At 41.4% G+C, this 57,671-nt stretch carries 56 protein-coding genes and 5 tRNA genes (2 of these 61 running past the window's edge); 4 read left to right on the top strand and 57 right to left on the bottom strand.

Annotated elements, in window-relative coordinates:
• The 4 genes in view from CKV62_RS04175 to CKV62_RS04160 are tightly spaced (at most 12 nt apart) and all read right to left on the bottom strand, a layout consistent with a single transcriptional unit that may run on beyond the window.
• A protein-coding gene (locus CKV62_RS04175; protein ID WP_095065822.1) for a BaiN/RdsA family NAD(P)/FAD-dependent oxidoreductase crosses the window boundary here: on the bottom strand, positions 1-416 show its 5' end (the start). Its footprint begins 832 nt before the window's first position; 416 of the gene's 1,248 nt are visible here — the first part of the coding sequence; the start codon lies at positions 414-416; the stop codon falls past the left edge of the window.
• Positions 413-1,141, bottom strand: a complete 729-nt coding sequence (locus CKV62_RS04170) for a pseudouridine synthase (protein WP_095065821.1) — start codon at positions 1,139-1,141, stop codon at positions 413-415. Before CKV62_RS04170 ends, CKV62_RS04175 begins: the two co-directional genes overlap by 4 nt.
• Before the next feature lies 1 nt (position 1,142).
• Positions 1,143-1,652, bottom strand: coding sequence for an SMC-Scp complex subunit ScpB (scpB, locus tag CKV62_RS04165; protein ID WP_095065820.1), 510 nt, complete (start codon positions 1,650-1,652; stop codon positions 1,143-1,145).
• 12 nt (positions 1,653-1,664) lie between these two features.
• A complete protein-coding gene (locus tag CKV62_RS04160) occupies positions 1,665-2,390 on the bottom strand; it encodes a segregation and condensation protein A (RefSeq protein WP_095065819.1) in 726 nt (241 codons plus the stop codon).
• A gap of 152 nt (positions 2,391-2,542) precedes the next feature.
• Between CKV62_RS04160 and CKV62_RS04155 the strand changes: the two genes are divergently transcribed.
• Positions 2,543-4,375 carry a phosphoethanolamine transferase gene (locus CKV62_RS04155; protein ID WP_095065818.1) on the top strand — a complete coding sequence of 611 codons (1,833 nt, stop codon included), beginning with the start codon at positions 2,543-2,545 and terminating at the stop codon, positions 4,373-4,375.
• 177 nt (positions 4,376-4,552) lie between these two features.
• Here CKV62_RS04155 and CKV62_RS04150 read toward each other — a convergent pair whose 3' ends face one another.
• From CKV62_RS04150 to CKV62_RS03985, 35 genes are all read right to left on the bottom strand, one after another.
• Positions 4,553-5,005, bottom strand: a complete 453-nt coding sequence (locus CKV62_RS04150) for a 2-thiouracil desulfurase family protein (protein WP_095065817.1) — start codon at positions 5,003-5,005, stop codon at positions 4,553-4,555.
• Positions 5,006-5,066: 61 nt separating this feature from the next.
• Positions 5,067-5,155 (bottom strand) — tRNA-Leu (locus CKV62_RS04145).
• A 14-nt stretch (positions 5,156-5,169) separates the two neighbouring features.
• Positions 5,170-5,244, bottom strand: a tRNA-Cys gene (locus CKV62_RS04140).
• Positions 5,245-5,253: 9 nt separating this feature from the next.
• Positions 5,254-5,328, bottom strand: a tRNA-Gly gene (locus CKV62_RS04135).
• A 7-nt stretch (positions 5,329-5,335) separates the two neighbouring features.
• A tRNA-Phe gene (locus CKV62_RS04130) sits at positions 5,336-5,411 on the bottom strand.
• 4 nt (positions 5,412-5,415) lie between these two features.
• Positions 5,416-5,491, bottom strand: a tRNA-Asp gene (locus tag CKV62_RS04125).
• A gap of 50 nt (positions 5,492-5,541) precedes the next feature.
• Positions 5,542-6,138, bottom strand: a complete 597-nt coding sequence (locus CKV62_RS04120; protein ID WP_095065816.1) for an MBL fold metallo-hydrolase — start codon at positions 6,136-6,138, stop codon at positions 5,542-5,544.
• Positions 6,139-6,146: 8 nt separating this feature from the next.
• Positions 6,147-7,634 carry a TrkH family potassium uptake protein gene (locus tag CKV62_RS04115; protein ID WP_095065815.1) on the bottom strand — a complete coding sequence of 496 codons (1,488 nt, stop codon included), beginning with the start codon at positions 7,632-7,634 and terminating at the stop codon, positions 6,147-6,149.
• A 12-nt stretch (positions 7,635-7,646) separates the two neighbouring features.
• On the bottom strand, positions 7,647-8,987 hold the full coding sequence (gene trkA, locus CKV62_RS04110; RefSeq protein WP_095065814.1) for a Trk system potassium transporter TrkA: 1,341 nt from the start codon (positions 8,985-8,987) through the stop codon (positions 7,647-7,649).
• A gap of 5 nt (positions 8,988-8,992) precedes the next feature.
• Positions 8,993-9,895 (bottom strand): CvfB family protein, encoded by a 903-nt coding sequence (locus tag CKV62_RS04105; RefSeq protein WP_095065813.1) that lies wholly within the window; start codon positions 9,893-9,895, stop codon positions 8,993-8,995.
• A 1-nt stretch (position 9,896) separates the two neighbouring features.
• The gene (gene rsfS, locus CKV62_RS04100; RefSeq protein ID WP_095065812.1) at positions 9,897-10,259 is read right to left on the bottom strand and encodes a ribosome silencing factor; all 363 of its coding nucleotides are present in this window, start codon (positions 10,257-10,259) and stop codon (positions 9,897-9,899) included.
• 9 nt (positions 10,260-10,268) lie between these two features.
• A complete protein-coding gene (locus CKV62_RS04095; RefSeq protein ID WP_095065811.1) occupies positions 10,269-11,393 on the bottom strand; it encodes an LCP family glycopolymer transferase in 1,125 nt (374 codons plus the stop codon).
• A 13-nt stretch (positions 11,394-11,406) separates the two neighbouring features.
• On the bottom strand, positions 11,407-11,976 hold the full coding sequence (gene yqeK, locus CKV62_RS04090; protein ID WP_095065810.1) for a bis(5'-nucleosyl)-tetraphosphatase (symmetrical) YqeK: 570 nt from the start codon (positions 11,974-11,976) through the stop codon (positions 11,407-11,409).
• A gap of 3 nt (positions 11,977-11,979) precedes the next feature.
• On the bottom strand, positions 11,980-12,594 hold the full coding sequence (gene nadD, locus CKV62_RS04085; protein ID WP_095065809.1) for a nicotinate-nucleotide adenylyltransferase: 615 nt from the start codon (positions 12,592-12,594) through the stop codon (positions 11,980-11,982).
• A gap of 139 nt (positions 12,595-12,733) precedes the next feature.
• The gene (locus CKV62_RS04080) at positions 12,734-13,993 is read right to left on the bottom strand and encodes a glutamate-5-semialdehyde dehydrogenase (protein ID WP_095065808.1); all 1,260 of its coding nucleotides are present in this window, start codon (positions 13,991-13,993) and stop codon (positions 12,734-12,736) included.
• A 10-nt stretch (positions 13,994-14,003) separates the two neighbouring features.
• Complete coding sequence (gene proB / locus CKV62_RS04075; protein WP_095065807.1) at positions 14,004-15,125, bottom strand: glutamate 5-kinase; 1,122 nt, start codon at positions 15,123-15,125, stop codon at positions 14,004-14,006.
• An 85-nt stretch (positions 15,126-15,210) separates the two neighbouring features.
• Positions 15,211-15,495, bottom strand: a complete 285-nt coding sequence (gene yhbY, locus CKV62_RS04070; protein ID WP_095065806.1) for a ribosome assembly RNA-binding protein YhbY — start codon at positions 15,493-15,495, stop codon at positions 15,211-15,213.
• 8 nt (positions 15,496-15,503) lie between these two features.
• Positions 15,504-16,775 carry a GTPase ObgE gene (obgE, locus tag CKV62_RS04065; RefSeq protein WP_095065805.1) on the bottom strand — a complete coding sequence of 424 codons (1,272 nt, stop codon included), beginning with the start codon at positions 16,773-16,775 and terminating at the stop codon, positions 15,504-15,506.
• Between the two features lie 20 nt (positions 16,776-16,795).
• Positions 16,796-17,932, bottom strand: coding sequence for a S41 family peptidase (locus tag CKV62_RS04060; protein WP_095065804.1), 1,137 nt, complete (start codon positions 17,930-17,932; stop codon positions 16,796-16,798).
• 1 nt (position 17,933) lies between these two features.
• Positions 17,934-19,115, bottom strand: coding sequence for a murein hydrolase activator EnvC family protein (locus CKV62_RS04055; protein WP_095065803.1), 1,182 nt, complete (start codon positions 19,113-19,115; stop codon positions 17,934-17,936).
• A gap of 6 nt (positions 19,116-19,121) precedes the next feature.
• Positions 19,122-20,009, bottom strand: coding sequence for a permease-like cell division protein FtsX (ftsX, locus tag CKV62_RS04050; RefSeq protein WP_095065802.1), 888 nt, complete (start codon positions 20,007-20,009; stop codon positions 19,122-19,124).
• Positions 19,999-20,685, bottom strand: a complete 687-nt coding sequence (ftsE, locus tag CKV62_RS04045) for a cell division ATP-binding protein FtsE (protein WP_095065801.1) — start codon at positions 20,683-20,685, stop codon at positions 19,999-20,001. Before ftsE ends, ftsX begins: the two co-directional genes overlap by 11 nt.
• A gap of 15 nt (positions 20,686-20,700) precedes the next feature.
• The gene (locus CKV62_RS04040; protein ID WP_095065800.1) at positions 20,701-21,633 is read right to left on the bottom strand and encodes a transketolase family protein; all 933 of its coding nucleotides are present in this window, start codon (positions 21,631-21,633) and stop codon (positions 20,701-20,703) included.
• Entirely contained in the window at positions 21,633-22,469 is an 837-nt protein-coding gene (locus CKV62_RS04035; protein WP_095065799.1) for a transketolase, read from the bottom strand. The genes CKV62_RS04040 and CKV62_RS04035 overlap by 1 nt, the downstream gene beginning before the upstream one ends.
• A 35-nt stretch (positions 22,470-22,504) precedes the next feature.
• Entirely contained in the window at positions 22,505-23,605 is a 1,101-nt protein-coding gene (gene csaB, locus CKV62_RS04030) for a polysaccharide pyruvyl transferase CsaB (RefSeq protein ID WP_095065798.1), read from the bottom strand.
• A complete protein-coding gene (locus tag CKV62_RS04025; RefSeq protein ID WP_095065797.1) occupies positions 23,598-25,640 on the bottom strand; it encodes a DUF5693 family protein in 2,043 nt (680 codons plus the stop codon). Before CKV62_RS04025 ends, csaB begins: the two co-directional genes overlap by 8 nt.
• A gap of 12 nt (positions 25,641-25,652) precedes the next feature.
• Positions 25,653-26,348 (bottom strand): LmeA family phospholipid-binding protein, encoded by a 696-nt coding sequence (locus CKV62_RS04020; RefSeq protein WP_095065796.1) that lies wholly within the window; start codon positions 26,346-26,348, stop codon positions 25,653-25,655.
• A gap of 8 nt (positions 26,349-26,356) precedes the next feature.
• Positions 26,357-27,464 (bottom strand): peptide chain release factor 2 gene (gene prfB / locus CKV62_RS04015; protein ID WP_231968407.1). Its coding sequence is split into 2 segments (ribosomal slippage): positions 26,357-27,406 and positions 27,408-27,464, totalling 1,107 coding nucleotides; the frame shifts between segments, so codons are not numbered across the junction.
• A complete protein-coding gene (locus tag CKV62_RS09470) occupies positions 27,393-27,548 on the bottom strand; it encodes a hypothetical protein (protein ID WP_169835165.1) in 156 nt (51 codons plus the stop codon). Before CKV62_RS09470 ends, prfB begins: the two co-directional genes overlap by 72 nt.
• A gap of 9 nt (positions 27,549-27,557) precedes the next feature.
• On the bottom strand, positions 27,558-29,993 hold the full coding sequence (gene secA / locus CKV62_RS04010; protein WP_095065794.1) for a preprotein translocase subunit SecA: 2,436 nt from the start codon (positions 29,991-29,993) through the stop codon (positions 27,558-27,560).
• 299 nt (positions 29,994-30,292) lie between these two features.
• The gene (gene hpf / locus CKV62_RS04005; RefSeq protein WP_038114762.1) at positions 30,293-30,820 is read right to left on the bottom strand and encodes a ribosome hibernation-promoting factor, HPF/YfiA family; all 528 of its coding nucleotides are present in this window, start codon (positions 30,818-30,820) and stop codon (positions 30,293-30,295) included.
• Between the two features lie 241 nt (positions 30,821-31,061).
• Positions 31,062-31,259 carry a cold shock domain-containing protein gene (locus tag CKV62_RS04000; RefSeq protein ID WP_004693056.1) on the bottom strand — a complete coding sequence of 66 codons (198 nt, stop codon included), beginning with the start codon at positions 31,257-31,259 and terminating at the stop codon, positions 31,062-31,064.
• 535 nt (positions 31,260-31,794) lie between these two features.
• Positions 31,795-32,514 carry an amino acid ABC transporter ATP-binding protein gene (locus CKV62_RS03995; RefSeq protein WP_095065793.1) on the bottom strand — a complete coding sequence of 240 codons (720 nt, stop codon included), beginning with the start codon at positions 32,512-32,514 and terminating at the stop codon, positions 31,795-31,797.
• Positions 32,511-33,161, bottom strand: coding sequence for an amino acid ABC transporter permease (locus tag CKV62_RS03990; RefSeq protein ID WP_038114756.1), 651 nt, complete (start codon positions 33,159-33,161; stop codon positions 32,511-32,513). Before CKV62_RS03990 ends, CKV62_RS03995 begins: the two co-directional genes overlap by 4 nt.
• Positions 33,162-33,176: 15 nt before the next feature.
• Positions 33,177-33,980 (bottom strand): basic amino acid ABC transporter substrate-binding protein, encoded by an 804-nt coding sequence (locus tag CKV62_RS03985; RefSeq protein ID WP_095065792.1) that lies wholly within the window; start codon positions 33,978-33,980, stop codon positions 33,177-33,179.
• Between the two features lie 927 nt (positions 33,981-34,907).
• Here CKV62_RS03985 and CKV62_RS03980 point away from each other — a divergent pair.
• The gene (locus tag CKV62_RS03980; RefSeq protein WP_038114752.1) at positions 34,908-35,510 is read left to right on the top strand and encodes an HD-GYP domain-containing protein; all 603 of its coding nucleotides are present in this window, start codon (positions 34,908-34,910) and stop codon (positions 35,508-35,510) included.
• 103 nt (positions 35,511-35,613) lie between these two features.
• On the opposite strand, the gene CKV62_RS03975 is transcribed toward CKV62_RS03980, so the two are convergent.
• The 16 genes from CKV62_RS03975 to polA form a co-directional block, all read right to left on the bottom strand.
• A complete protein-coding gene (locus CKV62_RS03975) occupies positions 35,614-36,303 on the bottom strand; it encodes a ComF family protein (RefSeq protein ID WP_095065791.1) in 690 nt (229 codons plus the stop codon).
• Positions 36,303-38,456 (bottom strand): SF1B family DNA helicase RecD2, encoded by a 2,154-nt coding sequence (gene recD2, locus CKV62_RS03970; protein WP_095065790.1) that lies wholly within the window; start codon positions 38,454-38,456, stop codon positions 36,303-36,305. Before recD2 ends, CKV62_RS03975 begins: the two co-directional genes overlap by 1 nt.
• Positions 38,456-39,220 (bottom strand): shikimate kinase, encoded by a 765-nt coding sequence (locus CKV62_RS03965; protein ID WP_095065789.1) that lies wholly within the window; start codon positions 39,218-39,220, stop codon positions 38,456-38,458. Before CKV62_RS03965 ends, recD2 begins: the two co-directional genes overlap by 1 nt.
• 17 nt (positions 39,221-39,237) lie before the next feature.
• Entirely contained in the window at positions 39,238-40,170 is a 933-nt protein-coding gene (locus CKV62_RS03960; protein ID WP_095065788.1) for a bifunctional riboflavin kinase/FAD synthetase, read from the bottom strand.
• Positions 40,171-40,172: 2 nt separating this feature from the next.
• Positions 40,173-41,114 (bottom strand): tRNA pseudouridine synthase B, encoded by a 942-nt coding sequence (locus CKV62_RS03955; RefSeq protein WP_095065787.1) that lies wholly within the window; start codon positions 41,112-41,114, stop codon positions 40,173-40,175.
• Positions 41,114-42,058: a DHH family phosphoesterase gene (locus tag CKV62_RS03950; protein WP_095065786.1), complete on the bottom strand. Its 945-nt coding sequence runs from the start codon at positions 42,056-42,058 to the stop codon at positions 41,114-41,116. The genes CKV62_RS03955 and CKV62_RS03950 overlap by 1 nt, the downstream gene beginning before the upstream one ends.
• Before the next feature lie 17 nt (positions 42,059-42,075).
• Complete coding sequence (gene rbfA, locus CKV62_RS03945) at positions 42,076-42,432, bottom strand: 30S ribosome-binding factor RbfA (protein ID WP_038114735.1); 357 nt, start codon at positions 42,430-42,432, stop codon at positions 42,076-42,078.
• 9 nt (positions 42,433-42,441) lie between these two features.
• On the bottom strand, positions 42,442-44,922 hold the full coding sequence (gene infB, locus CKV62_RS03940) for a translation initiation factor IF-2 (protein WP_095065785.1): 2,481 nt from the start codon (positions 44,920-44,922) through the stop codon (positions 42,442-42,444).
• A gap of 15 nt (positions 44,923-44,937) precedes the next feature.
• Positions 44,938-45,243 (bottom strand): L7Ae/L30e/S12e/Gadd45 family ribosomal protein, encoded by a 306-nt coding sequence (locus tag CKV62_RS03935; RefSeq protein WP_095065784.1) that lies wholly within the window; start codon positions 45,241-45,243, stop codon positions 44,938-44,940.
• 17 nt (positions 45,244-45,260) lie between these two features.
• The gene (rnpM, locus tag CKV62_RS03930) at positions 45,261-45,530 is read right to left on the bottom strand and encodes an RNase P modulator RnpM (RefSeq protein ID WP_038114729.1); all 270 of its coding nucleotides are present in this window, start codon (positions 45,528-45,530) and stop codon (positions 45,261-45,263) included.
• 2 nt (positions 45,531-45,532) lie between these two features.
• Positions 45,533-46,609: a transcription termination factor NusA gene (nusA, locus tag CKV62_RS03925; RefSeq protein ID WP_095065783.1), complete on the bottom strand. Its 1,077-nt coding sequence runs from the start codon at positions 46,607-46,609 to the stop codon at positions 45,533-45,535.
• A gap of 17 nt (positions 46,610-46,626) precedes the next feature.
• Positions 46,627-47,085, bottom strand: a complete 459-nt coding sequence (locus tag CKV62_RS03920) for a ribosome maturation factor RimP (protein WP_095065782.1) — start codon at positions 47,083-47,085, stop codon at positions 46,627-46,629.
• 243 nt (positions 47,086-47,328) lie between these two features.
• Positions 47,329-48,036: a hypothetical protein gene (locus CKV62_RS03915; protein WP_095065781.1), complete on the bottom strand. Its 708-nt coding sequence runs from the start codon at positions 48,034-48,036 to the stop codon at positions 47,329-47,331.
• Entirely contained in the window at positions 48,020-48,574 is a 555-nt protein-coding gene (locus CKV62_RS03910) for a lytic transglycosylase domain-containing protein (protein ID WP_095065780.1), read from the bottom strand. Before CKV62_RS03910 ends, CKV62_RS03915 begins: the two co-directional genes overlap by 17 nt.
• Positions 48,575-48,601: 27 nt before the next feature.
• Complete coding sequence (gene coaE, locus CKV62_RS03905; protein WP_095065779.1) at positions 48,602-49,216, bottom strand: dephospho-CoA kinase; 615 nt, start codon at positions 49,214-49,216, stop codon at positions 48,602-48,604.
• A gap of 12 nt (positions 49,217-49,228) precedes the next feature.
• Entirely contained in the window at positions 49,229-51,850 is a 2,622-nt protein-coding gene (gene polA, locus CKV62_RS03900) for a DNA polymerase I (RefSeq protein WP_095065778.1), read from the bottom strand.
• 179 nt (positions 51,851-52,029) lie between these two features.
• On the opposite strand from polA, the gene rpsT reads away from it, so the two are divergent.
• Positions 52,030-52,290 (top strand): 30S ribosomal protein S20, encoded by a 261-nt coding sequence (rpsT, locus tag CKV62_RS03895; protein WP_095065777.1) that lies wholly within the window; start codon positions 52,030-52,032, stop codon positions 52,288-52,290.
• A 139-nt stretch (positions 52,291-52,429) separates the two neighbouring features.
• The gene (locus CKV62_RS03890) at positions 52,430-54,628 is read left to right on the top strand and encodes an RNA ligase (RefSeq protein ID WP_095065776.1); all 2,199 of its coding nucleotides are present in this window, start codon (positions 52,430-52,432) and stop codon (positions 54,626-54,628) included.
• 163 nt (positions 54,629-54,791) lie between these two features.
• Here the strand turns inward: CKV62_RS03890 and ade are convergent, their stop codons facing one another.
• Both ade and CKV62_RS03880 read right to left on the bottom strand, forming a co-directional pair.
• Positions 54,792-56,465 carry an adenine deaminase gene (gene ade / locus CKV62_RS03885; protein ID WP_095065775.1) on the bottom strand — a complete coding sequence of 558 codons (1,674 nt, stop codon included), beginning with the start codon at positions 56,463-56,465 and terminating at the stop codon, positions 54,792-54,794.
• 13 nt (positions 56,466-56,478) lie between these two features.
• On the bottom strand, positions 56,479-57,671 hold the 3' portion of the coding sequence (locus CKV62_RS03880) for an NCS2 family permease (RefSeq protein ID WP_231968375.1). The gene runs 121 nt beyond the window's last position; only the last 1,193 of its 1,314 coding nucleotides appear in the window; its start codon lies off the right edge, out of view; the stop codon is at positions 56,479-56,481.

Here is a 57,671-nt window from a genome sequence, read left to right as displayed (position 1 = left end):
TCCTGAACCGTAATTTCTCTTACGGATTCATTTAGTCGAACCTGAACATGATACTTTTTAAGAACTTTCATAAACGTATCGCGTACGTCCAAAGCAGAATCTGACTCGGGAAAGACGCGACCGCCGCGTTCAACTTTTGTCTTAAGACCCCAACTATGTAATAACTCCAATAAATCTTCATTACTGAAACGCTCATAGGCGCTGTATAAAAACTTACCGTTTCCCGGTGTATTCTTTATAAATTCAACCATATCCGCATTATTAGTGATATTACAACGACCCTTACCGGTAATTCCCATTTTCTTACCGACCATATTCATTTTTTCTAACAGTATGACACGAGCACCTTCACGACCGGCGATAACCGCCGCCATCAATCCTGCTGCGCCGCCTCCAATAACGATGATCTGCTTCATTTCTTATCAGACCCCAACGCTTTTAAAGCTTTCACCTCGCGAGGCGTCAACTCCCGCGAACCGCCTCTCTTTACACCGCCTAACGTAAGCCCCCCGTAAGCGATGCGCTTTAAATTGTGAATGCGATATCCGAAATGCTCAAACATGCGTCGTACCTGACGGTTCTTTCCTTCGTGAATTGTAATCTCCACCTCATGAATCCCGTTATGATCGTCAAAACCAAGATCTATAATCGTAGCCGGTGCTGTCATACCGTCTTCAAGATTGACACCGTTCGCAATGATTTGTAAATCTTCATCCCGTACTCGACCTTTGATGCGAACTTCGTATGTTTTTTCTACACCTTTTGAAGGATGTGTCAAATTCTGCGCCAACTCTCCATCATTGGTGAGCAATAATAATCCCTCCGTATATAAATCGAGACGACCTACAGGATAAATACGTTTCGATTCATTTTTTATATAATCCAACACGGTTTCTCTCCCCTGCGGATCCGATACGGATGTGATGACCCCTTTAGGCTTATTCAATAAATAATATACCGGTTTTTCTTGTGCCAATAATTGACCATCTACTTTAACGCGATCCTTTTGCGGATCGATTTTTACGCCTAGCTCCGTTACTTTACGGCCATTAACCTGAACATGACCTTCAGCAATCAATGCCTCCGCCTTACGTCGTGATGCAATACCACAACTGGCAATATATTTCTGTAATCGTTCCATATTACCCTTCTGTTTCCGATACTTCCTGATGCAGTGCATCTATCGATTCGACACCGGCACTGCGCAAAAACTCATCCGTCGTGCCATATAAAATTGGTCGTCCTACCGTATCCTTATGTCCCAGTTCAGCAATGAGAGATCTGGTAAGCAACTGTTTGATAATTTTATCGCTATTAACCCCGCGGACTTCTTCAATTTCCGCCTTTGTAATAGGCTGCTTATAAGCGATAACAGCCAATGTTTCCATTGCTGCATTCGATAATTTATCTTCCCGCTTGCGGATATGTCCCACATATGGCGCTGATTCACTGACACTCACCAATTCTACACCGGCACCGGATACACGAACACGTATCCCCCGATCATTCAATTCCAATTCAGATTGTAATGATTCAATATAATCAGCTATTTCCTGTTCTGAAAGCTCGAAAACATCCGCCAACATATCCAGAGATATCGGTTTCGCAGCAGAAAATAAAACAGCCTCTAAATGCTTTGTCGGTAACGACATAGTGTCCCCTTTCTACAAATTTTGTCCTACGGTTGCTGTAAAGATAATATCTTCACCTTCGCTCCGCATTTCCATCACTTGCTGTTTAAGTAACTCCAAGACGGCCATGAATATTGTAACCATACCGCTCTTCGTCTCAATAGCTATGAGTAATTCTCTAAAATAAAGGCTTTCACCACGGCGAATACGGCTGGACAGAGACAAAATCATATCCTCTAAACTATATATATCCTTTTCCACTTTAACTTCATGTAAAGATTCTTCATCAGATATTTCCCTTGCACGTTTCAATGTCTGATAAAAGATCTGATACAGCTGTGAAAGTTCAAAATTATAAACATTATCTAATCCCAGCACACTGGTTTCTTCGGGACGGCTAAAACAGTCGGAAGATGTGGACGTACGTTCCATAAGTAGAGCCGTGAAGTCTTTAATCTTTTTAAACTCCACTAACTTAGCCACCAGCTCATCCCGAGGATCTTCCGCTTCGTCCGGTTCCGGTTCCGCCTTGGGAAGCAGCATTCGTGATTTAATTTGCAATAATGTGGATGCCATAACGAGGAATTCACTGCTGTAATAAATATCAAAATGGTTCCAATTATCCAGATACTCCAAGTATTGGCTCGTAATCTCCACGATAGGAATATCGGTGATATCTATTTTATGTTTTTCGATAAGATGCAACAGCAAATCAAGAGGACCTTCGAAAACGTCCAGCTTGTAATTATAATCGCCCATAATTCCCAACCCTCAGAAATAATATATTTAACCATATAATTATAAAGCATTTATCATAGTACTTTCAAATAATTGTTTTTTTTGCATTCATCTGCTATCTTTATTAGAGTAGTTATTATATATTATTGTTTTCTTGTAAGAGAGGCTGTATTATGTCATCCATGATAAAGCAAATAGGACGTAATCCTATTTTTCGCTTTGGTATTATAGGCATTTTGTTATATATTGTACTGTACATCATCTACGAACCTATTACATTAGGATTAGATGTGGAAGATATTACAATTTTAGCTGTGCCTACCATTGTAGGTACATTTTTATTTCAGTATTTTATGGGCTGTACCGTGTTTCATCGCCCGTTTTTGGGATATGGATTAGTCGGCATCCTATGGGCATTGACCTTTCCGCTGCTATTTCACTGGTCCTACGTAAAGCCTCTATATTTTTATGAATTTGCCAATGATTTTCTCTTCGGTCTTCTCATCTTTATGGGGCTTTCAGGAATTCAATTTCTAATCACTCAGACTAATCGATTCCATAAAACGACATCATTTATCATGGCTATCCTCTCCATGATACTAAGCCTCATTCCGTTCCTACAAATCGGCTACTACATGACAACTTGGCATTGTTTAACTCCGGCCAGCCTTCTTGCAGTATACATGACTAATCCGGAGGAAGCCTTCGGATTTTTAAAAAATGCCGCCGGCATCCCTGGCCTAATAGCCGTCGGAATCGGTCTAATCCTTTGGACATACTTATTATATTGGTCTAATCTGGGCATGAAATATGTGGTAAATCTCAACACGACACGACCTATGCGATCCGCATTGCTCATCGCCTCGATAGCCGCATTTCTCGTATACGTGCCATTCTTTTTATTCCCCAAAACATGTATCGTAGCCAATTGGATTTCGGCCGGTGATTATGTAAAACAAATGCAGCAATATAATGATAATCATCATCTTGTATTCGATTCTTTCAATTTGGATACAACCGATACGGCTGCTAAAGAGACACCGGGTACAATCATTCTCGTCATCGGTGAATCGAGCTCTCGAGATTATATGAAAGTGTATAATCCAGCTTTTCCTTATGATGATACACCTTGGCAGGGGACTATGTATGCGGATAACAAGGACTTTATCTTCTTTGACAATGCATATTCATCCTATGTACAGACCATCCCCAGTTTAGAACGCGCCCTATCTGAGCGCAATCAATATGACGATCGGCCATTCCTCGATTCCGCCAATATTTTAGACATCGCTAAAAAAGCTGGATACACTACATCCTGGTTCAGTAATCAAGGTGTATTCGGAGAATATGATACGGCAATCTCGTTAATGGCGAAAACAGCAGATACGACGAAATGGGCGCATGAATCCTATGCATTCTCGGATCGCTACGATGAAGCGTTATTGCCCTTACTCAAAACCGTGGATCCTACCAAAAATAATTTTATCGTGATTCATATCATGGGCAGTCATATTTATTATAATGACCGTTATCCTCATGAATTCAGTAAATGGAAACAAGGGCGTTATCCTGACGGACAGGAAGCCTATGCGAACAGTCAACTCTATACGGATTGGCTGTTACAGCAAATTTATACATATGGTAAGGAAAAACTGAATCTTCAGGCTATGGTATATTTCTCCGATCATGGTGAAAGTCTCGATAAATCTCACAATCCAGACACATTCGACTTTATCATGACGCATATACCATTCTGGATTTATTTATCTCCTCAATATCGCGCTGCCTATCCACAAACAGTATCAGCCCTCAATAGTCATGAACATCAGTATTTTACAAATGATTTACTATACGATACCTTGGTAGGACTCATGCATGCACCGAGTCATAGATATGATCCGGAGCGGGATTTCAGTAACAGCAAGTATCGTTTTAACTTGCATAACCTTACTACCCTGCTCGGCGACCAACCCCTAACAAACGACCCTGTAAATGCAGGCAAATGATTTTTATATTAATTACATATATATAAATAAATATAACAGCCTCCTAAGGTTGATAGTATTTACTGCAAAACCAAGTAAATAGTTATCAAATTGCCTTAGGAGGCTGTTCCTCTGTAAATCATTTTAGATAAGTCCAAAATTATATTAAATAACTTATATAATTTCAATACTTCTATATTACTTATATTGTTCTAATAAATCGAGAACATCATCTTCTGTATAAATCTCAATGTCATGATTCAATAAACGTTCCACAGTCATACCATGTCCATTTGTAAGGGTTTTCGTAAAAGTACCATCGTAAATGCGTTTATATCCGCAGCTGGGACTTTTCGCTTTCATTAAGGCAATCTTACAATTATTCCGTAATGCTATATCTAATACGAGCTGTGCCCCATTTGAAAATGCATCCGTTACATCAGTACCATCACAAGTACAAATATTTGAACCGCATCGTTCCGCCGGCTGTCTCGGCGTATCTAACCCACCCAATACCTCCGGACAAACAGGAATTAAGTTAAATGAAGCTTCTAATTCTTTAAGGCAAGGAAGTGCATTATCCTTTCCGTCATAGCGACAAGGCACTCCGCAGAGACATTCACTGATCAATAGATTAATTTTTCTCTTCATAAATATCCCCTATAAGGTAATTACCATATAAAATAAAAAAGACTAACCTAGGTTAGTCTAATGGTGCCGAGGACCGGAATCGAACCGGTACGGTTGTTTCCAACCGACGGATTTTAAGTCCGTTGCGTCTGCCTGTTCCGCCACCCCGGCATGGATGACGTTTGTGGAGGCGGCACCCAGAATCGAACTGGGGAATAAAGGTTTTGCAGACCTCTGCCTTACCGCTTGGCTATGCCGCCATATAAAATTGGAGCGGGAAACGAGATTCGAACTCGCGACCCCCGCCTTGGCAAGGCGGTGCTCTACCACTGAGCTATTCCCGCATGTACATGGTGCCTCAGGACAGAATCGAACTGTCGACACACGGATTTTCAGTCCGTTGCTCTACCGACTGAGCTACCGAGGCATGATGGCGACCCCGATCAGATTTGAACTGACGATCTTCGCCGTGACAGGGCGACATGTTAACCGCTACACCACGGGGCCTTATCCAAAGTACTTGATTAGTATATCGGTTATCACAATATTTGTCAACACTATAACAAAAGATTTTTCATAAAACGTTCTTCATTCTGTAAGGTCGTAGAACCCTTATGTCCGGGCTCAACTATCAGGTTTTTAGGCAATGACAAAAGGTAACGAATACTGTCCAATAACTGTGATGCATTGCCATTGTAATTGTCTGTATTCCCTACATTTTGCTTAAAGAGAGTATCCCCCGTAAAAAGGTATTCTCCTATTTCAAGGCAAACCGATCCGGCACTATGCCCCGGCGTATGATGCACAGTTATCGTAAAAGGATTTAAATTCAACTCACCGGGCAACAGATCTTCACAGTCGGTATACATCTTTTTTTTATATACACTGGGACGCCGTCTAATAAGCTGTAACAGCTCTTGATCTTCCGGATGCAAATACGCAGGGATATGGTAATGCTCACAGATATCATCTAAAGCGGATACGTGATCACAATGACCATGTGTCAATAGTACGGCTAAAGGCTGTGAATCTCCTACCATATCGATTATATGATGACTATGAAAACCGGGATCAATGATTAGAGATTTTCCATCTTGAATCAATACATAACAGTTAGCCTTATATAACCCTAACGGACGTTTTATAATCTGCATCGTTCCTCCTAAAGAATTTTATAGCGTTTAAGAGGTTCTTTCTTGATAAAATAACCTTCCCAGAATTGAGGGTGTAACATGACGAGGATTGTAAATAATTCCAGACGACCTAATAACATATCAACAGATGCGATTAATTTAGCCGTATTAGGCATAACAGCAAACGAATCAGTCGGACCAAAGCCGCCAAAGCCTAAGCCTACATTGCTTAAAAATGCGGTAACAACCTGTAATGCATCATAAGTCGTCAATCCCGTACATGTCATTAAAAAAGCGGAGCCTACATAGATCAATAAATAAAGGAATATAAACTGTTGTGTCATCTGAATCGCTTTTTCCGGCATCGGCTTACCATTGATGCGCACAACCTGTACCATATCGGGATGAATTGATTTACGTAAATACAGAATACTGCTCTTAATAAGAGTAATAAGACGAATAATCTTTATACCCCCTGTAGTAGATCCGCTACAGCCTCCGAAAAAAGTACAAATGAACAGCATCATTTGCGCTGCTGCCGGCCATAAATCATAGTCACTGACAGCAAATCCGCTCCCGGTCTGTAAAGACACCAGGTTAAATGCCGAATCCCGAACGATCTGCAAGGGATCAGTATAGCCCGAATGCCATGCTAACGATATTGCCGTAACTGCAATACCAATAAATAAAACGAGCCAATACATGCGGGTTTCAAAATCATGTAAAAGAACCCCTATCCCCCGTTGCAATACCCCGTAATATATAGCAAAATTACCACCTGCAAGAATCATAAAGAATATAAACACAAAGCAAATATAATTGTTCTGCTCATAAATAAATGCACCTGCCGTAGTCGGCGTAAATCCCCCCGTAGAAATGATGGAGAATGCATAGTTTAACGCATCAAAAGGACTGAGTCCTCCCGCCCATAACATAAGGAAACATAATACGGTAAACACCACGTATAACTGCCATAATTTCAGAGCTATAGATTGTACACGAGGCATCACCACCCCGACCTTAGGTACGGATGCTTCGGCATTAAAAAAATGAGCCGCATCGGCGCCTAAATTTTTTAGAAAGGAAAGAATTAAAACGATAATCCCCATCCCGCCGATCCAGTGCATTAAACCGCGCCAAAGAATAAACGTATCCGGCAGCTCATCAACATTATAAATTATAGTAGCGCCCGTAGCCGTGATACCGGATGTAGCTTCAAAAAGGGCATCAAAACCATTAGTAAGTATTCCACTGCCTAGAAAGGGAATGGCCCCTAAAATAATCGTTAAAATCCAAATGGAAGATACTACAAGAAAGCCGTCGCGCAAACTGAAATTTTGACTGTCACGACCATAGCGAACAAGAACCGCCCCTAGTACTACGGAAAGGCCGGTAGTAATTAGAAATGACCAGTATGCAGTTTCAAATGCTATGCCATATATAAAGGGAATTATCGTAAATACCCCGTAAATATAAAGCAGCTTGCCCACCAAAGACATGACGATTTGAATGCGCATAGACCCTCCAGACTACGTAAGATACTTAAGTAATTTACTTACCGATTCAGGTAAGGTAAACATAATGATATGATCACCATCAAGAATCCTCGTGTCACCGCGAGGAACAATGGCTTCATCACCGCGTAAGATAACGCCGACCAAGGCTTTTCCGGGGAGGCGTATATCCTTTAACTGTTTGCCTGCCACCGGAGATTCATCAGTAATAGCGATTTCAATAGATTCCGCCTTACCGCCTTCAAAGGTGGAAATAGATACAACACCTTCTCCGCTACGAACAAAACGTAAAATTTGACCTGCCGTCAAGAGGCGCGGAGAAAATACGACGTCAATACCGACCTGCTCCATAAGCATTATATACTCAGGACGACCTACGCGAACTACAGTTTTCGGAATACCCATATGTTTTCCTACAAGGGCCACTAATAGATTCAGTTTATCATCATCCGTCAATGCGATGATAACATCACTATCCGCAATTTCTTCGGCTTCAAGCAGGTCAAAATCGGTACCGTCACCATTGATGACCATCGCTCTATCCACTTGAGCTGCTAACTGTTCACATCGCTCAAAATTTTTCTCAATAATCTTAACGGAAAAGCCGGCCTGTTCTAAAAGTACAGTCAGATTACGCCCCAATAAACCTGCACCGATGATGACAGCACGTTTGTAAAAAGTCGTATGATTATGAAACCATTGATTTTCTACCGTTTCTATCCCCTCTTTAAGTCCTAAAAAGAATACGCTGTCGCCGGATTGTAACTGACTTTCACCATGAGGAATAATCATTTCCCCATATCTTAGAATACCTACGAGCAGGACCCCTTCCGGGAATTGAATATCCTTCAATGTACGCCCCACTATCGGTACCTCATCATTCAGCTTGAATTCCATAAGGCGCACAGCCCCTTGTCCGAATTCCTCCACATCAATGGCAGACGGGGTTTCAAGAATTCGCAACAATTCTTGCGCTGTAACCATCTCAGGATTGATAAATAAATCTACGCCCAACTTGGCTTTCATATCGTCATCCATATGTTCAACCAGATTATTATCCCGTACACGGGCGATAGTCGTTGGCACACCCATGATTTTAGCCACTGCACAAGACAGCATATTTACTTCATCAGAATCCGTTACGGCAATAAACATGCCCACATCGGACATGTCGATTTCATTGAGCAGCTGTAAATCACTGCCATTCCCCTGGACTAAACTGACATCCAAAGTACTTTCAAGATTGTTAATGCGTTCCGGTGATTTGTCGATCACATACACATCATGATCATCCTGAAGCAATCGTTGTGCTAATGAATAGCCGACCTTACCGGCCCCTACAATGACAATTTTCATCGTCTTTATTCCTTGTCTTGTGACTCATTACCTGCGAGAGATGAACGACCGATGTCTGTAAGCAAGGTCCAACCATCCTCTTGAATAATCTTCTTTTCCTTCATCAAATGACCCAATGCCCGTTTGAAAGCCGCCTTACTGATGTTAAATTTATCTTTGATTAACATCGAGGACGACTCATCACTATAAGGCATTCTTCCTCCTCGGTTAAGGAGATATTCCATAATAATATCCCCATCCGATACGATGGCTTTTTCCTTTATAGGTCGCATTGATACATTGATACGCCCGTCATCACGTTTGAATGTAATGCGACCTTCAACCATTTCGCCCACCTTCAATTTTCTGGTCATTTCCGAACGATGCAAAAATGCAATCCATCGCTCCGGCGTAATGAAAAAGGCCCCATCGCTTGTCAAATTATAGATAGCCCCTTTTACCATCTGTCCCACAACGGCCTCCGTCGCCGCTTTAGAGGCGCGACGCATTTCGTCATCCACATCCATGGATACAGCCATGCGTCCGGATTTATCCGTATACAGACGAACCCAAACCTTTTCACCGATTTGTGGGCGACCGCGCATTTCAGCGTGAGGCATGAAAATTCCACGCTCTGTACCGACCTCGACGAAACAGCCGAAATTCGTCGTATTAATCACCTCTACATAACCGATCTGCCCAACCTTCATAGCCGGTAAACGCATCGATGCCGTCAAACGCCCTTTCGGATCCCGATATAGAAATACCTCTACTTCATCACCAATCGCAACAGGCATCATTTGCTGATCCTTGTGCAATAGAATATCATCGTTGGTATTCCCCGTTTGTCCATCTAAAAAGGCACCCTGATCGCTGGTACGCAGTACTTTTAATGTGGCAATCGTATTTTCCAACAATTCCGTCGCCATTTTAAACTCCTTCAAACGGAACTCGCTGAGCATCATTCCACAGTTCTTCTAGACCATAAAACTCACGCAATTCACTTCCGCCAAAAATATGACAAATAATATCGCCGAAATCCAAGAGAATCCACTCACCTTCTCTGTATCCTTCCCGATGACGGACGGTCATACCGAGTTCAGCACCTTTATCTTCAATTTCATCGGCAATACTTTGAGATTGCTTGATATTATTTGCACTGGTGATAAGAAAATAATCGCCCAACATGGAAATACCTTCTAAATCCAAAATTGTGATATCTTTTGCTTTCTTATCAAATTCAGCTTGTGCTAATTGCAATACAATTTCTTTAATATCTTTCTTTTCTTTCATTCTATCTCCTTATCGATTCTCTTTTTTAGCATTGTTATCATCACCGGGCTCTGTCGGCTTTGTAGTCGCCTTTTTTGAATCTTCAGAATCATCGGACCGCTTTGTAGTGAAGTTTGTCGGTGCCGATATGAATTGTGTCATTTCATTAGCCGGCAATGTTCCCATCATAATGCCAACTAATCGTTGTGCTTCTGTAGGGTTTATGTTCCAATACGTTTTATCTTCAATAACTTCCTTTTCACCCGGCAGAATATAAAAATGAATCTGATCTTTATTCATGCGCCCCACATTGTACATTAACTTGATAGCATCCATCGTGGAGATATTGCTTTCATAATGATCCCACACACGCCAAATATGCCATGCATTAGTGAGAAAGAAAGAATTATGTTCGTTCTCAACCCATAATTTCAAAAAACGTTCCTGACGCTGTAATCGTGTAAATGTGTCATTCTTCGGATCGGAATAGCGCAAATATGCCAGAGCTTTATCACTGTTCAATGTCTGATAGCCGCGACGTAAATCGATATCCTGTACACCATCAGCATCAAAATGTTCCATATTCTGTTCCACATAGATTTGCTGATCGCCTAATACATCATTAGTTTTTTTGAAAGCATCCTGATTCACCACGATGTAGTAAGGGATCGATATATGGAACATATCCTCTACAACGGCTTTTGTTAATTCAATACCGCCCTTTTCATACATAGTGTTCAGCATAACCGTTGCAGTCTGATCCCGATTATCAATCTTGCTGTTACTTGGTATACCTATGATATCCATTGTTTTCTGATCGATATTGATAGATAACAGAAATAAACTGTCACCTTGACTTGGATTATTTTCATCAGTACCGACTACGAGAACATAAACAGGCTTATCAAGGCGCTTCTGCTCTACAGATACAGTGGATACATCTTGTTTATCGGAGGTCTCCTCTACGGTGTTCTCGCTATAGCCCGTAATCGATCTATATACATACGATACACCGGTGTACACTCCCCATCCGATACCGCTGAGAACAGCTATAAGAATAATCCCTACAATAATAAGTCTGGTCCATTTAACCTTTGATTGTCGTTGACGTCTCCGTCTACGTCGGCGAGCTCGAGCTCGTTCACGATCTTCCATTACTTATACCCCATTATTTACACGAACGTAATATATCATTGCGACCGAGAATGGTCAGCGGATAAATTGAAAGTTGTTGATCCAGGAGATACCTTAAGGTCGTATCATAGCCGAGCAGGACCGCTGTATCCAAATCCTCATCGGCCGCCTTGCGCAACATATCTACACCGGGAAAATCCCGATTTGGCTCAATATAATCGGCTAAGAAGATGACTTTATCCAATTTGGACATTCCCACCTTACCCGTTGTGTGAACGCGAATAGCTTCCAGCACATCGCGATTCGTAACAGCGAAGTCTCGCTCAGCGCGTACCATCCCTGCAAGACCATGTAATAAAGCGCCGTTTTGCAACATTTCATCATCCACATCATAAATACTGCCCCGAACAAGATTCTGCATATCCTGCAAAGACATTTCTTTAGCACAGTCATGTAACATTGCTGCCAAACGAGCCTCATCCCGATTTACTCCATACCGCTCAGCTAATCGTGTCGCCGTTTCAACCACACCTAAGGTATGTTTAAAACGTTTTTTCCCCATCAACAGGCTAACAGCATCTTGAATTTCATCAAATGATAACATACTTCAATCCTTCTCATAAATATGATTGTCTTCAATATAATCAACTACGCATTTAGGCAGCATATAGCGAACGGTCTTTCTCTCACGCAAGCGCTCCCGCAAATATGTAGCGGACAATCTCATTTCAGGGACCTCCATGAGATGTATCTTGTCTCTTGCTATCGGTCCTAAAGCGTCTAAGGCGGCATCTATATCCGCGGATCCATCCGGCCTTGTAGCTCCGATAAAATGAACCTGCTCAAGTAACTCATCGATATATTTCCATGTCGGCAATGCACAAATCGTATCCGTTCCGGCGATAAAATAAAATTCCACATTCGGTCCATACAGATTCTTGAAATAATGAATCGTATCTACCGTATAAGACGGCCCGTCACGATGCATTTCCACATCGGATATTTCAAAATTAGGGTTGTCCATAACCGCAGCGGCTGTCATAGCGTAGCGATGTCGACTGTCGATAACATCATGTTGCTTATGCGGCGGAATACGGGCAGGAACAAAGATAACCTTTTCCAGGCCGAAGCTTTCACAGGCCACCTCGGCAATCATGAGGTGCCCCAAATGAATTGGATTAAAGGTCCCTCCGATAATACCTATCTTTCTTTTTTCTACCATAATAAGGTCACACCCTTTATGACAATGACACAAATAATGATAAATAAGAGTAATGCCTTCCCATAGGAGCACCATTCATATCGCCCCTTCGGGGTCTGAATATAACGATAATATGCCCTTATCAGATAGTATAGCTGTTTCACGACCGTACTTGACCTTCTCCAAACACAAAATACTTATAGGAGGTGAGAGCCTGTAATCCCATCGGTCCACGAGCATGTAATTTCTGTGTGCTGATGCCGATTTCCGCACCGAAGCCGAACTCAAAGCCGTCCGTAAAACGCGTGGACGCATTATGATATACGGTAGAGCAGTCCACGAGATTCATAAATACGGTAGCACGCATCGGCTCGTCTGTAATAATCGCTTCAGAGTGATGCGTCGTATACTGATTGATGTGATCTATGGCTTCAGCTAAAGAATCGACTATGCGCACATTTAAATCTAAATCGTTATATTCCGTACTGAACGATATATCTTCAAGAGGAATCGTGTTATTCATATATTTTGCCACATCTTGGTCACCATGGATACGCACCTTATAGGATTCAAGTGCATCCTGTAAGCGAGGCAAGAATTCATCGGCCACCGCTTTATGTACCAGCAGGGTTTCCATGGCATTACAGACGGATGGACGTTGTACCTTGGCATTAACAGCAATTTGTACAGCCATGTCGAGATCGGCATATTCATCAACAAAGGTGTGACATATACCGCTACCCGTTTCAATAACAGGAATCTTACTTTCATTGACAACGCGACGAATAAGTCCTACACCACCACGAGGAATGATAACATCGATATATTGTCTTTGCTCCAATAAAGTGCCCACCATATCGCGATCAAGGACTTCAACCAGTTGCACCGCATCCGGTGTAATTCCTTGAGTTTCCAATGTATTTCTCATAAGGTTTACGATAACCTGATTCGTATTAAATGCTTCTTTACCGCCCCGTAAGATGGTCGCATTCGAAGTCTTTAAGCAGAGTACACCGGCATCAACAGTCACATTGGGACGCGCTTCAAATATAATACCGATAACACCAAATGGAACAGCACGTTTTTCAATGCGTAAACCGTTAGGCCTCGTAATCGTTTCCAGTAGTGTCCCTACAGGGCTTTTCAGTTCAGCTACCTGGCGGATACCTAATGCCATCTGAGCTATTCTCTCCGGCGTCAATGTTAATCGATCCATCATCGTTTGCGGCACATCGTAATGAACGGCTTGGTCAAGATCCCTGGCATTAGCCGCCATGACCTCATCGATATGAGCTTCCAGAGAATCGGCAATGGCTAATAACGCGCGATCCAAAGAATCCTGATCAATTTGAGCCAGTTCATAAGAAGCTTCTTTAGCACGTTGTCCCATATCGACACATAGTTCTTCATATTGATTCATAGCAAAGCTCCTAATGTAATAAGACTAAATTGTTTCTATGTACAGCTTCATCATAGGTCGTATTTATGCCTAAGATATTTGCAATATCATTAGAATTATGACCTTTAATAGCCTTCATATCCGCTGTACCGTAATTCGTGAGACCGCGCCCGATTTCCTTTTCTCGATAATAAATAGAAATCGTGTCCCCCGGTTCAAATTCTCCCTCTACGGATATGATTCCGGCCGGCAATATGCTGGCGCCTTGATCAAGTATAGCGCGAGCACAACCGTCATCAACAACAATAGCGCCTTTTAATCGTTTTCCAAAAGCAAGCCAATGATGTTTACCGGATAAACTGCTGTCACGTGCCTCAAAAAGAGTCCCGATCTGTTCACCTTTGCAGACACGACGTATAGAATCTTCTACCTCACCGGAAGTGATTACCATAGGAACTCCGGAATTCGTCGCCATATGAGCCGCCTTAATCTTTGTATACATGCCGCCTGTTCCCATATCAGATCCGGCACCGCCGGCAATAGCAAAGGTGTCATCTGTAATTTCCGATACGGTTTCAATCAATGTAGCATCCGGATGTATTGTCGGATTTTCCGTATAAAGGCCTTCTATATCCGACAAAATAATAAGTAAGTCAGCATCGACAATACCGGCTACCGTAGCCGATAAGGTATCGTTATCACCTATTTTATATTCCTCAATGGCGACCACATCATTTTCATTAATAATAGGAATGACATTGAGTTGTAGCAAAGTATGCAGTGTATTGCGTAAATTCAGGTAACTGTGACGACCTGTGCTATCCTCTTTCGTCAGCAAAATTTGCGCTACCGTACGTCCATATTCACGAAACATGCGCTCGTACATATGAATCAGAACGCCCTGACCCACGGCGGCCGCCGCCTGTTTTAATACGAGATCACGCGGTTTTTCTTTAAATCCTAGAGGTGCCAACCCCGCACCGGTAGCACCGGAGGATACGAGAATAACTTCCTTCCCCTGATTAGCCAAGTCAGACAATTGACGTACCAACTTTTCAATACGCTCTAAATTTAAATGTCCATTGGCATAGCAAAGAGTACTACTGCCTACCTTTACTACGATTCGCTTTGCCTTTACGATAGCGCTACGCATAGGATTAGTCCTCCACTGATGAAAGCAACCACATGAAATCTACAGGCGAAATGGTTATTAAAATACATTCAATATAAAATGCATCTTACTTCGGTAAAATAATCTTCGGTTCCTTTTTCGCCTTATATAAAACGCCGTTGAATCCGATGACTTGTACAAGTTCTGCGCCCAACATATCCGCTAACTCTTGAAAAATCGTCTTCTCCTCAGGGCTGTTGTTATGTAACTTGACTTTGATGAGTTCTCGTGCCATCAATGCCGCACGTGCACTGTCAATCACACTATCTTCCAAACCGTTTTTACCGATTTGTACGACCGGTGCCATTGTCGCCGCCAAAGAACGTAAATACCGTTTTTGTTTTCCTGTCATCATTACTCCTACTCTCGGAATGTAAAGCGTTGATCGCCGATAACAACTTCGTCACCGTCTTTACAACCTTTTTCCTTCAATTTAGCATCTAATTCCATAAAGCGCCAAATGCGTTGAAATCTGCGAAGCGATTGATCGTCACTCAGATTTGTCATAGCTACCAATCGTTCAATTCGTTTACCGGTTATATAGAAAGCTGCATCATCACCGCGAGTAATTACAAATTCCACATCTGGTTTCGCCTCATACATCACCGTATCGTCAGTAGCCTCAGGTTCCGGTGCATAATTTTCCACGTAATAGTATGCCCGCTCCATAAGTTCAACTAAACCGTCACCGCTGAGAGCATTGATGAGGAACACCTCATATCCCTTATCTTCAAAATATTTCTTCGTATCAGAAATCGTAGTGTCATCAAAGACCAGGTCGATTTTATTCAATGCAACGATTTGCTTCTTATTCGCCAATTTCTCAGAATATTTACGCAACTCCTCATTAATAGCATCAAAATCAGCCTTCGGATCACGCCCCTCGATACCGGATACATCCAATACATGAATCAAAATATTGGTACGTTCGATATGGCGCAGAAAATTATGACCTAGCCCCACACCTTCACTGGCCCCCTCTATGAGTCCCGGAATATCGGCCAATACAAAGCTACGTTCACCGGAAAGTGTCACTACACCGAGAACCGGTGTTAATGTGGTAAAATGATAGGCCGCCACCTCCGGCTGTGCTTTAGATACCTTTCGGAGAATACTAGATTTACCCACGCTCGGATACCCCAGTAAGCCCACATCAGCAAGAACCTTCAATTCCAATTGCAACCAGAATTCTTCACCGGGCTCGCCCTTTTCCGCAAATGTCGGTGCGCGATTGGAACTGGTCTGGAATCGTGCATTACCGCGACCTCCACGACCACCCTTAGCAATGATGTACATATCCCCATCATTGATGAGATCACAAAAAATTCGTCCCGACTCTTCTTCTTTTATCACTGTACCTAAAGGTACGGGAATGATAAGCGGTTCCGCCCCGCGACCGTGTTTATTGGAGCTTTCACCATTGCCGCCCGCAGGGGCTTTAAATTGCCGCTTATATCGGAAATCGACGAGAGTATTAATATTTTTATCGGCTTTAAAGATGACATCTGCCCCTTTACCGCCGTCACCGCCGCTGGGTCCACCATTAGGAACGTATTTTTCACGACGGAAACTGGACATGCCGTCACCGCCGTCACCGGCTTTCACAAATACACGGGCTCGATCTATAAACATATGTTGACTCCTATGAACTATTATTGTAACAGTTCCACTGCTTTTTGAATTTGAATATCTTCTAATGTGCTCGTTGGAGATACCCCCTTCGGTAAATCCAACTCTACATCAGGACTAATGCCGATACCGTCAATAACACGATCATTCGGCGTATGATACTTGGCTATAGTCACCTTGATACCTTCATTATCAAAGCTTGGGTATACGGACTGTACCGTTCCTTTACCATATGTGTTAGTCCCCAAAATCGTTCCCAACTTACGATCCTGAATAGCACCCGCAATGATTTCAGATGCACTGGCGGATCCCTTATTGACTAAAACAACTAATGGAATTGTCGTTTCAGAACCGTCTGATTTATAAGTAGCCAATTTACCGGAACGATCTTGAACAGTTACGAGTGTTCCCGGAGGCATAATATAATTGGACAGCTTTTCTGCTGTAGAAAGTAATCCGCCCGGGTTATCCCGTAAATCAAGAACTAATGCTTTCATGCCTTGGGACTGCAATTCCTTATATTGAGTTTCGAAATCGTCAGCCGTATATTCTGCAAATTGGCTTACTCGAATGTAGCCGATTGTAGGTGTAAGCATTTTACTTTTTACAGTAGGTAAAACAATAGACTCCCGAGTGATGTCAAAATGAAGCCTTTCCCCATTTCGTTCCACATCAAGTGCTACTACTGTTCCGGGTTCCCCTCTGATAAGTCCGGAGGCCTGATCAATAGGAACATCTTTGGTAGATTGACCATCAATGGTTAAAATATGATCACCAGTTTTAACTCCGGCTTTAGCGGCCGGTTGATCCTCCATGACGCTGACCGCATATAACCCTTGTTCGTCAATACCTAAAACCATACCGACACCGGCATATGTAGCGGAAGTCTGTTGTTTTATATTACTATATTCATCCGCATTTAAATATACGCTGTGAGGATCCCCTAAAGAATCCACCAGCCCCTTTAGCATTCCGTCATACAATGTAGACTTATCCATAGGCGTCATAAAGACTTGACTGGCTGCATAATAAGCAACAAATAATCGCGGCAACCCGAAAAAAGAACCTGATAGGTACCAGAAGGTAAGCCACATGATGACGATACCGGCCCCTATATATCTCAATAAGGACCAAAGTACCGTCCGTGTATCAAATTTCATCTTATAAATATCCCATTGGATCCACAGGATCCCCGCTTATACGAACTTCAAAATGCACGTGTGGGCCGGTACTGTTACCGGTACTACCTGCATAGGCAATAACTTGCCCTTTTCCAACATCCTGTCCTTCAAAAACGGCTAAATCAGAATTATGACCGTATAAAGTCGACATACCATTACCATGATCGATAACTACGGCATAACCATAACCGCCCATCCAACCGGACCAAACAACAGTACCGCCATCAGCCGCATGAACAGGAGTACCTTCATCAACCCCGATATCGATACCGGAATGATAAATCGTGGTTCCCCAGATCGGATGTGTACGATAGCCATAAGGCGAAGTAATCTCACCACTTACAGGCCAACCTAATTGTCCTGTCCCTTGCACCCAGGTATATCCTGATGATGAAGCCTGCTGTGCCGCGGCAGCTCGGGCTGCCGCCCGTTCCGCCTGACGCTGTTTCAAGAGTGCTGTAATCTGCGCTGAGGATGCATTTAACTCTTCAATCGCCTTCATAGCTGTCGCCTGATCAGTTTTAGCCTTCTCTAATACGACGGCTCGTTCTTGCTTTTTCTGTTCAATTTCAGCTTGTTTCGCGACAACTGCCTTTTCTAATTCTACAAGTTTTGCCCTGGATTGTTCCAACGCTTGCTTACGAGCTTCAATTTCAGCGCGTTCCTTTTTGATTTCATTGATGAGATTTATATCGGAATCAATGATGCGTTTTAAAATTTCCAAACGATTCGCAAAGTCATTAAAATCCTTTGAGCCGATAACCACATCAATATAACTGAGACGCCCGTTGATATAAATATCTCTTACCCGTTTATAGAAAACGGCCTCACGACCCTTTAATCGTTTTTGAGCTTCCGCCAATAACTTTTCATTGACAGTAATATCATTTTCAACGGCAACTCGTTGCTGTTGGATTGTTTCCAAATCATGTTGTGCCTGCCGCAACTGTACTTCAATTTGTCGCAATTGTTCAGATACGCTGACAATAATACTTTCCGCATCTGTCTTAATTGCATTCTGTTGATTTACCTGTTGTTGAATGGCATCTAGCTGATTTGTTAAATCCTCATCTTCCGCCGCTATGTATAGAGGTGTTCCCAATACGACTATACCTGTTAAAAGCGTCGCTACAAGACGTGACTTAAACATGTAATATTTCATAAACTATTACACCTTCATATATTGTTTTAAAGAAATAGTACTGCCGATAGCACCGACTACGATGCCGCCACCTAAAATATATAGTGCTACATCATAGAAAAATGGGAACATCGGTACTAATGGAAAGAATGCCAATGATTCGGATACTTCCATCGAAATGAAATGATAAAACTCACCTACGCAAAGAACGGCGATTATGGCCCCTATAAAGCCCAACAGCATGCCCTCAATCAAAAACGGCCAACGAATAAAACCATTCGTAGCCCCTACGTATTTCATGATGGCGATTTCTTTACGACGTGCAAATACGGTAAGGCGAATTGTATTGGAAATGATGAACAATGTAGCAGCCGCCAGGAAAGCAATCAATACGATGCCACCGATTCTGATAACTTGAGTGATGCGGAATAACTCCTCCACAATATCTTGTCCGTAATGCGTACTTTCAACCCCTTGGAAGGTTGTCACCAGTTTAGCGGTCGTCTTTACATCATTCGGGTTATCAAAGGTCAATACATACGAATTAGGTAACGGGTTTACCCCACCTAAAGCATTTACCAGCTGTTGCTGGTCCCCCAAACGTTCCTTAAATTCCTTCATGGCCTGTTCTTTATTTACAAATTCCAAATGTTTCAAATTCGGAATCGCCTTTATCTGTTTTCCCACAGCCATAATCTGATCAGTTGTCAGACCGTCCTTAAGGTATACACTTAGCTGCACCTGATTTTCCAAGCTGGATGCCATATTGTTCAAGTTAATAACACCACAAAGGAAAACACCGAGCATGAATAAGGACAATGCCACCGTCGAGATAGATGCCAACGTCATTAATCCATTGCGCTTCATCGACTTGAGGGCTTCTTTGAAAAAGTATTTTAATGTTCTAGGCTTCATTAACTTCTGCACCTCTCATATTATCACTCTGTACACGACCATCTTTAAGACGGATAACACGCTTATTTAAGTACGAAACAATATCCATATTATGAGTAACCATAATAACAGTAGTGCCGAAATTATTGATATGTTTAAATAAATCTACAATATCCCGACTTGTTGTAGGGTCTAAATTTCCTGTCGGTTCATCAGCAATAAGAACGGTCGGACGATTGACAATAGCTCGAGCGATTGCAACACGTTGCTGCTCTCCGCCGGATAAATCCTCCGGCATGTCATTCGCCTTATCAGTCAAACCCACCAATTCAAGAACATGACTCACTTTTTCTCTGATCATCTTTGGTTTTTCCTCGATTACTTCGAGAGCGAAGGCGATATTTTCAGATACCGTCTTATTAGGTAAAAGACGGAAGTCCTGGAATACTACGCCCAGTTTTCTACGCAACTTCGGAATTTTACTGCGTTTCATGCGCGTAACATCAAACTCATCTACAAGAACAGTACCCGAATCCGGTACGACTTCATGAGTTAATAATTTAAATAATGTCGATTTCCCTGCACCGCTGTGACCGCAAATAAGCACAAATTCGCCGTCATTAATCGTCAAGCAAACGTCATCTAATGCAGTGGAACCATTATCATAAACTTTACTAACATTCTTAAATTCAATCATGGGGGTCCCCTTTTATTACTTACGAGCGATTACACGTTTTGCTGCTGCCACAATATCATCTGCGGACAAACCGTATTTTACCATCAATTCTTTTGGTGTCCCGCTCTCCCCAAACGTATCTTGAACACCGACGAATTCCATAGGTACCGGATTATTAGCCACTACAACTTCCGCCACGGCAGAACCGAGGCCACCGATGATATTATGCTCTTCCGCAGTCACGATAGCACCGGTTTCAGCAGCTGCTTTTACAATAGCATCAGCATCGATAGGTTTAATAGATGCCATATTGATAACACGAGCCGATACATTGGACTGACCTAATATTTTAACCGCCTCAAGTGCAGGTCCGACTAAAGCGCCGCATGCGATGATAGTTACGTCGAATCCATCAGCCAACATTGCAGATCTACCCGGTTCAAATGTATACCCTTCCGCCGTTACATCCTCTACACCGGCACGACCCAAGCGAACATATACAGGTCCTTCATAAGCCGCAGCCCATTCAATAACAGATTTCGTTTCCCGTTCATCAGCCGGAACGACAACTGTCATATTAGGCAATGTACGCATACAGGAAATATCTTCTAAACTCTGATGAGTCGCCCCGTCTTCACCAACGGTAATTCCCGCATGAGTGGCACATACTTTCACATTGAGTTTCGGATAACATACAGCGTTTCGAATCTGCTCAAACGCACGTCCCGTCGCAAACATAGCAAAGGAAGATACAAACGGAATCTTTCCTGCCGCAGCCAATCCGGCACCGACGGAAATCAAGTTCTGTTCCGCAATTCCCACATTGAAGAAACGTTCAGGGCATGCCGTTTTAAATGTATCGGTCTTGGTAGATTTAGATAAATCCGCATCTAAAACGATAATATTCTGATTGGCTTTGCCAATGCGAGCCAGTGCATTGCCATATGCTTCACGTGTTGCTTTACCCATTATTGCACCCCCATAATTTCATTCACAAACTCCGTACCTTGTTCAGCACTCGGAGCCTTGCCGTGCCAGCCGGCTTGACCTTCCATTTCTCCGACGCCCTTACCTTTTACGGTGTGCATTACGATACATGTAGGTCCTTCTATGAAGGCCTTTGCCGCTTCGATGGCATCATGCAGTTCATCGAGATTATGACCATCCACCTCGATTACATTCCAGTTGAAAGCTTTAAATTTTTCAGGAATCGGCAATGGAGACAATACCTTTGTAATATCTCCATCAATTTGTAATCCGTTAAAATCGACAAAAGCAGTCAGATTGTTAAGCTTATAATGGCCGGCAAACATAGCCGCTTCCCATACTTGCCCCTCTTCGAGTTCACCGTCCCCGAGAATGGAATAAACACGATAATCAGCATTATCGATTTTACCGGCTAGAGCCATGCCACAGGCTGCAGATATCCCCTGCCCCAAAGAACCCGTAGACATATCTACGCCCGGTGTATGTTTCATATCCGGATGGCCCTGTAACATATGATTGATTTTCCGAAGATTGAGGAGCTCCTCTTTCGGAAAATATCCCTTTTCCGCCAATGTCGCATACAAGGCGGGTGCCGCATGCCCTTTAGACAATACAAAGCGGTCTCTATCAGGATTCTTAGGATTTTTAGCATCCACATTCATCTCTACATAATAAAGCAATGCCATTACATCAGCGATAGATAAAGAACCTCCGGGATGCCCTGATTTGGCAGCCGTAACAGACTGTATAATACTAACGCGAATAGCTTTTGCTTTCTCTTGAACTAATTGTTTAACATCTTGTGTTAATGCAGCCATAGAGACCTCACTTTCTGGATACTATCCATATATAATTAGAAATCCTTTAATAATGAAATAGCGATTTCCGCATTGCGTTGAGAATCGGATCTCAATGCTCGGATGCGGTCATAGGACTCCTGATAAACAGTCTTTGACGTCAATAATTCATGGCAACGTCTATATAATGCTTCCTCCCTCAAATGAGTCATCGTTCCAATAGGTTCTTGACCAATCATATGTAAAAAGCTGGTGATTTTCGGATCATAAGAGATTCCGATAACAGGTTTTCCCATGAGAGAACTGAACACCAATGCATGGAGACGTATACCGATCATCAAATCCACATTTCCGGATAAAGATAATTGTTGCTCTGTGGAAAATGGGCCTTCTAATACAATAGCCCCTTTCGGCATAAGCCCGGCAACCAGTTTTGCTTCTTTAGTATCCTCAGGATGAGACATAGGGATAAATATAATTTCTACTTGGTCCTGTTCCTGTAAGCGCGCCAACACATTAGCCAGTGATTCCCGATACTCCGTATCCTCTTTCCAGCTGCGTACTGCAACACCAATACGCTTAGGTGATATCCCGGTATCAGGCAACTTAGACGTGTATCCGTCTAATATATGCTGACCGATAGATATATCGGCTTTATTCATAGCCAGTACCGCATCGGCGGTAACCTCTACATCCTCAATTCCTAAGGACTCCAATTCATCTTTAGAAATGGAGTCACGTACCGTAATGGCATCTACAAATTTCAACATGCATCCTACGGCACGGCGTGTAGATTTGCGATTGAGAGGTCCTATACCTTGAGAGTAAAGCATAACCTTTTTACCCATCAACTTTGCGAGCCCCATAATACTCAAATAATAATATGTATTACGTATACTCGTCGCATCTTGTAAAAGACTGCCGCCCCCGCTGATGACCAAATCGGAGCTCGCAATGGCTTTCACAATACCTAGCGCCGAAAAGGTACCGACAGCATGAATAGCATGTTTCTTACTGGTCTCTCGCGGATTGCCCGAAATAACCGTTATATGCGCATCAGCCTCTTCCTTACGAATTGCATCAACGATAGCACATAACATGGCTTCATCACCGGCATTGCCAAAACCGTAATAACCGGAGATAACAATATTACTCATGTTTTACCTCCTGCTGTTGAAACCATTGTGTTACGTACATCATAAAACGTATCGCAATAATCAACGCAAGACCGATGACGACACCTATAAGCAATCCATCATAGCCGCGCATGATGGACATAAATACAGGGGTCCGAATATGACAGAATGTTTCAACCATGGATGCAATACCGATAACACCGGTAATCGTCAAAACAAAATGAATCACTGTAGGCCATTTTCTAAGGAATCCAAAAGTAGCTAACATCAACATAGGATGTCCAATAATAAATTCCTTTTCACGAGGTCGTGCATACAGTGTATTCTCAAGGAATCGGCGAAGCATCAATTCAAAACCCGGTACCGGCACACCTGCCGTATGACCGCTGCGCCCTAAAAATACCCAAGCTGCACCACCTAGCGCGGCAATGATAAAGAATACATAAAACTTAACGTCCATCGTAAGAAACTCAACAACGAACTGTTTGGCTTCTTCTTTAGAGTTAATCATGCGCCCTTTCCAGAGAGGAAACCGTTGTAAATAAGCTATCATTACAAGAATAATAGGCAATACAAATGTTAATTTAACACCTCTGAAAAGTGCAAACTCCATAAAGAATTTCGTATTTCCCAGAAGAGCGGCGATGAACATTCCACCTATAGCCGCGAATAATGTGGCGACAACAAGGTATAACACGGAAAGCAGTATGGATTTAACCGTACCCAACGGGCGAGAAGCGTCATAACGGCGCCATTCCTCCATCAGACAGATCATAGCACCTACAGGTGCCAGTACAGCTGATGAAAGGGCCCAAATTTGAGTAATCAACGTACCGCTCGTAATAATAAAAATTACGATGGACACTAAAGAGATACCAAAGAATGCAACTAACTGCGTATGTTTAGGCATAGGTATAAACATCTGCGCCACATATACAAACAATGCCACCGCTCCAATCATACTTAATACGACAAGCAGTGGATTTGGCGTATACGCCGGATAAATATCGGCAGGACCGAATTCATAGCCTTTTGCAGATAACTTATCTGTTGCCATCGCAATATAATTAATTGTCGTTTGTAACACGGTCTCATTATTTTGACCGGTTTCATATACAGGGAACAAATTATAGCGAATGTTACGTTCAATATCACTGATATAAAAACGCTGAGCGGACTCTTCAGGTGTGATTTTCTTTAATTCATCTTTAGCGATAGTATAAACGCGACCTACACTATAGCCATTCTTGGCAGCCATTTCAAGAAATCCTTGTTGCGGCTCATATTGAAGCTGATTTACCGCCTCAATACCGACTAACGGGATATGGTGTTTATTTAGCAGTTCCACTGTTTCATCAATGTGGTTCGGTGCCCCCAGAGCTTCTTTCCCGGCAAAAATCATACCGGTCACATGAGGTACACCATCTAGACGATTAAAAACATATTGAATATCTTCTGATGTTACATTTCTGTAGTTAGTAGGGCGAACAATAACATTAAAGCCTTTATCGGCCACTTCCTCAGCCTGTAATTTGGAAATGCCGAGATTCATCTTTTTATAACTGTCTTCTGTAGCACCGTATAATTCAATAACAGGTCCTATGCTCGTGTTGAGTTCATGTACCTTATCCTTGCCGATACGATGATACAAGTCCTCTCGAATTTCCTTGTAATAACCTTCCTTACCTGAAGCAAGTGCTATATACAGAGCCCCCGGTTTTACAGATGCTCCGTTAACACGAACGGAATTCATATCTTGCGCAGTCAATAATCTGATTTGACCGGCATCGTGCGCCTTTTCCAATGTGCGATCATAAATGGCAAATGCTGTGACACCTGCATTCCGCAATGCATCAAAAGCTTCTTCCTGACTTCTTTTTTCAAAGGCATTGGCACGCAATACCGCATCGTAGTCAACGATATTTTCAATATGATTTTGAGACTTTTCAATTTGATGTCGTTCAAATACCAAGTATAACGATGATAATAAACCAACAATAATACAAAGTATAAGAATCCAAGAATACTTATTTTTTTGTGCGCTCCGACGATTCACGGCAAATCCTTTCTATTTGAGTACAGGGATAACTTTGATATGAATTTCCCCATTAGTAACGTCAATACGTTCCGCTTTCACAGGAATCGGGAACGTATTGAAATCGTAAATTTCTGTAGTTTCCAGAATACCAGATGTAAAGCCCGGAATCGTTGCACCGTTAAGAGTAAATCTCTTAGGTGCAAAAACCAATGTATTTCCCTTTAATTCCAACGTACCTTCAAGTTGAATAGTGCCTCGGAACACCATACCAACATTCATATCCCCGGATAAGGTAATCTTATCATTACCGATGTTCACCTTAACATCTTTAATGGTATTACCCGCTTGTTCACTCAAAAATGCAGATAAATCCGCACTTGTAATAACACCGTCGATGCTAGCTTTCCCCACGCTAATCACATCCAGTTCCTGATTAGCAATCAGAGAAACAGGATTAATTAAAATTTGCTTTGCATCATAATCAAAGTTTACAAAATTCAATTTGCCTAATCGTACGTTTTTAAGCGTGCCCGACACTTGATCCGCTTCCCCATATAACAGTTTAAAGCCAGGCTGGACCTCTACATTGACCACTTGAGAATCAGGTTGTAGAGACTTATTAATTTCTTTTTCAATGCGCGATTCCACATAGTTAGGCAATAAAAATTGAGTCGCTAAGAAGATGCCTACGACAAGCACCAGTAAAAAGAGTAAAAATTTTTTCATCAGGTCTCCTAAATCGTTAAATCAGCTTCCTTTTTCAAGTACCCTTCGATGAATTGATCAATGTTACCATCCATAACGGATTGTACATTGCCGGTTTCCACGCCGGTACGATGATCTTTTACAAGATTATATGGATGGAATACATAGGATCTGATTTGACTGCCCCATTCAATGGCCTGATAGGTACCACCGATTTGTTCCTTCAATTCAGCCTGTTTTTCTAGTTCCAGTTCGAATAATTTAGCTCGCAATAATCGTAATGCCTGTTCTCTATTCTGTATTTGAGAGCGTTGAGACTGACATTGTACGACGATTCCCGTCGGTCTATGAGTCATACGGACAGCGGAGTCGGTCTTATTAATATGCTGTCCGCCGGCACCACTGGCCCGATACGTATCAACTTGTACATTCTTCATATCGATATTGATATCTACCGTATCATCGATTTCCGGCATAACATCAACAGCTGCAAAGGATGTATGACGACGCGCCGCTGCATCAAATGGTGAAATCCGAACAAGACGATGTACACCCTTTTCTGATTTTAAATACCCAAAACTATTTTCGCCTTTAATGAGAAACGTAGCCGATTTGATACCTGCTTCATCGCCGGGCTGTTCATCCATAAGTTCAACAGAATATCCCGATTTTTCAGCCCAACGTAAATACATACGAATCAGCATAGAACACCAGTCTTGTGCCTCTGTACCGCCGGCTCCGGCATGGAAAGTCAGAATCGCATTGTTTGCATCATATTCACCGCTCAATAAAAGCAATACCTCTTGTTTCTCAACGGTTTCTTCAATATGGTCAACATACTCTTTAATATCGCCTTCCATTGAAGAATCATCTTCCTCAATAGCCATATCCAGCATGACGCCGGCATCTTCAATATCGCTAACCAATTGTTTATAACCTTCCACAGCATTTTTCAGTTGTGTCGCTTCTTGAGATATCTTGCGGGCCTTATCCGGATTATCCCAAAATGTGGGATCACTCATCTGCACGTCAAGTGTAAAAATCCGCTCTTCCTTCTGAGCGATGTTAAAGTGAATCCCTCATTCCATAAATACGTTCTTCCAGATTTGCAATAATCGGTTTTAAATCCTCTAACAATTTATGTTCACCACCTTCGATAATGACTCCAGTAAAATGAAAATGGCCGTCGCCCAAAAGATCTCCCACTGAGCAACGTGCCATTCACAAATTTTAATCTATATTTTGTGGCTCCAACACATCTTCATGATGGGGTTGTGCACCTTCCAAGTGATCAACAGGTTGTTCAATTTCCTCAATCAATTGTGCACGAATTTTGTATAACGCCATGATTGTTTCATCTTGAATCGCTTCAATCATACGTTGGAACATTTCATAGGCTTCAAATTTATATTCCACCAACGGATTTTTTTGTCCATATGCACGAAGACCGATACCTTCACGCAACATGTCCATATTATCCAAATGTTCCATCCATTTGTTATCAACAACGCGCAACATAATAGCCTTTTCAAGTTGTCCGAACATAGCTTCGCCAAGCATATCCACACGATCTTGGTACTCTTCATGAGCAATATCCAATAAGCGTTCCAAAAGGTCCTGACGACTATATTCCTCCATATCTTGAGCTGACATAATATCTTCTGTTAAGAAGTATTGACTCAAATGTTTATATAAGCCTTCATAGTCCCATTCCTCCGGATAGAGTTTTTCATCTGCATAAGTATCTACAGACTCAGTCACCAGCTTATTAATCATTTCATCTATAGTTTCACGCAACGATTCATTGCATAAAATGCGACGACGTTGTTCATACAGGACTTCACGTTGTTGATTCATAACATCATCATATTCAAGGACATACTTACGAATATTATAGTTATGATCTTCTACTTTCTTTTGAGCTCGTTCAATTGATTTAGTAATCAACGAATGTTCGATAGGCTCGTCTTCTTCCATGCCTAATTTATCCATGATGCCCGAAATATTGTCGGCACCAAAGATACGCATCAAATCATCCTCTAAGGACAAGAAGAACTGCGATGACCCCGGGTCACCTTGACGGCCTGCACGACCGCGTAATTGATTATCGATACGACGGCTTTCATGACGTTCCGTACCTAAAATAGCCAAACCGCCGAGTTCAGCCACACCTTCACCGAGGGAAATATCAGTACCGCGACCGGCCATGTTCGTGGCAATGGTCACCATACCCATTTGGCCCGCATCTGCAATGATTTCCGCTTCTTTTTCATGATGTTTCGCGTTCAAAACCTTGTGAGGTACACCGGCACGTAACAGCATATCTGAAAGTTCTTCAGATTGCGTGATGGAAGTTGTACCGATCAAAATCGGTTGCCCCTTCTGATGGCGCTCTACAGCATTTCGTACAACGGCACGATACTTAGCAGCCTTCGTTTTAAAAATCTGATCCGGTAAATCCACACGGGCCAACGGTTTATTAGGTGGAATCGGCAATACGTCCAATCCGTAAATATCGTTGAATTCCTTTTCTTCCGTTTTGGCTGTACCGGTCATACCTGCTAACTTTTCATACATACGGAAATAGTTCTGAAATGTAATGGATGCCAAGGTCTGGCTTTCACGTTCAACCTGTAATCCTTCCTTTGCTTCGATTGCCTGATGCAAGCCATCGGAATAACGGCGGCCGAACATCAAACGTCCCGTAAATTCATCGACAATAACGACTTCATTGTCCTTGACCACATAATCGACATCGCGATGCATCATTGCGTAAGCACGTAAGGAGGCACCGAGCAAATGATTCAACTCGATATTTTCAGAATCATACAGATTTTCAACGCCAAGCATTTTTTCCACTTTAGCAATACCCGAATCCGTAGGCGCAATGGTCTTCTGTTTTTCATCAATCGTATAGTCTTCATCTTTTACAAGATGAGGAACGATTTTAGCCAACTTATAATAATTATCCGTAGAACGTTGACCAGGTCCCGAAATAATCAATGGAGTTCTAGCCTCATCGATAAGAATAGAGTCAACTTCATCGACGATAGCATAATTCAAAGGCCGCTGCACCATTTGCGATGCATCGGATACCATGTTATCACGCAGATAGTCAAACCCGAACTCATTATTTGTACCATATGTAATATCGCAAGAATAAGCTTCCTTACGTTGATTATAATCAAGGTTTGCTACGATAAGACCGACAGATAGTCCTAAAAATTTATATAATTTCCCCATCCACTCGCTATCACGCGTAGCCAAATAATCATTGACAGTAACAACATGAACACCTTTACCTGTAAGGGCATTTAAATATACCGGCAATGTCGCTACCAAGGTTTTACCTTCACCGGTACGCATTTCTGAAATATTTCCACGATGAAGTGCAATACCGCCGATCATTTGCGTATCAAAATGACGCATTCCCAACACGCGTTTAGATGCTTCGCGAACGACAGCAAATGCTTCCGGTAATATATCATCCAGGGATTCACCCTTTTGTATGCGACGCTTAAACTCATCTGTTTTAGCAACTAAATTAGTATCACTGAGCTTTACATAATTAGGTTCAATTTCATTAATATGGTCGACAATAGTGCGCATCTTCTTAATTTCATGAGCGCTATTATTGCCAATTAGCCTTTGTAAAAAGCCTAACAAACAAATCACTCCTCTACAGGACATCTTACATTATCTTATCTAATTTATTATAACGAAAACGCCTTGAATAGTCAAAGAATTCAAGGTGTTTTACTATTATTTCTCCACATTACCGTTCCATAATAAACTCAAAATTAAAAGATATATTTTTAACCTGATATACTTTCATTGACAGTCGATCTAGAAAAGTCTACACATAAAAAGTGGATGACATAAATAGTCATCCACTTTTTTATAATAATCGGCCGACTCTGACAATAGAAAGGAGTTTAGAATAAATGGTCAACCGATATTATCAATTATTGAAGTTCCGGTTCAATCAAACCGTAGAACCCATCATGTCTGCGATATACGACATTCATACTTTCCGTTTCCGCATTGAAGAACATGAAGAAATCATGTCCGATAAGATTCATTTGCAAAATAGCTTCCTCTACATCCATTGGACGTACAGCAAAATGCTTCCGTTTTACAACTTCGATGGTTTCTTCTTCCACAGGTACATCCAGTTGAGCAGGATGGAACGCTTCCTGTTTTTTGAAACGTTTAGCTAAACGAGTTTTATGTTTGTGAATTTGTCGAATAATTTTATCTACAACTAAATCGATAGCTGCATACATATCATCATTTGTTTCTACACCGCGAAGTACGATTTTATCCACAAAACAAGTAATTTCTATAGTAGATTTATCTCTTACAACGGATAGCACCGCTTGTGCATCTAACTCATCATCAAAGTAACGGGTCAATTTGCTCAATCTTTTTTCGATATACTCGCGAAGAGCATTTGTCACTTCAATGTTTTTACCTCTGATAGCTACTTTCATAAGTCAACACCCTTTCTAAAAATCAACCACGAGATACGAGTGCTTTACATAATTTATACTAATGTCTCGTGCTATATTTAGTATTTCTACACAAGGCGGTTAAACTCCTCTTTTTATTAGAAAAAATTTTTTTAATTTTTGCAGAATTATAAAATCGCTTTATAAGATAACTCAAAAATCCCAATACCAAAGGATATCGGGATCTAATTTATGTTGTATTTATGTATTTTTCAGTATGTGATTACGCTTTAACAACATTTGCAGCTTGAGGGCCACGGTTGCCATCAACGATTTCGAATTCAACATTTTGACCTTCAGTCAAAGATTTAAATCCTTCATCTTGAATTGCAGAGTAATGCACGAACACATCGCTACCGTCTTCTCTTTCAATAAAGCCATAACCTTTTTCTGCGCTAAACCATTTCACTTTACCTAACATGGTAACATCCTCCTAAAAATATATATATTGTCTTGCACTACATTTGTATCATAACACAGCATGTATAAAATATCAAACGTTATTAACCGCGCTCTTAATGAATATACAAAATTTTTTTATTGGAGATAATTTTCTTGTTATACTCGCAACATCCGTTATAAATCGAATTATAAGAGTTCATGACAAAAGCAGATCAACATCATATTAATAATAAAAGTATGCATTAAAAATTATCAGTTACACCGTTGAATGCATAAATTATTGTTATATCACAAATATTTATAGGCATAATCGATTTTTATAGATTTAACTGTCTATATATTCACTGTTTGACACACTTATTTTCACGACTAGGAATTGCCATCATCATAATTTTTTATAGGTATAAAGCCATTCATTTATCATGAATTTAAATATGAACCATTTCAGTTTTCTTCATGAACAAAAAAGAGATGTAATTAAAACACAATGTAATCACACCTCTTAATATCTCTCAATTATGACTAATCTGATGTCTATCGATTATGACTGATCATTATAAAATTTTAGATAGGAATAATTTTGTTCTATCATTCGTCGGCGCTTCAAATACATGTTTAGGAGTATCATCCTCTAAGATTAAACCGCCGTCTACAAACAGCACTCGGTCCGCCACTTCTTTCGCAAAATTCATTTCGTGAGTAACGATAACCATCGTCATCCCCTCATAAGCAAGAGACTTCATAACATCAAGTACTTCCCGAACCATTTCCGGATCAAGAGCGGAAGTCGGCTCATCAAAAAGCATTACTTTCGGTTTCATCGCTAACGCACGAGCGATAGCCACACGTTGTTTTTGCCCGCCCGATAAGGAATCGGGATACGCATTTGCCTTATCAGCTAAACCTACTCGATCAAGTAAAGCTTGTCCGACTTTCTTAGCCTCCTCATCAGATAGTTTACGCACCTTCTTTTGCGCCAGTGTTAGATTCTCCATTACTGTCATATGAGGAAATAAATTGAAATTTTGGAATACCATTCCCACTTCAGCGCGTACTTCGTTCAATTTCGTCTTATCAGCCAAATCCATGCCATCTACAATAACCTTGCCCGATGTAGGCTCTTCCAAGTAATTCATCGTACGCAACACCGTACTTTTACCGGATCCGGACGGACCGATGATTACCACAACTTGCCCCTGTTCAATATGCAAATTGATACCTTTAAGTACTTCATTTTTACCGAAGGTTTTATGTACATTTTCTAATCTAATCATTTAATGCTGTATTTCCTTTCAAGGTATCCAACTAATTGTGAAATACTCACCGTCATTATGAGATAAATAATTGCAACGGTTCCCCAAATCTCAAATGACGCATACGTTTTTGCAATAATTAATTGACCGCGACGTGTTAACTCTTCAAATCCGATAACAGAAACCAATGAAGAATCTTTCAACATCGCAATAAATTCATTCCCCAATGGAGGAATAATTGCTTTGAAAGCTTGCGGCATAACGATATATCGCATCGTTTGCCCCCAAGTCAACCCCAGAGAACGTCCCGCTTCCATCTGCCCTTTATCGATAGATTGAATACCGGCACGGAAAATTTCAGAAACATAGGCACCGGAGTTAATACTACATGCGGTTACAGCAGCAATAAACGGGTCGATTCTCTGTCCTGTAAGCATCGGCAATGCAAAATAGATTAAAAATATTTGTACCAAAAGAGGGGTACCACGAATTATATCCACATAACATTTAGCCAATAGTCTAACTATACTAAAATTTGATAAATTCGCTAAAGACACCAATAACCCGATAAAAAATCCACACCCCACCGACATTGCGGTTATTTCTACTGTTACTAGGGCTCCTTGCAATAAAAGCGGCAAATTACTAGATATGACATTCCAGTCCATTCATTACTCCCTATACTATTTAAAATCTACAACAACGGGCATATCTGCAGGTGCATCTACATTAAACCATTTTTTATATAATGCATTAAATTCGCCATCCGCCTTCATCTCTTCAATAGCTTTGTTTATTTGTTCCTGTAAAGCCTTATTATCTTTATTAATTGCAATACCGAGATATTCTTTCGTATTCGGATATGCCATATATTTAATCTGTTGGTCCGGATGTTTTGTAGTGTAATATTGTGCCACAGGCAAATCGATAACCGTTGCATCAGCCCCACCATTTTGTAATTCTAACAGAGCTTCATTACTATGGTCAAATTCTTTTACCGTAGTACCTTCAATTTTATGTGCCAAATCGGAACCTGTAGTACCTAATTGAGCCGCAATTTTCTTACCTTTTAAATCATCTAGAGAGTTGATATTTTGACCATCTTTAAATACAACGGCTAAAGCATTTTCATAATATGGAGACGAGAATAATACTTTTTCACTTCTTGCTTTTGTAATGGTCATACCGGAAGCGGCCACATCGATATCGTGTGTATTCAAAGCCGGAATCAACGCATCAAACGCAACATTTTTAAGTTCTACATCTTTATTGATACGCTTGCCGATTGCACGAATCAATTCGATATCAAAACCGGTATAATCCTGTGTTTTTTCATCTTTAAATTCGAACGGTACAAAGGTAGCATTCGTACCTACAATTAATTTATTAGATGTGTCAGCGGTGGATCCACAGCCACCTACAACAGCACCGGCCATAATCAACATACAACTACCAAGAATTAGTTTTTTAAATTTATTATGTAACATAGTATCAACCTCATAAACTTAATTTACAATTACTATATTGATAGTATAGACACAAGGTATAAATATGTCAATATTTTTGTATATATTATTCCATTTAATCGTTATATTTCCGATATAATCCTCTTCGGCTATACAATCCATGAATATTTATTACACCAATGTATACTCTATTTGCTTTAGCCATAGGATTTATAACCGTTTGCTGATATACATATGTATAAAAGAAAAAGCACATGAGAAAAGCCTCATGTGCCTGTATACGGCTGACCTGGTTTTTGCCCCCACACTCGCCTGCTGGAAGGTTCGCTCATAAGTCTGTGACTCCCCACTACTACTTCTCTCGTGTTACCGGCAGGACTTACACCTAAGCCGCACCATGCTCACAGCCTCTCGGGCTGCTTATGTGGATCGTTTCGCCTGCGACTGGCATCGACTTGCAACCACAGACCCGTATAAAGTTATTATAAATAATATTCTCATTACTGTCTAGGTATACGCCTATTAACCTTAGGGTTTAATTGATGTATTCTTTTAATACCACATAAACATAAAACTTTTACCCACATAATATAACCAAACATACCGACTATTTATTCTCAGTAGAATAAAAATAATTTTTTCAAGTCTTTTTTTCGTTGTATAGAAAATAGGAATAGAATACATAAAAATTTCTTCATAATTCTATCATTTTTATTAAATCAATTTTTTAAAGCACCATTCTTATTGCATTCCTAAAAAGTCAATCATTTTTTGTATGATAAATATGAATACTAGCATCATAGGAGAACATATGTCTCATACACAAAAAAAAATTTATGGTGTATAATACGTATACTGTTAATAAAGAACGAACCAAAAGTTGTACGATATAAACATTTATACTTGGGGATGTATAATATATTATGTAGGTGAGTAAAGGGGTTTACTATGTTTATGTTATCATTAATGCAGCCGTCCGGGCTGTATGAATTGGAGAAAGATAGTCTAGAGGCCATCAGTGCACAATTATTGCAGATGATACAGATGAAAAGCTATCATCTATATACGCATTCCATCCAGGTTGCCAATTATGCGGTCAGTATCGCCGCAAAAATGGGATTGCCGCTAAATGAAATTGAGCAAATTCGTCATGCCGCCTTACTCCACGATGTAGGTCTCTTAATGGTACCTAATGCACTTATACAAAAGTGTCCATATCTGAACAAACAAGAAATGTCCAAATATAAACAACATGCTGCAAGCGGTGCCAACATGATTGAAAACTATCCATGTTGCCAGCAAATCTTGCCCTATATCCGCTATCATCACGAAAAATGGGATGGCTCCGGATATCCGAAGCATTTACGCGGCGCTAATATTCCATTAGGCGCCCGTATTATCGCCGTTGCTGATTATTATGACACGACGGTTAATCCATCCACCGAATTTTGGGCAAAGACCAAGGCGAAAGCAAAAGAAGAACTCTTCAGTGCATCAGGCTCTCTCTTTGATCCCGATGTGGTGAAAGCCTTTATCGATGTCCTAGGATAAAATTATGTCTTAGTCTAAAGGTCTATGCTCTGGACTAAAACATAACTTCAAATCTTATAGTTAATGTGCTAATTTAAGATACAAAATAATTTATGAACTATCATTAGAAGCTCCCACTGGCAAGTGTAAGGGCTTCTAATTTTTTTGGCCTCTTTAATCGCAATATTTTAGCTACCGCCTCCAAGGTGGCACCGGTCGTATAAATATCATCCACAATAAGAATTCTCTTTCCTTCCAGATTAACATCATCATAATCACAATGCATCATGAAAGCATCGTTAATATTAGCTTGCCGTTCTTTATGTGTCAGGCTCCACATATCACGCTCCGTATCAAATTTGTAAAGGCAATCAAGCCACGCAAAATATGTAGGATACATATGATGTAATGCATCCGCCCAAGGTTTAAAAAATAGATCTACCTGATTATATCCGCGTTGTTCTCTCTTAGCCGCACCGGATGGAACAGGAACAATATAATCAAATACATACGAGTTTACAGTAACACTGTTAAATTTTCTGTGCATGTAAAAGTTGTACGATACTAGAAAAGGAGCAGCCCCTTTGGACTGCTCCTTTTTTTCGTTGAATTTGACATCATATATCATGGACTTCATACCGCCCTTGTAGTCGGCCAATATGCATACATCATCTAAATGATGTAAAAACTTATTAGGTACATGGCGAATATGTAAAAGTTCGGTAAAACAGGATTCACACCAATCCCCTTGTGATGCTACCTCAGCACCGCAATGCGGACATGTAGGAGGAAATAAGAAATCCCATAAACTCATTACGAATCACAGCTCCCTTGTATACGTTCCTTAAATAATGTATACCGTTCATCAGCATTTACCGTATGAACCGCACGATCAATAGCGCTCGTTGTGCCGACGATGATAACCTTACGCTTAGCACGTGTTACAGCGGTATATAATAAATTTCTCTGCAACATACCGCCGTATCGAGGTACAAAAGGAATAATCACCACACCATATTCACTGCCTTGACTCTTATGCACCGTAATTGCATAAGCAGGCATAATCATATGTGCATCATCGATAGAAAGACGCACTTCCTTATGGATAAAACGGATGCAAATATCCGTTCTCGTAATGGCATAAATGATACCGATTTCACCATTAAATATGTCCAAATCATAGTTATTCAAAATTTGAATAACCTTATCTCCGACGCGGTACGTAATACCATTAACACGAACCTCACCCTTATGACTGTCAGGAGGATTCAATGCTTGTTGTACATATTGTGATATGCGTGTACTCCCCGCTTCACCGCGACGCATGGGGGAAATAATCTGAATGTCCAGTTCATCCTCTATATGCTCCTGCTCACGCTTATACACATCAATGATAACTTTCATCAGCGCATCATAAGAGTTTACAGGTATAAAAGAAAATTCATCACCATTACCATCAAGTTTAGGCATATCGCCCCGATTAATAGCATAAGCACTGTCGACAATTGTATTACCAGAGTTCTGCCGATAAATCTGATTTAACCGTGTATAGGGCACACAATCACTGTCGAGTAAATCCTTCAGAACAAAACCAGCACCTATGGGCGGCAACTGATCCACATCGCCCACAATGATGACATGAGCCTCCCTAGGAATAGCCGCCATGAGAGAATAAAATAAACGCACATTCAACATGGAGGCTTCATCTATGATGATAACATCAATGTCGAGAGGATCATCTTCATTCTTCGTAAAATCATATGAATCACTCCCCTGCACGGGTACCAATAAACGATGAATCGTAGTCGCTTCAAACTCCGTCGCCTCCGTCAGACGCTTAGCAGCACGCCCGGTCGGTGCACAGAGAATGATACGCCCCAGGCCCCCTAATTGAAAACCTTTCACCAGGGCCTTAATAATCGTTGTTTTACCTGTACCCGGTCCACCTGTGATAAGAGAAAATTTTTCAAAAAAGGATAGTTTGATTGCTTCCTTCTGAGCATCACCGAAAGTAATATGATTCTCCTGTTCAAACCGATCGATAAAACCCTGTATATCAAGCGATATAGGGTCAGCTTCCAGTAGAAAGTCACGCGTATAATTAGCGCCTTCCACTTCGGCTACATACATCTGAGGCGGATAGATATAGAGAATATCATCATGATAGGTGCTGCAGAGAGCACCTTGTTCCAATAAGGATTGAATAAAATCAGCAATATCATCTACATCTGTTTGTAACAGATCATCCATGCGAGCGATAAGCTGGTCCACCGGTAAGCATGTATGACCCTGATTATCGAGATTCCGTAAAATCCATTCAAGGCCGGCCTCCAGTCGTCGCATATCGCTGCCAGTAATTCCAAGATTTTCAGCCAGCGTATCTGCTGTTCCGAAAATCATATCCTGAGCAACACGAAGCAATGTATACGGATTATCCTTGATTACATCGACAGCTTGTACCCCATAGTATGTATAAACGGTACGACTCCATTTCGATGAAATATGATGACTTTCAAAGAAATGATTCAGATCCGCTAAGATGCCTTCCCCCAATAAGGTATTAAAAAGTTCATCCTTAACGCTTTGTCTCAGCCCCGGTACCTCCTTGATTTCCTCCGGTCGTTCTTCGCGCAATACCTCTAAGATCCGAATACCGAAATAATCTAATACCTTTTCAACAGATTTTTCACCGAAGCCTTTGATGCCGAGATTCATCAGGTATAATTTAGCAGCCCCCATATTATCGGGTTTCAATTTCTCTATACTGAACGCATCAAACTGAAAACCGTATTTCGCATGTTCCACATATCGACCGCGAACTTCGATATCCTCGCCTTCCTTAGGAGATTCGAACTTACCCGTACAAGTAATGTATTCCTCATTATAATCTTTCAATATAAACACACAATATGTGCGCTGTGTGTTTTCATATATAGTTCGGTATACAACTCCTCGTATGGCGTCCATTATTTCTCCGTATTCGGCAAAGCTTCAATAATTTCTTGTACCGCATCGGTAATACTGCCTTCATTACCGATTTTAATATGTGCAACCTGTTCATATAAAGGATACCGTTCTTCATAAACATTGAAAATGTACTCGATACTTTCCTTTACAAGAGGCCTGATTTCCAAATCCAAATCATCCAGAATATGATTGACATCGCGATTCACGAATACAACCAACCCGTTGTTTCGCATGAGTTTAACCGTTTTATCATAGGTAACCGTACCGCCACCGGTCGCTATCACCGACGGTTTATTCCGGATCAGTTCTTTAATCGTGGAATATTCATACTTACTGAAAGCATCCTTACCATCGTAAATAAAAATATTCTGCACCGATTTACCGACCTTATCTTGAATGGTCTGATCCAAATCGTAAAAATCACGCCCCAATTCCTTTGCCAGCATTTTCCCGACCGTCGTCTTGCCTGCACCGGGCATACCGATAAGGAAAATATGTTTATGCATATGCTCTTTCAAAAACTCGTTACTCATGGATACAACGGTTTTTAAATAATTTTCCACATATGGCGACAAATTTTTATCCTTACAAAAATCTCTGTGTAAAGCAATGATATCTTCATCACGCTCTTCATCGATAAGCGGCAAGTGATGCTCATCCTTATACTTCCCGATTTCCTTTATCAGGTTCAACCGTTTTTCAAATTCTTTAACCAATACGGCATCTATGCTATCAATTTGTTTACGAGCTTCTTTAATATCCATTAGAACACCCTCTATCCTCACACGTCAGTCAAAATACGCAACGCTTTCTCTTCATCGACTTTCATCTGATCGATTAGATCCTGCAAATGGCTGAATTTAATCTCTGACCGTATATACGCAATAAATTGAACAATAACACTTTGTCCATATACATCCCGATCAAAGTCAAATACATGAACCTCACATCGATGATATTGATTCTTAAAGGTCGGATTATCTCCGATATTGCCGACCCCGTTATACCATTTACCATCAATACGTACACGATTTGCATAAACACCATCAGGCGGAATCGCCATTTCATCAGGCAATAGCAAGTTTAACGTAGGAAATCCCAACGTCCGTCCCCGTTGATCACCTTTAATTACGATTCCCTTGAATTGATACGGTCGCCCCAACCACTTTGTGGCATCCTCCATACGCCCTTCTTGAATCGCCTTTCGAATTTCCGTACTGGAAATCGGTTTCTCCAAAGAATCGCAAGGTAATAGCGGCTGTACCAAAACACGGATATCCGTAGGTTCTAAAGTCTGCCGTATATAGGAAGGATTTCCCAATCCCTGCGCACCAAAAGTAAAATTCTCACCCATTACGATTGCTGCTACATTCATATTCTTGCATAGAATTTTAAGGAACTCCTCCGCCGTGACACGCAATAAACCTGCCGTCATAGGTAACCGTAAAACATAGTCCACATTCATAGCCGATAAAATATCGTCCATAACAGCCTGCTGAACCAGTAACTTCGGCACTCTATCCGGATGTAAAATGGTCAACGGATGACGTTCAAATGTGACAATTATACTCACCGCCTGTGCTGATTTAGCCTCTTGCACAGCCTTATATATAACTCGCTGATGACCTCTATGAATGCCGTCAAAGGTACCCAAGGCATATACTTTTCTATCTTTGATTTGGCGCAATTCATCAAACGAATGTATTTGCTTCATACTCATCCTTTAATAAAAATATTTTTATCCACCTTCAATGTGTGGTCTGTTCGCTTCATAATACCTATAAACCCGTGAGGTCCATAGGCTCTATAGAGATGACCTGTTTCTGTGAAAGCAAAGTCTTTACCGATCGGTAACTCCTTGCCTTCTATCATCATCCTTAATTGTACACTATTTACAACTACTTGCGAAAGATGGGAAACCGCCGTATCTGTCGGTAATAGTAAACTTTCACCATGGACCATCAGCTCTTCAGCCATCTTGGTCATGGAGATATCAAAAGGGCCCACCTGTGTACGTGCCAAAGATGTCATCATTCCCGGAATTCCAAGAGATATGCATATATCGCGCAACAGGGATCGGATATACGTGCCCCCTGAGCAGGTAATACGAACTGTAAAGTAAGGAAATCCATATGCAATGAGTTCAATCTGCTTAATATGAATTCGACGTAACGGCAATTCTACAGGAATCCCCTTACGAGCATATTCATAAGCGCGAATACCGTTGACCTTGATTGCCGAATATTTTGAGGGCCGTTGATACTGCTCGCCTTCAAAGGTTTTCAATATGCTTTGTAGTTCATCAAAACCAGGCTTGCCAATAGATTCATCTAAGATAGACGAGCCTGTCTGAGAATCTACGAGAACCCCTGCTCTAAGAGACATATCCGCATCGGGTAGTACCGGACTGCCGGAACTATCCTCCGTATCCGTAAAGGTGCCGAATTTACATTCCGCTACATAGGTCTTGTCAAAGTCTTCCGTGTATTCGATAAGGCGAGTTGCCTTACCGAGAAATATAGGTAATACACCATATGCCATGGGATCTAACGTTCCGCTATGACCGATGCGTTTTTCTTTTAAAATACGACGACATATAGCCACTGCATCATGACTGGTAATGCCGGGCGGTTTTAAAAACGGTAAAATACCATCCATTATTTAATAGCCTCAATTAATACACGTTTAGCCTCTGTTAATGGCAAATTAATCGTACAGCCGGCAGCACGGATATGGCCACCACCGCCAAAACGGGCAGCAATTGCGTTTACATCCGCCCCTTTAGATCGCAGGCTCACACGCGTGCGATCATCCGACTCAGCTTTCAGCAAAATAGAAATGTCCACCGTATCTACATTGCGGATTATATCCACAAAACCGTCTGTATCATCGCCGAGAATATCCATAGCCTCTCTGTTTAATTCAATGGTAGCCACAGTATCATTTTTATGAAATTCAATGGTCTGCATAATCTGCTTCGTCAAATCGAGACGCTCAGCCGATACGGCCTCAATCGTCTCTGAAATCACATTAGGTCTAGCCCCTGCAGCCACACATTTAGCAGCCATTTCCAGCGTATTAGCCGTGGTATTGCTGAATTTAAAGAATCCGCAATCCGTAGCAATAGCCATATAGAGAGCAGTCCCCATGGACTCTGTAATAGGCCAATTCCATTTTGCACATAAATCGGTAATAATTTCACCGGTAGCAGCAAACTCAGACTTTAAGTATAGATGATCCGCAAATTCCATATTGGAAATATGATGGTCTATATTAAAAATAGGTGCACTCCACAGTGCACCTACTTTGCCAATTCGCTCATACGTGCTAGCATCCAAAACCATGAGCATATCGATATCCACAGGATGGGACTCAAAATACGCTACATCATGGATATGATCCGTATACTGTAAGAAAGTGTATTTGTCAGGTACTACATCATCCACTACCATATATACGGTTTTGCCTTGCCCTACAAGGGCTTCATAAAAGGCGACCATAGAGCCGATAGCATCGCCATCGGGACGGATATGGACGGTTAGCATAATAGAATTAGCTTCACACAGAGCCATATGTAATTGATTAATTGTAATCTTACTCATGTTCTGTATCCTTTGTGTTAATTTGTTTCTTCATCCTTTTTAATCTCATGTAAAAGGGATTCGATGCGCATGCTGTAATCCAGCGACGTATCCTTATCAAAGGTAATCGTAGGAATATGTCGCAATTTAAGTACCTTTCCGAGTTCAGTACGAATATGGCCTGATGCATGCTTTAATGCGATAAGAGTATCTTCTTTTTCTTTATCGGAACCAAACAAGCTAACGTAAATAGTGGCTTCTCGTAAATCACCCGTCACGTGCACATCTGTAACGGTAGTGAAGCCGATGCGAGGATCTTTTAATCCGCGCATCAGCATTTGACTTACCTCTTGTTTGATAAATTCCTGTAATTTTCTGACACGAACGTCACTCATAATAACCTCCTAAAGTTGAGGTGCAATTTCTTCCATCAAGTATGCTTCGATAACGTCGCCTTCCTTGATATCGCGATACCCTTCAAGGGAAATACCGCATTCGAAGGATGTTTTTACTTCCTTAACTTCATCTTTGAATCGACGTAAAGAATCGACCTTACCTTCAAATACAACGATGCCGTCACGAATCAAACGTACTTCCGAGTCATTTGTAATACGACCTTCCGTTACATAGGATCCGGCAACGATAGCCTTCGGTGTGGAAATAACCTGACGCACTTCCGCACGACCTACGACAATCTCCTTAAATTGAGGTGCCAGCATACCGCGCATAGCGGATTCAACGTCATTAATGGCGTCATAGATTACACGATACGTACGTAAGTCGACCTTTTCCTGTTCAGCCGCACGGCGAACGTTGGCATCAGGGCGTACATTAAAGCCCATTACAATCGCATTGGATGCGGATGCAAGCATGATATCGGATTCGTTGATAGCACCTACTGCGGCATGAACGATAACGATGCGAACCTCTGGATTTTTAATCGCTTCTAAAGATTGACGCAATGCTTCTACAGAACCTTGTACGTCGGCTTTGATGATGATATTGAGATCCTTCAACTCGCCCTGTTGGATTTGATTGAAGATATCATCCAATGTAACCTTATGTGTAGCCTGTAATTCCTGAACACGTTGTTTAGCAATACGTTTTTCCGCAATCGCCCGTGCTTCATTATCATCCATACCGTTGATGATTTCACCGGCTTGAGGGACCTCGGAGAAGCCCAAGATTTCCACCGGCATGGAAGGACGGGCTACTTTTACCCTTTCGCCGCGCTCATTAGTCATGGCACGGACCTTACCGTACGCCGTCCCCGCAAGCACCGTATCACCTACACGAAGGGAGCCTTTTTGTACTAATACAGTACATACGGCACCGCGGCCCTTATCAAGTTGAGCCTCGATAACGACACCGTACGCTTTACGATTAGGATTGGCCTTTAATTCCATCACCTCTGCAACGAGCAGGATGTTTTCAAGCAAGTCATCAATACCTTGCTTCTGCTTTGCAGAAACCGGCACCATAATTACATCTCCGCCCCATTCTTCAGGCAAGAGACCATGTTCAGAGAGCTGTTGTTTTACATGGTCAGGATTTGCACCCGGTTTATCCATCTTATTAATAGCAACGATAATAGGCACCTCAGCAGATCTTGCATGGTTAATAGCTTCGATAGTTTGAGGCATAACACCGTCATCCGCCGCAACCACAAGAACGGCGATATCCGTGGACTTTGCACCGCGTAAACGCATCGCTGTGAAAGCTTCATGACCCGGTGTATCAAGGAATGTAATCTTATTATCCTTGTAACGGACCTGATATGCACCGATATGCTGTGTGATACCGCCCGCTTCGTCTGCCGTTACATTTGTTTGACGAATAACATCAAGCAACGATGTTTTACCATGGTCAACGTGACCCATGATTGTTACAACAGGAGGACGAGGTTTCAATGTTTCCGGTGCATCTTCAATCTCAATAACATCCGTTGGATCCTCTTCCGGTTCCACTTCAGTTACGGTAACGCCGAATTCTTCGGCCACGATAGTAGCCGTATCGACATCTACCTCCTGATTAATGCTGGCCATAACACCTAAAAGCATCAACTTTTTAATGATTTCAGATACTTCACGGCCCATTTTATCAGCTAATTCTTTAACCGTTAAAGAACCGCTCAATTCGATTTCCGTAGCGATAGCCGCTTCCGCCTTACGTTCAGCTTCCGCTTTCTGTTGCAAGTATTGTTCATTACGATGCTTTACGCGATTTTTTTTCTTCTGCATAGATGTGGATAACAAGGATTGCGGACGGTTATTGCCGCCTTTTTTATTCTTCTTGTTACGACGATCATCATTGCGGTTATTACGATTATCGTTATTGCGACTATCATTATTACGAGCATCGTGAGAACGACCGCTATTACGGTTATCCTTATTTCGATTATCGTTGTTACGATTGTCGTTGTTGCGGTTATTAGAACGATTGTTGGGACGGTCTCCAGCAGATTGATTAGCATTAGATTTGCGCGTAGGTTCACTTATTTGTACATGACGCACATTACTTCGCTTATGATCATCACGTTTGGGTTGTTCTGTTTTCTGTGTCGCTTGTTTTTTATGCTCCTGCTTTTTCGGCTCTTGCGTTTTGTTATCCGACTTTTTTTGCTCTTGTTTATGACTTACAGACTCTGATTTTTGAGACTTAGACGCCTGTTTATGTTCAGCCGTTTTAGCAGGTGCTTTATGTACAGTCTTAGATGCTGCACCATCCTTCTTGCTTAACTGTTTTTTTACAATGTCATATCCTGTCTCATCAACAGAATTGACAGCTGTAGTAACTTTAAAATTGTGTTGTTGCAAGATAGAAATGACCTGCTTGCTTTTTACGCCAAACTCCTTGGCAATTTCATGGACACGTTTTTTGGACATCTGCATACCCCCTTATTATCGATCAATCTCTTTTAATAATGCTTTTGCAAATCCATCATCCAATACGGCTACCACTACCCGAACATCCTTGCCAATGGCCGTACCTAAAGCCTCTTTCGTGGCAATACTGCAAAGCGGGATATGATGTATATCTGCTAATTGTATATATTTCTTTTCATTGTTGGATGCACAATCACCCGCGAGAAGAACCAACTTGGGCTCCTTTCTCTTAATGGCTTTTTCCACGATAAAATCACCGGAAATCACCTTACCTGCTCGTTGTGCTAATCCTAAGAGATTTAAAATTTTATCTTCATTCATAATATCTTATCCAGTGATTACTCGGTCTCTTGAAAATCACGTCGAAGTTGTTCGTATATCTCTTGAGATACACTATGTTTTAACGATCGCTCCAATCGTTTTGCCTTATAGGCCTGCTCAAAACAGGAAACGGATGAACATAGATAAGCGCCTCGTCCCGGTGCTTTACCGGTGCGGTCAATGCTGATAACGCCATCCGGACTCAAGGCCACGCGAATTAGTTCCCGTTTTACCTTGGACTCACCACAGCCTACACAGGTACGCATAGGTTGGGATTTCTGTTTCATGACTATTCACCATCCTCAGCAGTATCGAATCCCGTGAAAGGATCCTCTGCCGCCTGTGTTTCACTCTTAATATCGATTTTCCAATTCGTTAATTTTGCTGCAAGCCTTGCATTTTGACCGGCCTTGCCGATTGCTAAGGACAATTGGTAATCCGGCACCACCACATAGGAGGATTTTTCCTCTTCACTCACATCGACGGATACGACCTTTGCAGGACTTAACGAGTTGGCGATATAAATCGCCGGATCCTCATCCCATTTAACGATATCGATTTTTTCATCATGAAGTTCATCTACAATGTGTTGTACACGTTGTCCCTTCGGCCCTACACAGGAACCTACAGGGTCGATGTTTTCATCACGGCTGTACACGGCGATTTTAGAACGCATCCCCGGTTCACGTGCAACGGATTTAAGCTCTACCACACCTTCATAAATTTCCGGTACTTCTAACTCAAACAGTCGTTTTAACAATCCAGGATGTGTACGGGAAATCATGATTTGAGGACCTTTAGTCGTCTTCTTAACCTCTACAATGTAACATTTGATACGGTCACCCTCGCGATAGGTTTCCGTTGCAATTTGCTCTGTAGGCGGTAAAATCGCTTCTGTCTTACCGAGGTCGATAAATACATTCTTACCTTCAACACGTATAATAACACCGGTGATAATATCACCTTCACGGCTGTAATATTCTTCGTAAACTACACTTCGTTCCGCTTCCTTCAATCGTTGAATAAGCATCTGTTTTGCCGTATGTGCAGCACTACGTCCGAAATTGGCGGGTGTTACATCCACCTCAACGATATCGCCGATTTCAAAACGCTTATCCTTTTTTCGGGCATCCGATAAACTGATTTCTGTTTCCGGCAACTCTACAGTTTCAACAACTTGTTTTTTTGCCATTACCTTATAATCGCCGGTTTCACGGTCAATCACAACATATGCATCAGGATTAGATGTAGGTTCTTTGCGATACGCCTGTAATAATGCAGCCTCCAAAGACTCGAAAATAACCTCGGGAGCAAAACCTTTTTGCTTTGTAAGCACCATCACCGCTTGAATTAATTCTTGACTCACTCGTATGCCTCCATGTATTAAAAATCAAGATGTAATCGAATTTGTGCAATAGCAGACCGTTCGAATGAAATGCTTTCACCATTGATTGTAAAATCGATAGTTGTATCCGTAAAACCTTGTAACGTGCCCATATATTGTTTACTGCCGTTAATAGGTTTAAATAGCTGAATATCCACATCACGGCCGTTATAACGAACTAAATCCTTGTCCTTTTTTAACACCCGATCAAGACCTGGAGAGGATACCTCCAATAAATAGTTTTCCTTAATCGGATCCTTTTCATCGAGGACCGCACTTAACTTTTCGCTTACCCCTTGGCAATCGTCCAAATCCACACCACCGGGTTTATCAATGTAAACGCGCAGATACCAGTCCCTTTCGCGAACATAGTCCACATCGACTAATTCCATATCGGTGCCGGCTATAATGCCTTCAACTACAGAGGAAACAAATTCCTCTACCGCCTCTCTTTTCATAGCCATCGCCTCCTAACAATTTACTACAATCTATATATTTTTAATTAAGGTACTTCTCAAAGTGCTAATCATAAATGAAAGAGTGGACATATGCCCACTCTTTTAACAGATTTATATAAAAGTCATATATAGTATATCATATTTACTATATATATACAAATTGTCCCCTGATTTCGGGTATTGAAAGAGAAATTTTCCAGATTCCTTCTCAAATGTATCAAATTTGAAATCGACCCGATATGCTTACACGGGTTCTTGTAAACTGCGCTCATTGAGCTCATGCAATACAATCTGAAGATATTTCCGCAATAGCGAACTCAAATCATCTAAATTCTTTGCATCTAAATGGTGGTCAATTTCCGGATAGTTTTTATATCGCAGTTCCGCAAAAAACTCATCACGCAGTTCATTATAATACAGTAGCAGCCCCGTACATTCATCCATCTTGCGATATTCACCGATGATAAAGGATCCGTTAATCATGCAAATAGCATGTGCAGGATCTACATCGCGCACAAAACCTTCCAGTTCATCAGGCATAACCTCTGAAAAATCCCATGTAGGAATACCTCGACGTTTATAAGTGAACGTAAAATTTTCTGACGGATTTACGAGCATATTCGTTAGCCCTTTTACACAGCGTTCCTGTAAGCCTGACCAGAACGAATCAAGGTCTGCACGAACAAAGGATATATCTACAAAAGAGAAAAGCGGTAAGTCCACATATACCGTATAGTCCTCCACCTCTTTATCATAGAGGGCGCACCAACGCCATCCTAGTGTATTTTCATAATGGAAAAGGGGCACAGTCATTACCTTTTCACCTGCAACAATGCGTTTCTGTATAGCAGTACAAGCATCGGGCCCCGTAACGGACAAGGAAAAATCCCCCACAGTCTGAGGTAACCAGGAGTAATCCAAGTCCTTACAGGATTCAATAATCTGGTCCATATAAAGCTTCATACCTTTCTTGATATTGTAATACGGCCTTTACATAGCTTCGCGTTTCAGGAAATGGTATGGTATCAACCATCCCGTTCCATTTATTTTCCTGTAACCATGCTTCAACATGCCCGCGCCCCGCATTATATGCGGCTAAAGCCATCACTTCATCGCCGTTAAAATCTTTTAACAGGTGTGCTAAATACCAGGTTCCTAATTCGATATTCGTTGCCGGTTCCTTTAATTGCCTGTCGGTATAGTTACCATGTCCCACCTGCTCCGCTATCCAGCGTGCCGTCTCCGGCATGAGCTGCATCAATCCGAGAGCACCTGTTTCGGATTCCGCCGTATTTCTATACTTGCTTTCAGCGAGAATCACACTGGCCACTAACGCGGGAGATACATCTTCTTTTTCAGCGGCGGCCATAACCTCCGCCCGATAGTCAAAGGGATATACAAACTGGCGCGCTACAAAATCGTCAAGATGGGCAAAATAAAACCAGCCCAAAATGACGCATGATAACGCCGTTGCTGTTGTGCGTTTCATAAATCCCCCTTCTATCGTTCAAATCAATCACTCAAATGGCTTTAAAACAGGTTCTATCCGAGTAGACCATATAGATTGCAGTTGTTTCTCTAACTCATGAGGTGCTCCGTTATTATCTATAATTATAGTCGCATAAGACCTCTTGTCGTCAAGTTTCATTTGACTGTGAATACGAGCCATCGCATCACTCCGAGAATATCCATTACGTTCCATCAAACGCTGCACCTGCGTTGTTTCGTTTACATAAACGAGCCATACCTCATCCATCATAGTATACCATTCCCCCTCGATTAGAAGAGGAATATCATAAATGAGTACAGGCACCCGCTTCGCTTCGTACTCTTCGGTAAGCTCCATGATACGCGTTCGAATATATTGTTTTAAGCAATGATTCAATACATCACGTTTCGAATTATCATAAAAAACGATATTTCCCAGAATTTCACGATTCAAAGTGCCATCCTTATGCAGTACCGTGCTACCGAAATGCTCAACTATGGCTTCTAGCCCTTTCGTTCCCGGTTCCACCACTTCCCGAGCTACCACATCCGCATCTACATAAGGAATACCACGCTTCTTAAAAAATGATAAAACTGTGCTTTTACCGGACGCAATACCTCCGGTTAAGCCGATTTTTTTCATATGATTTCCCTTTTACTTCACCAAGGCCCAATTTTCCGCACTATGCACATCCACAATGAGGGGTACCTCTAGTTCCACAACGTTCTCCATAATGCTGCGCAATAATTCTTTTACCGCATCAAGTTCGGAATTTACCGCTTCCAGCACGAGTTCGTCATGAACCTGCAACAATAGCCGCGATACGAATTTTCCTTCTTCCAGCTTTTGTTCCACCTGATTCATAGCGATTTTAATGATATCCGCCGCCGTTCCTTGAATCGGTGTATTCATAGCCGTGCGCTCCGCAAAGGAACGACGATTAAAGTTTCGGCTGTTAATATCCGGCAATTCCCGTTGACGTCCGAACATAGTACGAACTTTACCTGTTTCATGAGCCTCTTGCACCATACGGTCCATGTATTCCTTAACCTTCGGATACCGGCTGAAATACAAGTCGATATAGTTTTTGGCTTCCGCGCGGGTTATGCCGAGATCTCTGGACAAACCGAAATCGGAAATGCCGTAGATGATACCGAAGTTAACCGCTTTTGCATGAGAACGTTCTTCGCCTGTCACATCTTCCTGTGCCTTTCCGAGCACCTCCGCCGCCGTAAAACGATGAATATCCTTACCGTCCTTGAAAGCCTGAATTAACGCCTTATCACCGGACAGATGAGCTAAAATACGCAATTCGATTTGGGAATAATCGGCGCTCACCAATGTGTTATAATCCGCCCCCGGATAGAACAGCGCTCGAATCTCACGTCCTTTTTCCGTACGAACCGGAATATTCTGTAAATTCGGATCCGATGAACTCAATCGCCCTGTAGCCGTCACCATCTGATTAAAACTGGTATGAATACGATGCGTTTTTTCATTAATTAATACCGCAAGGCCTTCTAAATAGGTAGACACCAATTTTGCCACAGATCGATACGCGAGAATCTTTTCTACAATCGGACTGTCATTACGTAGCATATCAAGCACTTCCGCATCTGTAGAATAACCGGTCTTCGTTTTCTTAATAACAGGCAATCCTAATTTTTCGAATAAGATGACCCCCAACTGTTTCGGTGAATTAATATTAAAGGTTTCGCCTGCGAGGTCATATATCTCCTGCTGTACGGCTTCCAGTTCAGCCTTGAACCGTACCGTCGTTTCTGAAAGCTTTTCAGGATCGATATAAATACCGTTCTTTTCCATTACTACTAACGTATGGGTAAGAGGTAATTCTATACTTTCATATAAAGACCATATATTTTCTCTATGAGCGGCATCACAGGCCCCGGAATTCATGGCAAGTAATGCTTTCACCATGGAAACGCACTCCACATCGACACTGCCACTGGCAATAGCCGGTACGGAAAAACGCTCTGTCAAATACAAATACCCGTAATTTGTCCGCGTCGGATCAAGCAAATATGCCAATAGTGATATATCATGAATCCGTGCCGTACCGTCATCATTAAACAGAGGTATCAGAGCAGGTTCAGCCTCGTTAAACGCCTCTAGCAATTCTTTCGCCTGAGTAGTTACAAGAGTCTTAGCCCCCTTCAATACAGGCAGCACGGCATTAACGTCATCGGTTTTTACAACCCTATCCCCATTTGATAGATAAATTGAGTCAGGCACTCTGAACGGGGATTTTCCATTCAATATAACATGAACCGCTACGGTTTTTTCGTCATAGTAATCTGCAGTTAAATCCTTTGCATCGCCTAGATTTTCCAAAGAAATCTCCTCTTGAGGCGCAAAAAGGGAACCAAGCTCTCCAAAGGCTTCGGACTCACCGCCCATAACCTGTACGATGCGCGGCGTCAACTTGGTAAAGCCCAGAGTCTCAAACAAAGGTTGTACCTCAGATGGATGAAAGTTCTGCACAAAATCATCCACCGTATAGGATAAATCCATATCCGTTTTAATCGTTGCCAGATGGCGGGACAAAAATGCCAAATCTTTATTTTCTACAAGGCGTTCCTTCAATTTTTTACCGGAAATATCCTCAATATGATCGTATACTGATTCAAGAGTACCGTATTCAGTAATCAGCTTAAGTGCCGTCTTTTCTCCGACACCGGGAACCCCTGGAATATTATCGGATGAATCCCCCATGAGAGCTTTCATATCGATGACCTTATCAGGACCATATCCGTAGAGTTCCTCCATATTATCCGGAGTTACTTCCAACATTTCAGAAATGCCCTTCTTCGTTAATAGCACATGACTATACTTTGTAATGAGTTGTAAATTATCGCGGTCACCGGTGATAATTTTGACCGCCAAATCATCGGATCCGAATTTTTTACTCAAGGATCCGAGAATATCATCACCTTCAAAGCCTTCTTCTTCAATGACACAGATGCCAAGTGCTTTCAGTACATCCTGAATAAGGCTGAACTGAGGCCGCAAATCCTCCGGTGCATCCGGCCGGTTACCTTTATAATCGCTGTATAATTCAGTTCGAAATGTTTGACGCCCCTTATCAAAAGCTACCGCCACATAATCCGGTTTAATTTCTTCGTACAATTTGATAAGCATCGTCAAAAAACCGTAAACCGCATTGGTAGGCGTTCCCAATGCAGAACTCAACGGCGGCAATGCAAAAAACGCACGAAATAATAAACTGCTGCCATCTATAATCATTAATTGTTTCATAATACACCTCACTTAATTCTATCATTTATTATATCATATAGAGCATCAGGGCTCTCATAAAATCCATGTTATAGATTAAGGAGTATAATCAGTCTTCCTCTGTAAAAGTTCTTGCGTATCAATATGCTGTGTGATATAATCATTCAGGTATAAGAAACGAATTTAAGGAGGTGACTCAATTGCCAAATATTAAATCCAGTATTAGAAGCGTAAAAACGGATGCTGAACGTCGTGCGAAAAATGCCGCTGTAAAATCTAAAATCCGTACAGCAGCTCGTAAAACCGTTGAAGCTGTTCAAGCAGGCGCAGTAGAAGAAGCTAAACAAGCACTTGTTCATGCTACTAGCGTAATTGATAAAGCAGCCTCCAAAGGTGTACTTCATAAAAACACTGCAGCTCGCAAAAAATCCAATCTTGCAGCTAAAGTAAATGCTTTATAATATAAAAGCTATCTAAACAGCCTCTCGGATTTCCGTGAGGCTGTTTTTTTATTCTATTCCAATCTATCATTTAAATTACTTCGTTTTACATACTTTATTATTTCATGTTCGCCCTTTGGGCAAAGAGAGGATTATTACTATGAGAACACTACTACTTATGCGCGGTGCTCCTGCTAGTGGTAAGTCTCAGTGGATTCGTGACAACAATCTTGAGGCTTACACCCTTGAAGCCGATCATTTCCGTATGCTTTTACGTAGCCCTGTTATCAGCGACGATAGCTGGTATATTTCCCAAAAGGACAATGAGTCGGCATGGAAGCTGTTACTTGATTGTTTAGAACAAAGAATGAGTCACGGTGATTTCATCGTTCTTGATGCCACTCATACCACGCCTAAGAGCGTCAATGGATATAAAGAATTAATCAATCGATATAAATACAGCGTCTATTACTATGAACAAGAGGCTACTCTAGAGGAGTGTTTAGCACGTAATGCATCACGTTTAGAATACAAGCGAGTCCCTGAACAAGTCATCAGGCGTATGTATAAAATGACAAATAACCATTCCCTTCCCAACTTCTGCAAAAAAATAACATCAATCGATGAAATCAACAACTACTTCACTGTTAATGTAACGGAAAAATATGATCGCATTCGTATTATTGGCGACATTCATGCCTGCTATACGGTGTTACAAAAGGCAATCACACCTTGGGATGAAAAAACATTATATATTTTCTGCGGTGACTATTTGGAACGCGGCATTGAAAACAAGGGAATGCTTTACGAAATGATGCGACTCAGTGAACTGCCGAATACGATTATGCTGGAAGGCAATCATGAAAAGCATATCAAAAATTTCGCCTTTAACACAGAATTGAATACATCAAAAGGTTTCTTAAAGGAAGTCATCGCCCCTATCATTAAAGATATGTCTAAAAAAGAAATCAATTCGCTGCAACGTGATCTACGTCTATTTTATAAACGTCTTCGTCAATGCTATCCATTCATATTTCATGGCAAAAAATATTTAGTCTCTCATGGCGGTATATCCTATGTACCTAATATGACGTATATCAGTACAGATACATTTATCAAAGGATATGGCAGTTATGAAACAGATATTGCTAAAATATATGATAAAAACTATAAAAACGGACTTTGTCAGGATTTCATTCAAATTCATGGACATCGAGATGTACCGGATGGCACCTACTCCTATTGCCTTGAAGGTGAAGTGGAATTTGGAGGCGAACTAAAATATATTGATATCGTAGAAACTACGTTTACTAAAAAAGGCATACAAAATGATATATATGATAAAAATTATATGCGTCATGATTTTGAAAGAATGTCGCAGCATACCATTTTTACACAAAATGAAGATATCAATATAATCGGAAATTCTAAACTAGTGAAAGTAAAATCTTGCGAGCCGAACCTGTACTCCCTTAACTTTACACCTCGTGCATTTCATAAACGTCAATGGAATGATTGTACTGTTCAAGCCCGCGGTTTATTTGTAGATCGCATTACGGGAGACGTGAAGCTACGCAGCTATAACAAATTCTTTAATATTGGCGAACGACCGGAAACACAATGGCCCAGTTTAGCTGACACACTCTCCTTTCCGGTAGAAGTTCGCGCTAAAGAAAACGGATTTCTTGCTATTCTCGGTGTAATTAACAATGAATTTGTATTTGCTTCCAAAAGTACAACTAAGGGCAGTCACGTAACAATCTTTAAGGATTTATTTTTACAATTGCCTAAAGAAATACAGTTGGGAATAAAAGAACTACTGATACGTGAAGATTGTTCCATCATTTTCGAAGTTATCAGCTCACAAGATACACACATCATCCGATATGAAAAAGACCACCTGTTTATATTAGACCTCATACCTAATTCATTGGATATAAACGGTAAACATGTGGACGTAGCCTTTTCTAAACATCATTTGCAAAGTATAAATGAACTATTGAAAGTAAACACATGCAATTTTATATCTATTGTAAACACGATAAAAACAGCCAATTCCATTCATGAGTTAACAGAAGTTCTCAATGAACAGATGAACTCCTATAAACCGACTGAAGGTATAGTCTTAGTTGATAAGAACGGTTTCATGGCTAAATTCAAAGGCTCATATTACTCTGATTGGAAATATCGGAGAAACCGTATTCTTGAACCTTATCAGGAAACTGGCGTAATACCTTACGACAACTGTAAATCAGAAGAAGATCTCAAATTTGCTTATTCCTTAGCTAAGTTGGATTTCGCCACCGTTAAAACGGCAAATTTACTCGATGTAAAAACAATGCTTGGCATTGAGGATTAATGCCAAAACAGTTTATACAAATAAAAGCTATTAAGACAAAGACAGCCTCACAGAAATCTGTGAGGCTCTGTCTTTAAATAAGATTATTTTCTAAGCATTAATCTACATTTTTATTTGATATTTTCGTATACTTTTATTTACCTTTAAATCGGCAGTAAAAATCTTAAAACTCCATTACTCCCGTTGTAGTGATTCGAATTTCAGGTATCACTGTCAACGCTAAGAAGCTGAGATTAATAAACGGATCCAATGTTTCAGGCACGCCCATGGAATAGGCGATTTCCTTCATTTTAGCCACCTTTGTATCCACCTCTTCATGCGGACGATTTGTGATGAGACCCATAACTTCCAAAGGCAACTCTTCGATCACCTTTTCTCCGCCGGCAATGACATATCCGCCGCCGATTTCACGAATTCTATCGATAGCAACCATCATATCCGCGTCATTATCGCCGACAACGATCAGATTATGTGAATCATGTGCAAAAGATGTGGCAATGGCACCGTTCTTCAGGTTAAACCCCTTCAAGATGCCTATACCATTTCGTCCGGTCGCCTTATACCGTTCTATACAGGTAATCTTGTTAAATACATCATTAGGCACGAATAATCCATTTTCTGATGGTACGTCTTCCACCGTTTTCTTCGTTACAATCTGTCCCGGCACAATATTAATAATCGATTGAGGTCCTTCAACGGAAATATCTAATTTATCCTTTGTAAAAGCACCGATATTAATGGTATGCAGTAATTCCTTCGGCACAACCTTTTCTTCTCTTACGAGAACGCGTTCAATCGGTTTTCCTTTATAAAACACCTCGTGAATATCCACGTGTTGCTCATCATTGAGGATTACAAGATTGGCACTGTAACCGGGCGCAATAGCACCTAGATCTTTTAATCCGTAACATGATGCCGGATAGGTGGAGGCCATTTTATATGCCTCAATAGGTTTGAGTCCTAACTCAATAGAGCGACGAATATTATAGCTGATATGCCCTTCGGAACGAATATCTTCAATATGCTTATCATCCGTACAGAATCCATATCGTTCCGTATTCGCCTGCTCCCCTACAATTCCCTTTACAATAGAGTCTAGATTATGAGCGGCACTACCCTCACGAATCCATACATAAATACCGTTTTTAACTTGTTCTTTAGCCTCGTCGTAAGAGATACATTCGTGATTTGTCGTAATCCCCGCCAATCGATAACTTGCAAGCTGCTGTGGTGAAAGTCCTATTATATGACCATCCATAACGGTATTCTTAAAAAAATTCAGCTTCTTAAGCATATATGGATCAGCATTAATAACACTATAACAATCCATGACTTCCCCTAAACCTAAGATGCGAGAATTGCTCTGCAATCTATGTAATTCATCGCCATCCAGCATGGCGCCGTTATCCTCTCCGGGCACAGCAGGTACACAGGATGGTGCCATAACATATACATCACCCTGAGCTGTAGCTGTTTCATTAATCATATACTCAATACCGGAAATACCCGCTACATTACCGGCTTCATGAGGGTCTACAATAAATCCTAACGTTCCCACTTGAGAGGCCTCAAATACGAGTTCTTTCGGATTCACCAAGGTGGATTCCAGATGGAGATGGCTGTCTATAAATCCGGGCACAATATATTTATCGCTGTAATCATATTCTGTTTCACCGGTATATGTTCCTACACCTATAATCGTGTCATCATGAATCGCAATATCCGCTTTTACCCATTCATCGGTGAATACATTTAAAACAGATGCCCCCTTCAATACGACAGGAGCCTTATCCAACCCCTGTGCCTGTCGAGAAATTTTTGCATTGAATTGTATCATATAAGGGTCCTCCCTACATAAAGACTTCTTTCAAAACGAAAATGAGCGCCAAGAAATACATGACACCGGAAATGTCTCGATACTTACCGGTCAACACTTTAATCAAAACATAACTGATGAGCCCCCATTCGATACCCACACCTATGGAGTAAGCAAATGGCATCATGATAATTGTCAAAAATGCCGGTAGTCCTTCCGAAATATCACCGAAATCGATGTCCTTAACGGATGCCATCATAAATAAACCTACCACGATAAGTACCGGCGCTGTAGCCGCCACAGGAATAACCATAAGTAACGGTGCCAGGAATAAGGATGCTATAAAAAGTCCCGCAATGGTTAACGCGGTCAGCCCCGTACGTCCACCCTCTGCGATACCCGCAGCCGATTCAACAGCCACGATATGAGGCGATGTACCTAGTGCACTACCGATGATAGTGCCTAAAGCGGATACTTTCATACAGGAACTCTGAACACTCATCTGTTTCTCCTGAGGTACCTCAGCTTGATTTGTAAGGCCAATCAATACACCGACCACATTAAATAAGTTGACGAATAAGAATGTAAAAGCCACAAACACCATATCCACAGACAAAAGTTCGCTCAAATCATAATGAAACCAAATCGGTGCCAACGACGGCGGCACGGAAACCACCGTATCCGGCAATTTGGTAATACCGCAGAAAAATCCTACAACCGCAGCAATGATAACAGCCAGAAAGATTCCACCTTTTACATTACGACCCGTAAAAACGGCAATCAATACAATTCCCAATATAGATACTAGGCTGGATGGAGTTTGTAAATCGCCAATGTTCACAATGGTGGCAGGATTGCTTACAATAAGACCTGCACTGCTGAGACCGATGAGGGCGATAAATAATCCGATGCCCGCCGTTACCGCCAGTTTAATCGTATGAGGTATGGCATTGAACAGGTATTCCTTTAACGGTGTAACCGCAATCAGTAAAAAAGCTAAACCTGCAATTAATTGAGCCGTCAGAGCAAAAGCAAAGCTATGTCCCATCTGGACTACAATAGTATAAGCAAAAAACGCATTGATACCCATACCGGATAATCCTGCAAACGGCATATTGCTATACAGCGCCAACAATAAAGTCATGATGATGGCACTCACAGCCGTCGCCGTAAATACGGCACCTACATCCATACCGGCAGCGCCAAGAATAACCGGATTTACGGCTA

Source organism: Veillonella rodentium (genome assembly GCF_900187285.1).
Taxonomy (GTDB): domain Bacteria; phylum Bacillota; class Negativicutes; order Veillonellales; family Veillonellaceae; genus Veillonella; species Veillonella rodentium.
The sequence above is the reverse complement of the archived record's forward strand: the minus strand, read 5'-3'. Positions and strand labels throughout refer to the sequence as shown.

Coding starts and splice junctions, on each gene's coding strand:
- rnpM (WP_038114729.1), bottom strand. CDS start 45,530: ATGAAACAGAAATCCCAACCTATGCGTACCTGTGTAGGCTGTGGTGAG.
- CKV62_RS03935 (WP_095065784.1), bottom strand. CDS start 45,243: ATGAATGAAGATAAAATTTTAAATCTCTTAGGATTAGCACAACGAGCA.
- ftsE (WP_095065801.1), bottom strand. CDS start 20,685: ATGATTGAATTTAAGAATGTTAGTAAAGTTTATGATAATGGTTCCACT.
- nadD (WP_095065809.1), bottom strand. CDS start 12,594: ATGGTAGAAAAAAGAAAGATAGGTATTATCGGAGGGACCTTTAATCCA.
- CKV62_RS04035 (WP_095065799.1), bottom strand. CDS start 22,469: ATGGCTGCATTAACACAAGATGTTAAACAATTAGTTCAAGAGAAAGCA.
- CKV62_RS04170 (WP_095065821.1), bottom strand. CDS start 1,141: ATGGAACGATTACAGAAATATATTGCCAGTTGTGGTATTGCATCACGA.
- CKV62_RS03985 (WP_095065792.1), bottom strand. CDS start 33,980: ATGTTACATAATAAATTTAAAAAACTAATTCTTGGTAGTTGTATGTTG.
- CKV62_RS04000 (WP_004693056.1), bottom strand. CDS start 31,259: ATGTTAGGTAAAGTGAAATGGTTTAGCGCAGAAAAAGGTTATGGCTTT.
- CKV62_RS04040 (WP_095065800.1), bottom strand. CDS start 21,633: ATGGGTAAAGCAACACGTGAAGCATATGGCAATGCACTGGCTCGCATT.
- polA (WP_095065778.1), bottom strand. CDS start 51,850: ATGAAACAATTAATGATTATAGATGGCAGCAGTTTATTATTTCGTGCG.
- obgE (WP_095065805.1), bottom strand. CDS start 16,775: ATGTTTATAGATCGAGCCCGTGTATTTGTGAAAGCCGGTGACGGCGGT.
- CKV62_RS04060 (WP_095065804.1), bottom strand. CDS start 17,932: ATGAAATTTGATACACGGACGGTACTTTGGTCCTTATTGAGATATATA.
- CKV62_RS03975 (WP_095065791.1), bottom strand. CDS start 36,303: ATGAGTTTATGGGATTTCTTATTTCCTCCTACATGTCCGCATTGCGGT.
- rsfS (WP_095065812.1), bottom strand. CDS start 10,259: ATGAAAGAAAAGAAAGATATTAAAGAAATTGTATTGCAATTAGCACAA.
- CKV62_RS04095 (WP_095065811.1), bottom strand. CDS start 11,393: ATGGAAGATCGTGAACGAGCTCGAGCTCGCCGACGTAGACGGAGACGT.
- CKV62_RS09470 (WP_169835165.1), bottom strand. CDS start 27,548: ATGGCACGTTGCTCAGTGGGAGATCTTTTGGGCGACGGCCATTTTCAT.
- csaB (WP_095065798.1), bottom strand. CDS start 23,605: ATGAGTAATATTGTTATCTCCGGTTATTACGGTTTTGGCAATGCCGGT.
- trkA (WP_095065814.1), bottom strand. CDS start 8,987: ATGAAAATTGTCATTGTAGGGGCCGGTAAGGTCGGCTATTCATTAGCA.
- CKV62_RS04120 (WP_095065816.1), bottom strand. CDS start 6,138: ATGCAGATTATAAAACGTCCGTTAGGGTTATATAAGGCTAACTGTTAT.
- CKV62_RS04160 (WP_095065819.1), bottom strand. CDS start 2,390: ATGGGCGATTATAATTACAAGCTGGACGTTTTCGAAGGTCCTCTTGAT.
- CKV62_RS04020 (WP_095065796.1), bottom strand. CDS start 26,348: ATGAAAAAATTTTTACTCTTTTTACTGGTGCTTGTCGTAGGCATCTTC.
- CKV62_RS04080 (WP_095065808.1), bottom strand. CDS start 13,993: ATGAATCAATATGAAGAACTATGTGTCGATATGGGACAACGTGCTAAA.
- proB (WP_095065807.1), bottom strand. CDS start 15,125: ATGCGTAGCGCTATCGTAAAGGCAAAGCGAATCGTAGTAAAGGTAGGC.
- CKV62_RS03965 (WP_095065789.1), bottom strand. CDS start 39,220: ATGGATATTAAAGAAGCTCGTAAACAAATTGATAGCATAGATGCCGTA.
- CKV62_RS04150 (WP_095065817.1), bottom strand. CDS start 5,005: ATGAAGAGAAAAATTAATCTATTGATCAGTGAATGTCTCTGCGGAGTG.
- ftsX (WP_095065802.1), bottom strand. CDS start 20,009: ATGAAGCCTAGAACATTAAAATACTTTTTCAAAGAAGCCCTCAAGTCG.
- CKV62_RS04155 (WP_095065818.1), top strand. CDS start 2,543: ATGTCATCCATGATAAAGCAAATAGGACGTAATCCTATTTTTCGCTTT.
- CKV62_RS03980 (WP_038114752.1), top strand. CDS start 34,908: ATGTTTATGTTATCATTAATGCAGCCGTCCGGGCTGTATGAATTGGAG.
- ade (WP_095065775.1), bottom strand. CDS start 56,465: ATGATACAATTCAATGCAAAAATTTCTCGACAGGCACAGGGGTTGGAT.
- coaE (WP_095065779.1), bottom strand. CDS start 49,216: ATGAAAAAAATCGGCTTAACCGGAGGTATTGCGTCCGGTAAAAGCACA.
- CKV62_RS03890 (WP_095065776.1), top strand. CDS start 52,430: ATGAGAACACTACTACTTATGCGCGGTGCTCCTGCTAGTGGTAAGTCT.
- yhbY (WP_095065806.1), bottom strand. CDS start 15,495: ATGACAGGAAAACAAAAACGGTATTTACGTTCTTTGGCGGCGACAATG.
- scpB (WP_095065820.1), bottom strand. CDS start 1,652: ATGTCGTTACCGACAAAGCATTTAGAGGCTGTTTTATTTTCTGCTGCG.
- CKV62_RS03995 (WP_095065793.1), bottom strand. CDS start 32,514: ATGATTAGATTAGAAAATGTACATAAAACCTTCGGTAAAAATGAAGTA.
- CKV62_RS03950 (WP_095065786.1), bottom strand. CDS start 42,058: ATGAGTAAGATTACAATTAATCAATTACATATGGCTCTGTGTGAAGCT.
- CKV62_RS03960 (WP_095065788.1), bottom strand. CDS start 40,170: ATGAAGCAAATACATTCGTTTGATGAATTGCGCCAAATCAAAGATAGA.
- hpf (WP_038114762.1), bottom strand. CDS start 30,820: ATGAAAGTAGCTATCAGAGGTAAAAACATTGAAGTGACAAATGCTCTT.
- CKV62_RS03920 (WP_095065782.1), bottom strand. CDS start 47,085: ATGAAAAGAGAGGCGGTAGAGGAATTTGTTTCCTCTGTAGTTGAAGGC.
- CKV62_RS04055 (WP_095065803.1), bottom strand. CDS start 19,115: ATGAAATATTACATGTTTAAGTCACGTCTTGTAGCGACGCTTTTAACA.
- CKV62_RS04115 (WP_095065815.1), bottom strand. CDS start 7,634: ATGCGCATTCAAATCGTCATGTCTTTGGTGGGCAAGCTGCTTTATATT.
- infB (WP_095065785.1), bottom strand. CDS start 44,922: ATGTCCAAAAAACGTGTCCATGAAATTGCCAAGGAGTTTGGCGTAAAA.
- CKV62_RS04105 (WP_095065813.1), bottom strand. CDS start 9,895: ATGGCGACGGAATTGTTGGAAAATACGATTGCCACATTAAAAGTACTG.
- CKV62_RS03910 (WP_095065780.1), bottom strand. CDS start 48,574: ATGAAACGCACAACAGCAACGGCGTTATCATGCGTCATTTTGGGCTGG.
- CKV62_RS03990 (WP_038114756.1), bottom strand. CDS start 33,161: ATGGACTGGAATGTCATATCTAGTAATTTGCCGCTTTTATTGCAAGGA.
- CKV62_RS03915 (WP_095065781.1), bottom strand. CDS start 48,036: ATGGACCAGATTATTGAATCCTGTAAGGACTTGGATTACTCCTGGTTA.
- recD2 (WP_095065790.1), bottom strand. CDS start 38,456: ATGGACGCCATACGAGGAGTTGTATACCGAACTATATATGAAAACACA.
- rbfA (WP_038114735.1), bottom strand. CDS start 42,432: ATGAGTGACGTTCGTGTCAGAAAATTACAGGAATTTATCAAACAAGAG.
- yqeK (WP_095065810.1), bottom strand. CDS start 11,976: ATGTTATCATTTGATGAAATTCAAGATGCTGTTAGCCTGTTGATGGGG.
- CKV62_RS03955 (WP_095065787.1), bottom strand. CDS start 41,114: ATGGATGGTATTTTACCGTTTTTAAAACCGCCCGGCATTACCAGTCAT.